We start from the raw sequence: 56,090 nt of genomic DNA, 5'->3' as shown, positions 1-56,090 counted from the left end.
CGTGCTGCGCGCCATGCTCTTCTACATCGATGAGTTCCCCGAGCGCCTGCACCACCCCAAAGAGTCGGACCTGCTGTTTCCGCGTGTGGTGCGTCTGGCACCACAAACCATGGAAGCCGTCACCCAACTGGAAAAAGACCACGCCCACAGCGAAGCCGCCGTGCGCGAACTGCAGCACCTGCTGCTGGCCTGGGAACTGTTGGGGGAAAGCCGCCACGCCGCATTTGACACCGCGGTGCGCCGCTACGTGGTGGCCTACCTGGCCCACATGAAGCTGGAAGAAACCGCCATCCTGCCCGTGGCCCAAGCCGTGCTCAGCGAGGCCGACTGGGCCGAGCTCGACGCCGCCTTCGCCAACAACTGCGACCCGCTCACCGGCCAACACCCGCGCGCCCCGGCTTTCGACCGCCTGTTCACCCGCATCGTGATGCGGGCACCCGCGCCGATTGGCGTGGGCGAGGGCTGAGCCCCGGCTCAACGCGCCAGCGCCCTCAGGGACTGTAGTGCCCCTGACGCAATGGCCCCGGATGTGACAAAGCGTGGAACTTTCCAGTTCCTGGGTATTCCGACACCGGCAGTCTGACTTCCCCGCAAGGGGGCGAGTCGCTCATTTGTCAGGACTCCACCATGCAATACCCCAACTCGCCATCCCGCCGTTCCTTGCTGGCCCACGGTGCAAGCATCCTGGCCATCACAGGCGCACCCGCCTGGTCCAGCCCCGCACTGGCGCAAACGGCCCTGCGGCCCACGCCCAGCCAGACCGAGGGGCCTTACTACCCCATCGCCCTGCCCAGCGACAACGACTTTGATCTGCTGCGCAACGGCAGCGCGGTCTACAAAAAAGGGCAGGTCGCCTGGGTAGAGGGGGTGGTGACGGATACGAAGGGTATGCCGGTGTCTGGTGCGGTGGTTGAAATCTGGCAGTGTGACCACGAGGGCAACTACCACCACCCCCGTGACGGTGGCAAAGCCGACCCCAACTTTCAGGGCTTCGGCAAGGTGGCGGTTGGCAAAGACGGCCGCTATCGCTTTCGCACCATGAAGCCTGCGCCCTACACCGGGCGCACGCCCCACATCCATGTCAAAGTCAGGCTCGACCGCAAGGAACTGCTGACAACGCAACTCTATGTGGCAGGTGATCCGGGCAACGACCGCGACGCCCTGTGGCGTGGCCTCGACGCGCAGGAGCGGGCCGTCCTGACCCGTGCATTTACCCCCTCCGCCAACGGTATGCGCGCCGAATTTCCCATCGTGGTGCAGGCCTAGCTAGCAGGCTCTGCGTGAGCCTCAACGCGCCAGCTTGAGCGCCAGCACCTGCTGGGCCACACAGCGCCCCTGTACCTTGCCACCTTCAATGCCACTGCGAAAGTGGATGCCCGCATACATGCGGGAGATGGCCGCTTCATCTGCCGCCACCTTGAAGCTGGCAAAGGTGCGCGGACCCCAGCCACGGTCGTTGTGGGTGTTGTCGGTAAAGGGTTTGTTGGCGCCAAACACCTGCTCCAGCACCCCGGCGGCCGCACTGGACTGCACCGAGTGGCCCGAGGGGTATTCCGGGAATGGCGGTGTGTGCATCAGCGTGGGCACCCAGTTGCTGTCGATGACCAGCTGCACATAGGTGACCGGGCGCAACAGGTTCACCGTGTACTTGGTTTTCCAGCCCGCAATAAAGGCGTCGGCCATGGCCATGTTCAGGCGCACCATGGTTTGGGCGGCCTGGGCCAGGTCGGCTTTTTGCAGCTTAAGCAGGTCGTTGGCAATAAACACCCAGTGGCCCGCGGGTGTGGGGGTCTTGAGTGGGTCATCCGCCCAGTACAGCGATACCTGGCGCTGCTCTTGGGTGGCCTTGTTGCTCACCTGGTAGACCTCGTTGGCTTCTTTGTAGAAGGCCGAGCCGGGGCTCTCCGAATACGGGGGCGGCAAGGGTGCGGCGCAAGCGCTGCTGGTCTTGAGCACAAAGGGGCGCACCTCGCCCCAGCGCGGCAACAGCGCCGGTGCAAACGCAGGCGGCGTGGCCACCCACTGGCCTTCACCGCTGGGCGGCACGTAGTTTTGCTGGCTGCGGCGCAGTGGGCCCCAGGCCTCATGGCCACCGTCGGTGCGGGCCCAGGTCATAAGGGCCATGGCCATGAGCTTGCCAAAGGTTTCCGAGCGGTTGGTGATCTCGGGCGTCACGGTGTTGGGGTCAAAGTCCTGGCTGTACTTGAGCGGCAGGCTGCGCTCCAGCAGGTCGATGCGGGCCTTGTTCTCGGCACTGGCGGTGGGGAACATCATGCGTGTCATGGTGGCCATGGAGGCATTGGCCACCGTGGGCCAGTGCAGCACTTCGTCGGGCTGGGCCCAGGGCAAGGACTGCAACTCGTTGAGCTGGCCCGCCAGGCTTTGGTGCTGCGGCATGCCGGGCACCACCGACTCATACAGCGTGAGCCCCAGGTACGCAAACGCACGCGAGGCCACCGGTGGGCTGAAGCCCGGCGTCTGCTGCGTGAGCAACAAGGCCAGGCTGAACCATTCGTTGGCCACACCGGCGCTGAAGGCGCTGGCCGGGCGGGCGGCAGGCGCCGCTGGTTGGGCCGCTGCGGGCGCGCTAGTCCAGGCGCAGGCTGCGGCCAGGCACAGAGAAAACAATCGGAATTTCATGGGGCTTTCCAGTTCACAAGGCCTTGGGGGCTGAGGGTGTAGAAGGCGTCCGCCTTGGCGGACATCCAGTCGCTCCAGCAGCCGTGCGGCCACTGCACCCGTATCTGCGCAGTGCTGGCTGCACCCAACCCAAAATGCATCCAGCCCAGGTGGCCGCTGGCGTGGCCACCGCCCACGGTGAGCTCCTGGCGGATGACGGGGGCCGCATCCCCCTCGCCCAGCCTCACCTCCACCCAGGCACCCACCGCGTCGCGATTACCAACCGCTTGCTGCAGGCGCAGCTGCAGCCAGTGGCCGGCAGGCGCCGCCGTGGTCTGTCGCCACAGCTGGGCCTTGTCCCAGCGGTTCACCACCAGTACATCCAGCAAACCGTCGCCATTCAAATCCACCACCAAACCGCCGCGCCCGCGCTTGAAGCTGGCCAGCCCGGCCTGGCTGCCCGCTTCCACAAAGTTGCCGTCCGCCTTTTGTAGCAACAGGTTGTTGGGGTCCAGGGTCGCAAAGTCAGGCATGGTGGACACATTGCCCTTGACCACAAATAGGTCGGCCAGACCGTCGTTATTCATGTCGGCAAACTGGGCGTGCCAGGCGGTGCTGGGGTGCACATCGCCGCCTACATAGGGCCGGTGGGCTGTGACACCGCGTTTGAAGGCGATATCGGTGAAGCGCGGCTGGGCGGCACCCGCCTCCAGCGTCTGCAGCTTGTTGTCAGACATGCTGGTCAAAAACACCTCGGGGTAACCATCGCCATTGAGGTCATGGCTGGCAATGCCCATGCCCCAGATCTGCAGCGGCTTCCAGCCCTGGGCCGCGGTGTACAGCGCAGGCGGCGCACCGGCAGGCAGTTGCCACAGCTGTTCTTCACCGCCCTTGTAGTACTCGCGGTCATTGCTCACCCGCAGCGCGGCCGTGCCCGAGCGGTTCCAGTCTGAAAACAACATGGACAAGGCGCAGTGGCCCGGCGCCAGCGGCGTGGCCGCTTGGTAGCCGCCGCCCTCCTTGGGGCGCAGCAGCAAGCCCGGCGTGCAGCTGCCCCAGGGAAACTCGGGCTTGCTGCGGTCGGTGTAGGTGCCAATGGCCAGCGTAGGCCAGGTTTGGCCTTTCTCCCAGGTGGCCGCAAAGGCGGTGTGCCAGCCATTGCCGGTGCGAATCGTCCATGCCTCGTTGGCCTTCTCAAACTTGCACTGGCCCGCACCTTTGAACACCTGCACCTCGCCCACACGCAGTACCACCAGGTCGGTCTGGCCGTCCCCGTCGATGTCCAGCGGGTAAGCACCCACAGCATTGGTCAGCTCCAGGCCCGAGCGCTCTTCTTGCAGCTTCAAGGCGGCGCCACGCGTACTGCGGTTGCGGTAGAACTTGGCTTTGTTCACCCCCGCGGTCACGTACACCTCGGGCAGGCCGTCGGCATCGCAATCGAAGGTGGCCACGCCGCCGCCCACCATGTATTCGCCCTCGCCTTCAAAGCGGCTTTGCAGGCCGGCCACGTCAGTTTCTTCGGCAAAACGGGGCGTGGCAGGGGCCGGTGCGTCGGCCGCCCAAGCCCATGGGGCCAGGCACAGCCCCACCATGGCACCGCGCAGCGCGGGCCGGGAAATCCAATCCAGAGGGTGCACGTGGCAATCCTTTGTGAAAAATGAAAGAACCCGGCGATCTTATTAAGTTCGATGATTAAACTATGTCGGGTTTATCCCTATTCGCGCCGAGATCGAAGTCCCGAACAATTAGTTTGTCGTCCTTACTAAATGCACCGTGTTGCATTTACGGCAGCACGATGGCTCTGAAGAGTCCTTCCAAAACCATAGGCCTGACACAGGCCAAATCACCGGAGACATTGATGAAACTGAAGACAACACTGACCGCCCTGGCCCTGAGCCTGGCTGCCGCTGGCGCGTTTGCCCAAGTCGTGGGCGTGAGCTGGTCCAACTTCCAGGAAGAACGCTGGAAGACCGACGAAGCCGCCATCAAGGCCCAACTGGCCAAAGACGGTGCCAGCTACATCAGCGCCGACGCTGGTGGCTCCCCCGAGAAACAACTGGCCGACATCGACAGCCTGATCTCCAAGGGCGCCAAGGCCCTGATCATTCTGGCCATGGACAAGGACGCCATCCTGCCCGCCGTGAACAAGGCCAACCAGCAAAAGATCCCCGTGGTCGCCTATGACCGCCTGATCGAAGCTCCCGGCGTGTTCTACATCACCTTCGACAACGTCGAAGTGGGCCGCATGCAGGCCCGCGCCATTCTGGAAGCCAAGCCCAAGGGCAACTACGTGATGATCAAGGGCTCGCCTACCGACCCCAATGCCAACTTCCTGCGCGGTGGCCAGCAAGAAATCATTGATGCTGCTGTGAAAAAGGGCGACATCAAGATCGTGGGCGAGGAATACACCGACGGCTGGAAGCCCGAAGTCGCCCAGAAGAACATGGAACAAATCATCACCAAGACCGGCGGCAAGATTGACGCCGTGGTGGCCTCCAACGACGGTACCGCCGGTGGTGTGGTCGCTGCGTTGACTGCCAAGGGCATCAAGGGCATCCCCGTGTCCGGCCAGGACGGTGACCACGCTGCGCTGAACCGCGTGGCGCTGGGCAGCCAGACCGTGTCGGTGTGGAAAGACGCCCGCGACCTGGGCCGTGACGCCGCCGCTGCTGCCGTGGTGCTGGCCAAGGGCCAAAAAGTGGCCGCTGCCCAGACCTGGAGTGGTGGTGAAAAGAAAGTGGCCCTGCAAGCCCAGTTTCTCAAGCCCGTGCCCGTGACCGCTGCCAACCTGGACCTCGTGGTCAAGGCTGGCTGGATCAAGAAGGCCGACCTGTGCAAGGGCGTAGACGCCGCCAAAGGCCCAGCCGCTTGCAAGTAAACCGCGTTTCTCTCTGAGTTAGTTGAAGCCCTCCAACCGCGGGCTGGCATCAGCCCGCGGTTTTTTTATGTCTTGCGGAGAACGCATGTGAATCCCGTTTTGAATTCCCTGAAGCAGGCCGCCATCGACTGGCGCCTGGTGATGATGGGCGCGGTGCTGGCAGCCATTGCCATCGTGTTCAACATCCTGTCCGGCGGGCTGTTTTTGTCCCCCGAGAATTTGTACAACATTGCCCAGCAAACGGCCGTGGTGGGCGTGGTCGCCACCGTGGTGGTGCTGGTCATCGTGGCGCGCCATATCGACCTGTCCGTGGGCTCGGTCATGGGCTTTGTGGGCGTGCTGATTGCCACCCTGATGTACACCGCTGGCTGGCACTGGGTCGAGGCCTCGCTGGCCGGCCTGGCCGTGGCCATTGCCGTGTCGCTGTACCAGGGCGCGCTGACCGCCATGCTGGGTGTGCCCTCCTTCGTCGTGACCCTGGGTGGCCTGATGTCTTTCCGCGGTGCTGCCTTTTTGGTGGCCGACGGCAAGACCCAACCCGTCAACGACCAGTTCTTCCAGCGCTTGGGCGGTGGTTTTGACGGTGCCATTGGCGTCACCGCCAGCTGGGTGCTGGCCGGTTTGATTGTGCTGGCCCTGGTGGCCCAGATGTGGGCCAAGCGCCGCGCCAAGGCCTCGTATGACGTGCCCAACAACCCGCTGTGGCTGGACGCCGCCATCGTGCTGGTGCCGGTGGCCATCGTGCTGGCCTTTGTCACCGCTATGAACAACTACCAGATCATGAACAAGGACGCCCCCCAGGGCATCCCGATTCCGGTGCTGATCTGGGCCGCCGTGGCGCTGGTGCTGTCCTTCATCGTGCACCGCACCCGTTTTGGCCGTTATGTGTTTGCCATGGGCGGCAACCCCGAGGCGGCCGCGCTGGTGGGTATTCCGGTGCGCAAGGTCACGCTCATGCTGTTTGCGCTGATGGGTGTGCTCATCACCATCGCCGCCATGGTGTCCATTGCCCGCCTGAACGCAGGCACCAATTCGCTGGGTAGCAGCATGGAGCTGTATGTGATTGCCGCCGCCGTGATTGGTGGCACCGCGCTGGCCGGTGGCAGCGGTTCGATTCTGGGGTCGGTGCTGGGCGCACTGATCATGCAAAGCATTGACAGTGGCATGCTGCTGCTGGACGTGTCGATTGGAGTGCGCTACGTGATCATCGGCCAGGTGCTGATTGCTGCGGTGGTGTTTGATGTGGTTTACCGCCGTGTGACAGGAGACACCGTATGAGCGCAGGCAATACAAAGCAGGCGCTGGTGGAGATGCGCAACATCGGCAAGTCCTTTGGCGGTGTGCACGCGGTGGACGATGTGAGCCTCACGCTCTACCCCGGTGAAGTGGTGGCCTTGCTGGGCCACAACGGCGCGGGTAAGTCCACACTCATGAAAATGCTGGCCGGAGCCTACCCCATCGACAGCGGTGAAGTGCTGATCAACGGCGAAAAAGCCCATATCCGCACCCCCGTGGATGCGCAGCGCTGTGGCATCGAATCCATCTACCAAACGCTGGCCCTGGCCGACAACCTGGACGCGGTGGCCAACCTGTTTTTGGGCCGCGAACTGCTGACCCGCTGGAATACGCTGGACGACCACCGCATGGATGCGGACGCACGCAAGGTCTTCCACCGCCTGAACAAGAACTTCAAGAACGTGCGCACCCCGGTACGCCGCCTCTCAGGCGGGCAGCGCCAAGTGGTGGCGATTTCGCGGGCGATTTACTTCAACGCCAAGATCCTCATCATGGACGAGCCTACGGCCGCCCTGGGCCCCGAGGAAACCGCGATGGTGGGCAATCTGGTCAAGCAACTCAAGGCCGAAGGCGTGGGCATTTTCCTCATCACGCACGACATGCCCGACGTGTTTGGCCTCAGCGACCGGCTGGCGGTGATGAAAAACGGCAAATTGGTGGGCAGTTACCGCACCGGAGACGTCACCGAGGACGAAGTTCTTGGCATGATCATCGCAGGCAAACAACCTGAAGGAAAACCGCAAACCCACAGCCTGTGAGTGCGGCCCCTCCCACCCATGAAAACGACCGGCGACCAACAATTAGTCAAACGCATCAACCGCAGCGTGCTGCTGCGGCTGCTGCGCAGCCAAAGCGGGCTGTCCCGCGCCCAACTGGCCCAGGAGAGTGGACTGACCAAGTCCACCGTGAGCCTGCTGGTGCGCGAGCTGATTGACGAAGGTTGGCTCACCGAGACCGATGTGACCGCAGCCCAGGGCCTGGGCCGCCCCTCCACCCCGCTGCAGATCGACAGCCGCAGCCGCGGCATGATCGGTGTGGAAGTGGCGGTGGAAGCGCTGCGTGTGGTGGGCGTGTCACTCACCGGCCAAGTGTTGTGCGCGCTGGAGGAGCCCCTGATGGGCACCCAGCCTGACGAGGTGTGCCGCCAGACGGCCCGCTTGGTGGCACGCACCCATGCGCAGCTGGTGCAGCGCAGTGTGCAGCTGGCGGGCGTAGGCGTGGGCCTGCCCGGTGCGTTTGACGAAGCTACCGGCATGCTGCGTTTTGCGCCTAACCTGGGCTGGCGCAATGTGGACTTTGTGCCCCTGATTACCCACGCACTGGCCCAAGCCGGCGTGCCCCCAGTGGCCGTGCATGTGCAGAACGAAGCCGACACCGCTGCCCTGAGCGAATACGAATTTTCCGAGGGCGATGCCAAAGACTCGCTGATTTTTGTGACCTGCGGCGCCGGTGTGGGCGCGGGCATTGTGCTCAACGACCGCCTGTTTACCGGCATGCAGGGCATGGCCGGTGAAATTGGCCACAGCATTTTGCAGATCGACGGGCCGCTGTGCTCGTGCGGCCGCAAGGGCTGTGCCGAAACCTTTTTTGGCGCCCGCACCCTGGCCAAGCTGCCCGACCCCGCCCAAGGCGGCCACTACTTGGGTGTGGTGCTGCAAAACCTGTGGACCACCTTCAACCCCAGCATGCTGGTGGTGGGTGGCCCATCCTGCGACCGCTACCCGGCCATCGTGCAGGTGGCGCAAACCACCTTGCAAGGCTACGCCGCCAGCGCCGGCATGGCCGCCCCCACGGTGCGCGCCGCGCGCTATGGGCTGCTGGCGTCGGCCGTGGGTGCCGCCGCCCTGGTGCTGCACCACGACCTGCGTCCCATGCATGCCAAAACCCCTGTTGCTGCGAGCCGCCCTACGGATGCCGCAGAGATTTCTTCCTCCTCAACCCTCACCGCATAACCCGCATGTTTATTGGCATTGACATTGGCACCTCCGAAGTGAAGGTGCTGCTCCTGGCCCCCGACCACCGCGTGCTCGGCTCGGCCGGCACCGCACTCACCGTGCAGCGCCCGCACCCGGGCCACAGCGAACAGAACCCGCACGACTGGTGGGCTGCCACGCAGTCGGCCCTGGCGCAGCTGCGCGCCGCCCACCCGCAAGAATTTGCCGCGGTGCAGGCCATTGGCCTGTCGGGCCAGATGCATGGCGCCGTGCTGCTGGACGCACAGGACCAGGTGCTGCGCCCCGCCATTCTGTGGAACGACACCCGCTGCGCCGCCGAATGCACCGAGATGATGGCCGAGCTGCCCACGCTGACCGCACTGGCCGGCACGCTGGCCATGCCCGGCTTTACCGCGCCCAAGCTGCGCTGGGTGGCCAAACACGAGCCCGCCATCTTTGCGCAAGTGGCCAAGGTGCTGCTGCCCAAAGACTATGTGCGCCTGAAGCTGACCGGCGAGTACGTGAGCGACATGTCGGACGCCAGCGGCACGCTGTGGCTGGACGTACAAAAGCGCGCCTGGTCGGACGCCCTGCTGGCGCTGACCGGCCTGACGCAGGCGCACATGCCGCGCCTGGTGGAAGGCAGCGCGCCAGGCGGCTACCTGAAGGCCGATGTGGCCCAGGCCTTGGGCCTGCCCAAGAACATCGTGGTGGCCGGTGGCGCCGGTGACAACGCGGCCAGCGCCGTGGGCATGGGCGCGGTGGACGCGGGCCAGGGCTTCTTGTCGCTGGGTACCAGTGGCGTGCTGTTTGTCGTCACGCCCAGCTACCAACCCAATGCGGCCAGCGCCACCCACGCGTTTTGCCACGCCGTGCCCGGCCGCTGGCACCAGATGAGCGTGATGCTATCGGCCGCCAGCAGCTTGCAATGGGTGACCGACCTGCTGGGCGCGCCCAACGCTGGCGTGGTGGCGGGCAAGGCAGCAGACCTGTCGCTGGCCGACCGCGCCACCTCCCCCCTGTTCCTGCCCTACCTGGGCGGTGAACGCACCCCACACAACGACGCGAATGTGCGCGGCAGCTTTCACCAACTGAGCTTTGACACAGACGCCGCCCGCCTGGGCTACGCGGTGATTGAAGGCGTGACCTTTGGCCTGAAGGATGGCCTGGCCGCGCTGAACGCCGCTGGCAGCCGCGTGACCCGCCTCTCCCTGGTGGGCGGTGGTGCACGCAGTGCCTTCTGGGCGCAGCAACTGGCCAGCGCGCTGGATGCCGAGGTAGTAACCCATGGCAGCTCTGCCGTGGGTGGCGCCCTGGGTGCCGCGCGCCTGGGCTGGCTGGCCACCGGCGCAGCGCAAAGCAACGTGTGCCTGAGCCCCGAGGTGGAAGCCAGCTACCGCCCCGATGCCGCCGAACAAGACCTGCTGGCCGCGCGTTACGCGCAGTTCCGCAGCCTGTACCGCCCCACCTGAAATACGCACGCCCTTCGGGGCGTTCAACCGATTATTTAATTCGACCACACAACTAAACAACCCAAGGAAGCACCATGAGCAACTACTTTTCCACTGTCTCCCCCATCGCCTACGAAGGCCCAACTTCTGACAACCCGCTGTCCTTCAAGTGGTACGACAAAGACCGCATCGTGCTGGGCAAGCGCATGGAAGAGCAGCTGCGCTTTGCCGTGTGTTACTGGCATAGCTTCTGCTGGAACGGCCTGGACCCGTTTGGTGGCGACACCTTCCAGCGCCCCTGGCAACACATGGCCGATCCCATGGCCGCAGCCAAGGCCAAAGCCGATGTGGCGTTTGAATTCTTTAGCAAGCTGGGCGCGCCCTACTACTGCTTCCACGACCGCGACGTAGCCCCCGAAGGCGCCACCCCACGTGAAAGCGTGAACAACCTGCGCGCCATGGTGGATGTGCTGGGCGAGAAGCAACAGGCCACCGGCATGAAGCTGCTGTGGGGCACGGCCAACCTGTTCAGCCACCGCCGCTTCATGTCGGGCGCGGCCACCAACCCCAACCCCGAAATCTTTGCACTGGGCGCGCTGCAGGTGAAAGAAGCCATGGACGCCACGCTGAAGCTGGGCGGCGCTAACTACGTGCTGTGGGGCGGCCGCGAAGGCTACGAGACCCTGCTGAACACCCGCATCGGCCACGAGCTGGACCAGATGGGCCGCTTCCTGAACATGGTGGTGGAGTACAAGCACAAGATCGGTTTCAAGGGCACCATCCTGCTGGAACCCAAGCCCCGCGAACCCTCCAAACACCAGTACGACTTTGACAGCGCCACGGTCTACGGCTTCCTGTGCCGCTACGGCTTGGAGAAGGAAATCAAGGTCAACATCGAAGCCAACCACGCCACCCTGGCCGGCCACAGCTTCGAGCATGAAATCGCCACCGCGGTGGACCTGGGCATCTTCGGCTCCATCGACATGAACCGCGGCGACATGCAGTGCGCGTGGGACACCGACCAGTTCCCCAACAGCATCCCCGAGACCGCGCTGGCCATGTACACCATCATGCAAGGCGGCGGCTTCGTCAACGGCGGCGTGAACTTTGACGCCAAGGTGCGCCGCCAGTCCATCGACCCCGAAGACATGTTCCACGGCCACATCGGCGGCATGGACGTGACCGCCCGCGCGCTGCTGATTGCAGAGAAGATGATCACCGACGGCAAACTGGCCAAGCTGGTGGAAGACCGCTACGCGGGCTGGAAAGCACCATTGGGCCAAAACATGCTGAACGGCAAGATGAGCCTGGAGGCCGTGGCCGCCCACGTGGTGGACCGCAACACCGACACGATGCCCGTGTCGGGTCGGCAGGAGCATCTGGAGAACCTGCTGAACAGCTATATCTGAGTCGATTCGCTAGGCAGCTGAAATACAAAGGCCCCGCAGGTGATTGCCTGCGGGGCCTTTTTGCTTTAAGCGCATGACGAGCCAGTGGTTCGATGATGCTTTGGGCCAACAACAGATAACCACTGCCCCCTCTTGGCTGAATGCGGAAGTTCACCAAGGGCTGCTTTGCGGCAGTTCAGTGCTAGGCTATTGTGTCGTGTGTTAAAGCGTAGCAACACCAGCCGGCCGGCGGGAGACGCAAGCACAAAGGGAGAAGGAATGGCGACGGTAATCGAACACGCATGGGAAAGCCTGTCGAACACGCTGCGGCTGTATGTCGAGGCGCACATGGACTTCGCTGCGCTCTACGAAGTTGACCGCCCAGACGCGGTCACACGGCAGGACCGCACGCTCGAAGGCAAGTTGGAGAAGTTCCACTCGTTGTATGACGTCACTAAGGACCTTCCCGGCTTTGACTACTTCAAGCACGCTGACACGTCGATGCTCATCGTGCTGCGCAACGCTATCCATCATCGCGACCACCCACTATTCGTTGGCTGGGAAGCCTTCGTTCTCGCTCACGAAGTGACTAAAAAGCTGCCATCAAACAAGTACTTGTTCGCAAGCCTCACGCCCGAGGCTGAGCGCATCGTGCTGCGTTACTACCTCCCACTCGAGGACTTCAGGCAGCGACTTCCCCATGCCAAGTTGAAGCCTGCGGATAGGACCGCGATCAGCGCGCTATGGGAGCAAGAACTGCGCTTTGCGGACATCAGCAAGGTGGGCGAACGGGAGGGGTTTGACGTCCAGAGCGTGTACGTGGACGTGATGCCGATGTTCATTTCAGCGATGCACCGCGTGCGTGGCTGGTTGTCCACCACAGACTTTGCTCCGGCCGGCAGCGACGGCGAGACTTATTACAGGGCGTTCAGTGACGCAGCGCCGACTCAACAACTCGGATTTAGGGCGTTGGTCACACCAAGTAACCGAAAGGGATAAGCGTGTTCGAATTATTCAAGAAGAAAGAAGCGCCGCGGCCAGCACAGACTTCAGCAAATGAAAACATCATGGACAAAACGGCTGCACTTCTAAATCTACAGCTAATGTTGTGCCGATCGCAGGACGGATACCTGACTGGGCTCGACAGCAAGTTCGTACGTGGCTACCTTGTCGGCTACTTTGATTGCTCACTGCAAAAGCTTGGCCATCCGGTCCAGGGCGACGAAGAATTTGCGATGCTGCTGCTCCGTGGCCACGCCCAGCTGCTGGGCAACGACGTGGGCGACACCCAGCGCTACACATTCGGCTCGCTACGACTGCAAGATGACCCCGACTTCGCTCGCGGGCAGGCCGAAGGTGGGAATGACTGCAATGACGTATTAACCGGCAGACGCGATAGAGCGCTCACGTTGATGCGCTACTTCATGGAGGGCTGACGCTTCATCGCGGACGACCAGGGCGCAGTTCCGCTTTCTATGTGGCAGCTTTCTGCCTCCGAGTTCAGCGCTGGGAGAGACCCGTCACGATGCGACAGCAGGCATTGGCCGCCGAGGCACGAACGACAGCAACGGGTCGAGTCTGTGTGAAAGCTCATCGCGGTTGACCCAGTCCGAAAGTCGACCGCTCAGATGGGCCTAGGTTGCGTTTTGTTGAGTGTGCCAAGGGGTCAAGGACCCCTGAAAACATGACTCAACGGAGTTTTCACACAGCCTCGGTCGTTTGCGATCAGTGGGTTGCAAGCAACACGCCATTTATGCATCAAATGTGCCTCCAGCACCCATGGAATATGCGCAAGCAGCTATCTTTTCAATAGCAAAATTACCATCACCCCAGCCACCACCGCAGTAAACCCCATCAGCGCGGCACTAGTCGTCGCCGTCATGGCGCCCCCCGCCACCACCGGCCCCACCACCGCGCTCAGTGAATAGGCGATGGACAGCGAACTCACGTTCCAGGCCATGTCGGGCGTGGGGGTTTTGGTGGCGGCGATGAGCGCCAGCGTGAGGAAGGCGGTGATCAGACCGCCCAGCACAAACATGGTGGCGTAGGCCACGGGCACGCCGGGCAACAGGGCCAGCAAGGCGGCGGCCAGCACCGTGCCCGCCGCAGCCAGGGCGCCGGCCGCGCGCATACCCCAGTGATCAGCCATCCAGCCCACGGGGTACTGCAAGAGCAGGCCGCCCAGGCCAAAGCTGGTCAGCAGGTGGGCGATGTTTTGCGCATCAAAACCGCGGTCGCCCGCGAAGACGGCGAACAGGCCGACCACGGCGGATTCGAGCATGCCGCCGCACAGGGCAATCAGCAGCCCCTGGCGGAAGATGCGATGCGGCCATGCTGCAGTACCCGACTGGCGCCAGCCGCCGGACGCCAGAGAAGCGTGCTCCTGCGGTGGCCTGCGGGCAAACGCCAGGGGCAGCAAGGCGGACAAGGTGAAGCCTATGCCCACCCACAGAATGGTGTGGCCCTGCACACCCACCAGCGCGGCAATGGCCGGGGCCACCACAGGGGCGGCGGCAATCAGCGTTTCATGAAAACCCACCAGGCGCCCACGCGCGTGGGCGGGGGCGATGCGGTACAGCCAGGGCTCCAGCCCCACCCAGCGCAGGCCCATGCCCAGGCCGGCCAACAAGCCACACAACAGATAGAGAGGCCAGGCCACATAGGCGATGCCCAGCAGCGCCACCACGGAACAGGCCAAGCCAGCCACCACCACGCGGCGCGCGCCCCAGCGGTGGCACAGCCACGGCGCCAGCGCCAACCCGGGCATTTGCCCCAGCCAGAGCGACGCGGCAAAAAAACCCAGCTGTGCCGCGCTCAGCCCCTGCAGCGCCAGCCACACCGGCACCATGACATAAACGATGCCGAACTGCCCGATTTGGGACAGGGTGGAGACGGCATTGAGCGCGGTGATGGTGCGCCAGTCGTAGGCGTGGTTGGGTGGGGTGGAGCTGGACATGGGACAAAACAGGAATCGGGGGTGGGAGTCTATCCGGCCGCCCAACCCGCACCTGGCCTCCAATTTTTCGATCACAAACATGCCATGAATTCGCAATTTATGGAGCATTTACGTGTTTGTGATCACAAATTGAAGGCCGCGCACTAGAATTTGGCCATCTCCACCACCGGCCCTCCCCATGTCCACCCCCAGCGCCATCGAAGCTTTTTTGACCCAGCACCGCATCCACGAGGTGGAGTGTGTGATCCCCGACATGACCGGCATTGCGCGCGGCAAGATCCTGCCGCGCGACCTGTTTTTGGCGGCGGGGGAAATGCGCATTCCCAAAAGTGTGTTGCTCAACACGGTGAACGGGCAGCAGCCGGACAACGGCCCGTTTGTGGGCGACACTGACCCGGACATGGTGTGCATCCCCGATGTGAGCACCGCGCGTGTGGTGCCCTGGGCGGCGGAGCCGGTGGCGGTGGTGATCCACGACTGCCAGGAGTGGGACGGCAGCCCGGTGCAGATTTCGCCGCGCGGCGTGTTGCGTCGGGTGCTCAAGCTGTATGAAGAACGCGGCTGGACGCCGGTAGTGGCGCCCGAGATGGAGTTCTACCTGGTGGCCCGCCAGCAAAACCCGCACGAGCCCCTACAGCCGCCGCTAGGCCGCACCGGCAAGCCCGAGGCGGGGCGGCAGAGTTATTCGATTGACGCGGTCAACGACTTTGACCCGTTTTTTATGGAGCTGTCCAGCTTTTGTCAGCAGCACCAGCTAGGGGTAGAGACACTGATCCACGAGGCCGGCCCCGGCCAGATGGAGATCAACTTCAGCCACGGCAATGCGCTGGACCTGGCGGATCGCGTGTTCCTCTTCAAACGCACGGTGCGCGAGACGGCGCTGCGCCACGGCATTTTTGCCACCTTCATGGCCAAACCCATGGAGCAGGAGCCGGGCAGCGCCATGCACATCCACCAGAGCATTCTGGATGCCGACGGCAACAACATTTTCAGCCTGCCCGATGGCTCGGCCAGCCCGCTGTTCGGCCAATGCATTGCGGGGCTGCAGGCCTACATTCCGCAGCTGATGCCCATGTTTGCGCCCTATGTGAACTCGTACCGGCGCTTGTCGCCGTTTATGTCGGCGCCCATCAATGTGCGCTGGGGGCATGACAACCGCACCTGCGGCATTCGCATCCCCCAGTCCAGCCCCGCCAACCGCCGGGTGGAAAACCGGGTGCCCGGTGTGGACGTGAACCCCTACCTGGCCATGGCCGCCACGCTGGCCTGTTGTTATCTGGGCATGACCCAGGGCCTGACGCCCAGCGCCCCCACCACCGACAGCGCCTGGAACGTGAGCCACGAACTGCCCCGCCACCTGGAAGACGCGATTGCCTCCATGCGCAGCTGCGCGCCCATGCGCGAGGTGCTGGGCTCGGGGTTTGTGGACGCCTTCTGCGCCGTGAAGGAACTGGAATACGCCACTTACAACCGCGTGATCAGCTCCTGGGAGCGCGAGCATTTGTTGCTGCTGGTGTAAGCGGGGGCCGTGCCATGACCCAGACTTTTCGCCACCTAAACCCCCAACGCCTGGCCGCCGCACGCGAACGCGAACGTGCCACGTATGCCGCTGCCAACCCCACGTCCCACGCCCTGTCTGCGCGGGCTGCCAAACACCTAATGTTTGGGGTGCCGCTGCACTGGATGAGTGACTGGTCCACTCCCTTCCCGTTGCACATCGCCCACGCGCAAGGGGCGCAGCTGACGGACGCCGACGGCCACCGTTATGTGGACTTTTGCCTGGGCGACACCGGCGCCATGTTCGGCCACAGCCCGCCCGCAGTGGCGCGCGCCATTGCGGCGCAGGCGGCACAAGGCATTACCACCATGCTGCCCGGTGAAGACGGCGTGTGGGTGGCGGAGGAGCTGGCGCACCGCTTTGGCCTGCCGGTGTGGCAGTTTGCGTTGTCAGCGTCTGACGCGAACCGTTTTGCCATCCGCTGGGCGCGCGCGCTCACCCAGCGCACGCAGGTGCTGATTTTTAATGGCTGTTACCACGGCACAGTGGACGATGTGTTTGTGGACCTGGTGGATGGCCAGCCGCGCACGCGCGACAGCCTGCTGGGCCAGGTGGTGGACATCACCCGTACCACGCGCAGTGTGGAGTTCAACGACCTGGCCGCGCTGGAGGCCGCGCTGGCCGACGGCCAGGTGGCTTGCCTGCTGGCCGAGCCGGCCATGACCAATATCGGCATGGTGCTGCCCGAGCCCGGCTTCTGGGAGGCGGCGCAAGCCCTGTGCCGCCGCTACGGCACCCTGCTGCTGATGGACGAGACGCACACCATCAGCACCGGGCCCGGCGGCTACACCCGCGCCCATGGCCTGCAGCCGGACCTGCTGGTGCTGGGCAAGCCGGTGGCCGGTGGTGTGCCCTGTGCGGTGTACGGCTTTAGCGCAGAGGCCGCAGCCCGAGCCGAAGCGGCCAAACGCAACGCCCCGCCGGGCCACAGCGGCATAGGCACCACACTCACCGCCAACCTGCTGACCATGGCCGCCATGCGCGCCAACCTGGCCGAGGTGATGACGGAGGCCGCCTACGCCCACATGTTCACGCTGGCTACACGCTTGGCCGACGGCCTGCGCGCCATGATTGCGCGCCACGGCCTGGGCTGGTGTGTGACACAAATCGGCGCGCGCACCGAGTTCCAGTTCACGCCAACGCCGCCGCGCAATGGCAGCGAGGCCGACGCCATCCTCAACCCCGCGCTGGAGCAGAACATCCACCTCTACCTGCTGAACCGGGGCCTGGTGATCACGCCGTTTCACAACATGATGCTGGTGTGCCCCGACACCACGGCCGACGATGTGGACCGCCTGGTGGCGACCATGGACGCGTTTGTGGTGGACACTCTGGCCCCATGAGCGAAGCCCCCACCAGCACCGACCAGGACCGCGTGTACACCACGCTGCGGCAGTGGATCACCGTGGGGCGTTTTCTGCCCGGCGAGCGGCTCAAGATCCGCAATGTGGCGGCTGACATGGGCGTGGGCCAGATGCCGGTGCGCGCCGCCTTGCAGCGCCTCGCGGCCGAAGGCGCGCTCATCAACGTGCCCAATGCCGGGGTGACGGTGCCCCGCCTCTCGCTGCCCGAGTTTGATGACTTGTTGCAGATGCGCATGATGCTGGAGGGCGAGGCGGCGGAGCGTGGCAGCCTGCGGCTGGACGCGGTGCAGATCACCACGCTGCAGGGCTGGAGCGCGGACATGGCCGCCGCACTGGGCGTGGGCGATGCCAAGCGCTACCTGGACATCAACGAAGACTTCCATGTGCTGCTCTACAAGGCCGCGGGCTCACCCCTACTCTTTCAGCTGATCGACACCCTGTGGCTGCGCGCGGGCCCCATCTCCAACCGCCTGTTCGACACACCCGCCGCCAGCGCGGTGCTGAACGACGCGCATGACGACCTGGTGCAAGCCTTGGTGCAACGCGACAGCGCGGCTGCGCGCCGTGCCGTGGAGCGCGACATTTTTGTGGCGGGTCAATTCCTGCGGGCGGCGTGTGGGGGCAAGAAACAGAAGTAAAAAAGGCGACCCCACTGGAGTCGCCTTTTAAAACGCTATAAAAATAGTAGCTGCTTGCGCAATATCCATGAGCGCCAGAGCACTATTTGATGCCCAACTTACTTCGCCGTCGGCATCACAAACTCGGCGCCCTTGCCAATGCTCTCGGGCCAGCGCTGCATGATGGACTTTTGCTTGGTGTAGAAACGCACGCCCTCTTCGCCGTAGGCGTGCATGTCGCCAAACAGGCTCTTCTTCCAGCCGCCAAAACCATGCCAAGCCATGGGCACGGGGATGGGCACGTTGATGCCCACCATGCCCACCTGCACCCGGCGGCTGAACTCGCGCGCCACGTTGCCGTCGCGGGTGAAGCAGGCCACGCCATTGCCGAACTCGTGGTCGTTGATGAGCTGCAGCGCTTCGGCAAAGCCGGGCACGCGCACGCAGGCTAACACCGGGCCAAAGATCTCTTCCTTGTAGATGCGCATCTCGGGGGTCACGTGGTCGAACAGCGTGCCGCCCAGCCAGAAGCCGTTGTCGCAGCCTTCACCAGCCTTGCTCCCGTCAAAGCCGCGGCCATCAGCCAGCAGCTTGGCGCCCTCTTGCACGCCCAAATCGATGTAGCCGCTGATGCGGGCATGCGCGGCCTGGGTGACGATGGGGCCCATTTCGGCGGCCAGGTTGGTGCCGTTAAGCACCTTCAGCGTTTTGGTGCGCTCCAGCAGCTTGGGGATGACCTTGTCCGCCACATCGCCCACCAGCACCGCTACGCTGATGGCCATGCAGCGCTCGCCGGCCGAGCCGTAGCCCGCGCCGATGAGCGCGTCCACCACCTGGTCCACATCCGCATCGGGCATGACCACCATGTGGTTCTTGGCGCCACCCAGGGCCTGCACGCGCTTGCCATGGTGGGCGCCGGTCTCGTAGATGTAGTTGGCAATGGGGGTGGAGCCGACAAAGCTCACGGCCTTCACATCGGGGTGCACCAGCAGCGCGTCCACGGCTTCCTTGTCGCCCTGCACGACGTTGAACACGCCATCGGGCAGGCCGGCTTGCTTGAGCAGATCGGCCATGAACAGGCTGGCGCTGGGGTCGATCGGGCTGGGCTTGAGCACAAAGGTGTTGCCCGCCGCAATGGCGACCGGAAACATCCACATGGGCACCATGACCGGGAAGTTGAACGGCGTGATGCCGGCCACCACACCCAGCGGCTGGCGCAGTGTCCAGTTGTCGATACCGGTGCTCACCTGGTCGGTGAAGTCGCCCTTGAGCAGTTGCGGAATGCCGCAGGCGAACTCGACGATGTCGATGCCGCGAGACACCTCGCCCTGCGCGTCGGTGAATACCTTGCCGTGCTCGGCGGTGATGAGGTGGGCCAGTGCGTCCTTGTGCAGGTTTAGCAGTTCCAGGAACTTGAACAGCACGCGCGCACGGCGAATGGGCGGCGTGTCCGACCACTTGGGGAAAGCCGCTTGGGCGGAGGCCACGGCGGCGTCGACTTCGGCCCCATTGGCCAGGGCCACCGAGCCGGTGACTTTGCCGGTGGCGGGGTTGAAGACGTCTTGGGCGCGGCCGCTGGTGCCGGGGGTGACATTGCCGTGGATGTAATGGGCGATGGAAGTAACTTGGGACATGCAGTGTGTTTCTAAAAAAGTTCAGGTGCCAGCCGCAGGGGCCAGCATCCATTCGTGGGCCGGGTCGTTCTTGAAGACCCAGAAGCGGTTGGGGCCCGCCATGACGTTGAGGTAATACGAGTCGTAGCCGTGGGGCGCCACCACCGGGTGGTAGCCCTTGGGCACCATCACCACGTCGTGGTTCTCTACGGCGCAGGCTTCGTCGATGCTGCGGTCGTCGGTATAGACGCGTTGAAAGGCAAAGCCCTGCGGTGGGTTCAGGCGGTGGTAGTAGGTTTCTTCCAGCAGGGTCTCGACGGGCGGCTGCTCCACATCGTGCTTGTGGGGCGGGTAGCTGCTGCTGTGGCTGGCGGGTGTGCGCACTTCCACCACCAGCAAATGGGCAGCGGTAGGGTCGTCGTGCGGCAGGATGTCGCACACGTAGCGCGTGTTGGTGCCCTTGCCGCGCACGCTGCGGCGCATGCTGGCCGGGTCGATCACGCGCACCGCGCGCTCTTGCGCGTCGGTAGGCGCGCTGCACAGGCCGACTTCAGCGTCGCGCACCGCGCGCAGCGTCACCGTCTTGCCAGCGGGCACGTACACAGCAGCGGGCGACTTCTCGTCAAACACGCTGTCGCGCGTGCCAAGGTTGGCATGCGTAGTGCCATCCACCGTCACGTCCACAGAGCCTGTGAGCACAACCACGCACAGCTCGCGCGCGCCGGTAGCGACTGTTTCTGTCGCACCGGCCTCCAGACGCAAGGCGCGAAAGCCCACATGCGTCCAGCCAGCGCGCTCGGGGGTGACGTTGACAATCTCACGGCCCGTGGGGGCGGCTTTGGCGAGTAAGGGGCTGACCATGGCGGTGTCCTTTGCAAATCAGGCCAGGCTTTTGACCAGGCCATTCAGGGTCTCGAACCCCTTCTTGGCGTACTGGTAGCTGGGGGCCACGGCGGGGTCCTGTTCGGCCTCGACCACCAGCCAGCCTTCGTAGCCCGCATCGCGCAGCACGCCGAGGGCAGCGGCGTAGTCGATGCTGCCGTCACCCGGCACGGTGAAGGTGCCATTGAGCACACCGCTCAAAAAGCTCCAACCATCGTTGCGCGCTTGGGCAATCACTGGGGTTCGCACGTCTTTGCAGTGCACGTGCACCACGCGCTTGACGTGCTTTTTGAGCAGGGCCACCGGGTCGGTCGCGCCACCAAAGTAGGCGTGGCCTGTGTCGTACAGCAGGAAGACCTTGGCGGGGTCGGTGAGCGTCATCAGCTTGTCGATATCGGCCGGAGACTCCACATAGGCGCCCATGTGGTGGTGGTAAGCCAGCTTGATGCCGTAGGTCGTGAGCAGGTGCTCGCCAAATGCATTGAGGCGCTCGGCATAGGCCAGCCACTGCGCGTCAGAAGCGAACTTGGGGCGCTTGCTGACGGGAGTGTCGATCTGGCCCTGCACGGTGCCAGCGCATTCGCCGTAGACCACCACGTTCACGCCGTTGTACTGCAGCTTGCTCATGTGGGCTTTGCAGCGCTCGATCTCTGCAGCCACGGCCCGCTCGCTGGTCTGGCCGGGCTCCAACTCGGCCAGAAAGCCGGAGTACCAACCGGACACGCAAGCCAGGCCGTATTCATCCAGCTTGGCCTTGAGGGCGGGGCCATCTTTAGGAAATTTGTTGCCCAGCTCAAAACCGACATAGCCGATTTCCTTGCCTTCGCGCAATGCGGTTTCCAGCGGCGTTTCACCGCCCAAAGAGGGCATGTCGTCGTTGAACCAAGAAATGGGGTTGATGCCAATGCGGACATTCCAGGTCATATCAATGCTTCTTTCAAATCTAAAAATCAAACACGTTGTTCTTGCTTGCCCGCCACATAGCGGGCATGGGCGTCCAGCACTTCGCTGCGTGCGGACACTTCGGGTATGGCAACTTCCCACCAGCAGCCGCCCTCGGTGGTGCGGGTGTGGGTGGTGTCAATCACCAGCACCTGGCTGCGCTTGGCAGCCCGGGCTTGCACCATGGCGGCTTTGAGTTCAGCCACGTTGGCCACATGCACGGCGTCGGCGCCCATGCTGCGGGCGTGCATGGCGAAGTCGATGCTGCTGGCCTCGCCGCCTTCGGGCACGCAATCGTCCAGCAGGTTGTTGAAGGCGGGGCTGCCCGACGCGGTTTGCAGGCGCTGGATGCAGCCGTAACCGCGGTTATCCAACACCACCACAATGATCTTCTTGCCCAGCATGACCGAAGTGGCCAGTTCGGAGTTCATCATCATGTAAGAGCCATCGCCCACCATCACGATGACTTCTTGTTCAGGCCGGGCCATCTTCACACCCAATCCACCGGCAATCTCGTAGCCCATGCAGGAGTAGCCGTATTCCATGTGGTAGTTGCCGGGCCGGCTGGCGCGCCAGAGCTTGTGCAGCTCGGCCGGCAAGGTGCCTGCGGCGCAAATGGCCACATCGTGCACAGCGCTGTCGCCACCCGCATCGTTGAGCGAGTCGCGCACGGCGCCAATCACTTCGGCATCGTAGGGCAGCACACCGGCTTGCGGTGCGGCGGTGGTCAGCTCGGTCACGCGGGCATTCCACTGCGCGGCTTGCTGCTTGGCGCGCGTGGTCCAGGCGGGGTCAGCCTTCCAGTCGCCCAGCGCGCTGCCCAGGGCTTGCAGGCCCACCAGCGCATCGGCCACCAGGGCGGTGCCGCGCCACTTGCTGGCGTCAAAGCTCTGCACGTTCAGGCTCAGCAGCTTGGCATTGGCAAACAGGGCGTGTGAGCCGGTGGTGAAGTCTTGCAGGCGGGTGCCCACTGCGAACACCACATCGGCCTCGCGCGCCAGCACGTTGGCATTGGGTGCGCCGTCCACGCCAATGGCGCCCAGGTTCAGCGGGTGGTCCCAGGCCAAGCTGCTCTTGCCACCGTGCGACTCCACCACGGGCACGCCATGCGCCTCGGCAAACGCACGCAGGGCTTCACCGGCATGGCTGTAAAGCACACCGCCGCCGGCCACGATCAGGGGCTGCTTGGCGGTTTTCAGCAGGGCCACGGCCTGCTGCAACTCACGCGCATCGGGCGGGGGGCGGCGGAACTGGATCAGCGCGGGGTGCAGAAAATCCTCGGGGCAATCAAACGCATGCGTCTGGACGTCCTGCGGCAAGGCCAGGCACACGGGGCCACAGTTGGCGGGGTCCGTCATGATCTGGATGGCACGCGGCAAGGCGGTCAAGATCTGCTCGGGCCGGGTGATGCGGTCAAAGAAACGCGTGACGGGGCGGAAGCAATCGTTGGCGCTCAGGTCGCCCTGCTGAAAGCTCTCCACCTGCTGCAGCACCGGGTCCGGCGCGCGCGAGGCAAAGGTGTCACCGGGCAGCAACAGCACAGGCAGGCGGTTCACATGGGCCACCGCAGCTGCGGTGACCAGGTTGGTGGCGCCGGGGCCAATGCTGGTGCTGACCGCCATGATGCGCTGGCGCAAGTGCGCCTTGCTGTAGGCAATGGCCGCATGCGCCATGCCCTGCTCGTTATGCGCACGGTAGGTGGGCAGGGCCTGGCGCTCGGCCCACAGAGCCTCGCCAAAACCGGCCACATTGCCGTGGCCGAAGATGGTGAACACCCCGCCGCAATAGGGCTGGATGCTGCCGTCAAACATTTCCACGCGCAAAGCAGCCAGGTGTTTCACCAGCGCCTGCGACAGCGTGAGTCGTTGGGTTGTTGTCATGGTCAGGGTTGTACCGAAAATTTAAGCCACTGCGCGCACCAGGGTGCGGCGGTTGCGCCAGGCGTCGACCAGAATGGTGAAGTTGCGCGCCACCTCGCCCACAAAGGCCTGGTCATCCATGTCGCCAGCCAGCCAGCGCAGCGAGGCATCGGCCCACAGGCTGCGCCCCACCATAAAACCTTTGACAACCGGGTTGGTGGCATCGCGGAAGCTGTCCACCAGATGGGCGATGGGCTGATTCAGGCCCAAGATGACGGCACCACGGCAATACGGGTCGCGCTCGGCCAGCATGGCCTCTAGGGCAGCCCATCCCTTGGGTTGCATGGGGGCCAGCTTCCACCACTCGGGCTTCACACCCAGGTTGTAAAAGCGCGTCACAGCGCGCAGCACGGCCTGGTCTTCGGATCCGGTCACGGTCAGGGCTTTGGGCAGAATGATTTCGAGCAGCAGTTCGTTGCCACTGGCGCGGGTGGCCTCCCACAGCTCCAGCACTTTTTGCTCCTGCTCCAGGCGCAGGGTGTAGTGGTCATCCGGGTGGTAGTGCACCAAGCACTTCACCACCTGCTCGGTGGGCCAGTGCGTCAGCGCACTGCCTACAGAGCGCGTGCCATCAAAGCGCAGTGGGCGCGAGCCTGGCAGCTCCACCGGGCGGCCGACCCACCAGCCGCGGCCGGTGGCACTGGCCAAGGCATCGGCACCGTAGCTGCCGCCGTCCACCAGCACGCCGGTGCCGCCCTGCAACTGCGAGCGCTCTTCTACTTGCGCAGCGGCTTGCACCAGCAATTTTTTGAGCGCCGGAATGCGCGACTCGGGCGCGCCCGCTTCCACACACAGGTCGTAGAACTGGCTGCGGTGGTCAAACGCCATCACACACAGCTCGCTCCACACAGGGCGGGCGGCACTCACGCGGTGCAAGTGGGCCAGTTGCGCGTCTGCGTCCACCTTGGGGTTGCGGCTGCCACCAAACCAATGGGCCAGCTCGGCCGGCGTGGGCATGGCGTCGGAACAGGCGTGGCGCGACACCACGATGGCGCCACAGGCATTGGCCGTTTGCGTGGCTTGCGCCCAGTCCTTGCCTTGCAGCAGGCTGGCCATCAGGCCCGATAAAAATGCATCGCCCGCGCCCAGCACGTTCAGCACCTCTACGCGTTCGCCCTGGAAGGTGGGGGCGTCGTCAATGGCGGCGGGAATCGCGCCTTCGATCACCGAGCAACCTGCCGCACCGCGCTTGACCACCAGCACCGCATGGCTCAGCGCGCGCACGGCGCGCAAGCTGGCCATCAGGTCATTGGGTACCCCACCGGCAATAAAGAACTCTTCTTCGGTGCCCACCAGCAGGTCAAACTGCGGCAGCATCTCTTGCAGCTGCTGCGTCACGGCCGCATCGGGCACATAGCGGTTCTCGCCCGCGCCGCGGCTGGTCAGGCCCCATAGCACCGGGCGGTAATCAATGTCGAGCACGCGCACCACGCCGTGCTTGCGGGCAAATTCCAGCGCGCGGGAGGACGCAGCGCGGGTGCCCGGTGTGGAGAGATGGGTGCCGGTGATGGCCAGTGCACGGCAGCGGGCGATAAAGGCCTCGTTGATCAGCGCGGCGTCGATGGCCATGTCGGCACAGTTTTCGCGCACAAACAGCAGCGGAAAAGTGTCGCGGTCCTTGATGCCCAGCAGCACCAGGGCCGTAAGGCGCTGGGGGTCCACCTGCACCTGGCTGGTGTCGCAGCCATTGGCCTGCAGGGTCTGGGTCAGAAAACGCCCCATCTGCTCGTTGCCCACCCGCGAGACCATGGCGCTGCGCAAGCCCAACCGGGCCACACCAAAGGCCAGGTTGGCAGAGCTACCGCCCAGGTACATGGCCATGCTGCGAGCGTTTTCCAGCGCACTGCCAAACTGCTCCGCATACAGATCGACCGCGAGGCGGCCCAGGCAGGCTAGGTCGATGTCCCGCCCTTGTGGAAATTTCAAGTGTGTCATGGTGTCTTTAAATCGTTACGCCTTCAAGGTCGGCCATGAGTTTCTGCATTTCCTCGCCACCTGCCATCATGTCCAGCACTTCGTCTTTGCTCACATCTTTTTTCAGGTAGGTGCCCAATGACTTGCCACGGTTCAACAGCGTGAAGCTGTCAGCAATCGGGTAGGCATGGTTCACGTTGTGGGTGATGAAGATGACGGAGATGCCGCGGGCCCGCGCCGTGGCAATGAGCTTGAGCACGTTCGCCGACTGCTTGACACCCAGGGCCGCGGTGGGCTCGTCCAAAATCAGTACCTTGGCACCAAAGTGGATGGCACGCGCAATGGCCAGGCACTGCTTCTCGCCGCCCGACATGGTGCCTACCATCTGGTTGGCGTCGCGAATGCGGATGCCCATGTCGCGTAACTTGTCGCCCGCCGTTTGGGCGGCCAGGGCGTGGTCCATGACCGGAATGAAACCAAACAGTTGTTTGATGGGTTCGCGCCCCATGAAGAAGTTGCGTGCCACGCTCATCAGGGGCACCAGCGCCAGGTCCTGGTAGACGGTGCCGATGCCAACATCCAGCGCCTCACGCGGCGAGGCAAAACGCACCGGCTTGCCTTCCAGGAGGTATTCACCCTTGTCGGGCGCATGCACACCGGCCAGGGTTTTGATCAGGGTGGACTTGCCAGCGCCGTTGTCGCCCAGCAGGCAGTGCACCTCACCACGGCGCAGGCGCAGTGTCACGCCGCCCAGGGCAATCACGGAGCCGAAAAATTTGCTGATGTCTTCGAGCTGAAGGATGTAGTCGCTCATGGTCTGTCTCTTGGGGTTTAACGACGGCCTGCTGCGAAGCGGGAACGGATGTAGTTGTTGAACAGCACGGCAATCAGCAGCATGAGGCCGAGGAAGACGCGGTACCAGTTGTTGTCGATGCTGGTGTAGCCAATACCGATTTGCACCATGCCGAAGATCAGCGCGCCAAACGCCGCACCAATCACCGAGCCATAGCCGCCTGTCAGCAGACAGCCACCAATCACCGCAGCAATGATGGCTTCGAACTCTTTTTGCAGCCCACGGTCTGCCGCGGCAGAACCGGCGTCTGCCACTTGCAGCACGGCAAATACGGTGGAGCACACCGCCATGAAGATGAACAGGCTGATCTTGACCCGGGCCACCGGAATGCCCACATTCTTGGCGGCATTGGCATCACCACCGACCGCCTGGATCCAGTTGCCCATGCGGGTGCGGGCCAGCACAAAGGCGCCTGCTGCCGTGAGTGCCAGCCACCAGACCACGGCCTTGGGGATACCGGTGGCCAGTGCGGTGCCGTCGTCGCGGGCCGCAATCACGCCCATGCGGGCCAGGCTGTCAAACACACCGGTCAGGGTGTAGCCGGTGAACAGAAAGGAGATGACGGGGTCCTGCGCAAACATGTCTCGCAGCACCAGATCACCGTTGCCACTCAAGATGGTCTTGCCGGTGAAGATGACGGACACAGCGAGTGACAGGCCACGCAGGATGAAGAAGAAGGCCAGCGTGACGATGAACGAGGGCAAGCCGGTGCGCACCACCAGCCAGCCGTTGAGCCAGCCCAGGGCCATGGCCACCACAAACGCAAAAATCACGGACAACCAGATGGGCCAGCCCCAGTACAGCGCGGGAATGGCCAGCAGCATGCCGGCAAAGCCGATCATGGAGCCCACTGACAGGTCGAACTCACCGGCAATCATGAGCAGTGCCGCGCCCACGGCCAGCACGCCCAGGTAGGCGGCCACTGTGCTCCAGTTGATGATGCCTTCGGGGTTGAACATGCCGGAGCCGCTGGCACTGAACGCGAACATGGCAAAGACCAGCAAGGTGCCGGCCAGCGCGCCAAATTCAGGGCGCGCCATGAGTTTGCGCAACAGGCTGACCTCACGAACCCGGTCGTCGACGGGGGCTTTGGAGGCAAGGGTGGGGGCGATGGGGGTCATAAGAATCACACTGGAATACAGAGAAAAACAAAACTGCTGGCAGCGGACAAGGAGCACACGCTCCCTGCCTGCTGCGCTTGCAAGCGATTAGCGGTACTGGCCTGCGTACTTCTCCACCTTGCCAATGTTGTCCTTGGTCACAAAGCCAGGGCCCGAACCAATGTGGCGAGGACCGTAAGCCGGTGCCAGACCGTATTCGGTGAAGCGTGCCGTCGTCTTGGCGTTGCCCTTCACGGCGGCAGACACGGCTGCCAGGTCGGTGCTCTTCATGGACTTCATGCTGGCCAACACGGCGACCGGGATGTAGCCCTGCAAGTACGGTTGCTGGTCAATACCGAACTTGATGGAACCGTCCTTGATGCCCTTGGAGATTTCGTCGGACAGGTCAAAGGTGGCCATCCACATCTTGCCCTTGGTACCGGCTTTTTCCAGCGCCTTGAGCGTGGGGTGTGCCGAGGTGGGGCCCAGGGTCAATACGGCGCCGGTGCTGGGGTTCTGGCGCAGGTAGGCCGACACTTTGGCTTCGATGCCGGTGGGGTCATCACCCGAGTCGATGGTGCTCTTCTTGAAGTCAGCGCCAATGGCTTCGGCAAAACCGCGGCAACGTTCAAACGATGCGGGGTTGGTGGCGTAGTGGTTCACGCACAGGAAAGACTTCACACCGTCTGCTTTGGCGCGCATGCCGGCGCCCTTGCCAGCCTCAAACTCAGGCTGGCCCACATGCATCACGGCGCCAAGCTTTTCGCTCTGCTCGATGGTGCCGGAGTTGATGGTGATGACGGGAATCTTCTTGTCGGTCAGCTTTTTGATGGCGCTTTGCAGCACGTTGTAGTCGGCAATCGTCACCACCACACCGTCATAACCCTGCGCTGCGGCTTGTTCAATCAGGCGGGCCATGTCGGCCAGGTCGCCGTTGGCCGGGTTGCGGTAGTCCACCTGCACGCCATAGTCTTCACCGGCGTGTTTGACGGAGTTCTTGATGGTGTTCCACCACGAATCGGAGTCGGGTGCGTGGCTGATCAGTGCGATCTTGGACTGCGCAGCGGCCATGCCGCTGACGGCCAGCAGTGCGCTCAACAGCACGGTTTTTGCAAATGTCTTGCGGGACAACTTCAGGTTCTTCATACGGTCTCCAATTTTTTAATGTCACTCGAGGAAGGTGAAAACTTCACTGCAAAGCAGCGGACGCAGGGCTTGCCAGCATCTGCGAAGAAGTTTATCTATTTCAACTCAAAATAGAAATATATTTCTAATAGGTGAAAACCCTAGAACAAATTTTCGTTCTATAACGCACCTCTGACAGATAATTTGTTCTAGAAACTACCCATACGGCATGAGCACACCTCCCCCACCCCACGCCCCCGAGAGCGAAGAAGCCCTGATCGCCGCCATGGCCCGCGAGTACCCCGGCCTGAGCCGGCAACTCAAGCAAATTGGCACCTATGTGGAGCAACACCGCGGGCAGTTGGGCATCCAGTCCATCCAGCAGGTGGCAGAACTCTGCGAGGTGCAGCCCTCCGCCGTGGTGCGCTTTGCCAAGCATTTCGGCTTCAGCGGCTTCACCGAAATGCAGAAGCTGTTTCGCGACGGTCTGGCCAAGCAGATTTCCCCCAGCCGGGACTACCAGTCGCGCATCCGCGGGGCCATCGAGTCTGGCGCCAAGGACCTGACCAGCGCCGACATCGTGCACGCCGTCATTGGTGGTGGCATCGCCGGCATGGAAGAGCTGCAGCGCAGCCTGCAGGAGCCCGCGTTTGAAGCGGCGGTGGACTTGCTGTTCCGCGCCGACACGGTGTGGCTGATGGCGTCGCGCCGCTCGTTTGCCATTTCCACCTACCTAACCTATGCGCTGCAGCACACCGAAAAGCGCGTGCAGCAGATCACCGCCATGGGCAATATGCAGGACGGCCAGCTGCGCGGCCTGCGCCCCGGCGATGTGATGGTGGCGATTTCCTTCGCACCCTATGCGCCAGAGACTGAAAACATCGTGTCTGAAGCGCATGCACGTGGTGCGCGCGTCATCTGCATCACCGACAGCAGCCTGAGCCCCATGGCACGTTATGCCCACACCTCGATTCTGGTGAACGAAACCAGCGTCTTCGGCTTTCGCGCACTGACCAACACCATGGCGGTGGTGCAAAGCCTGTTCATGGCCCTGGCCTACCGGCTGGAGCTGCAGTACCAACCCACCCGCCCCCGCCAGTCCTGAGACTGCGCACAACTCTCTTTCCCTTCTTACCCCTGAACTGAAGTCACCATGAAAAAAGTAGCCCTCTTTGGTGCTGGCCGCATTGGCCGCATCCACGCCGCCAACCTCGCCGCCATGCCCGGCATTGAACTCACCGCCGTGAGCGACCCCATGGCCGCCAACGCCGCCGCCCTGGCACAAGAGCACGGCGCCCGTGTCGACAGCGTGGAGGCCATCTTTGCCGACACGTCCATTGACGCGGTGGTGATCGGCAGCCCCACCACCACCCACAGCGACCTGATCACGCGTGCGGCCCAGGCCGGTAAACACATCTTTTGCGAGAAACCTGTGGACCTGTCCGCAGAACGCGCCAAGGCCTGTGCCGCTGTGGTGGCTCAGGCCGGTGTGGCCTGCATGATCGGCTTTCAGCGCCGCTTCGACCCCACCTTCAATGAGGCCAAAACGCGCCTGGACCGCGGCGACATCGGCAACCCCGAGATGCTGGTCATCACCAGCCGCGACCCCGGTGCGCCACCCGTGGAATACATCCAGCAGTCCGGCGGCATCTTCCGCGACATGCTGATCCACGACTTTGATGTGTTCCGCTGGATTCTGTGTGGCGACGGCGACAAGGCTGCGTGGCTCAGCGCCACCGGCTCCTGCCTGACCGACCCCGCCATCGGCAAGGCCGGCGACTTTGACTGCACCGCCGTCACCATCAAAACCGTGAAGGGCCGCCTGTGCCAGATCAACACCACACGCCGCGCCGCCTACGGCTACGACCAGCGCTTTGAAGTGATCGGCTCCACCGGCATGCTGCAGTGTGGCAACCACCGCCCCAGCGAAGTGACCCAGGCCACGGCCCAAGGCACATCGCAAGACAACCCCGAAGCCTTCTTTCTACAGCGCTATGCCGCCGCCTACCGCCTCGAGATTGAGCACTTCTTCACGCAACTGCAAAACGGCGGCAGCTTCCGCACCACGGTGCAAGACGGCGTGGACGCCCAGATCCTGGCCGATGCCGCCGCCCAAAGCGCGGCCAGCAACCAGATCATCACGTTCTGAGGCGCAGCATGACTTCCTCTTTGCGAATCGGCATCGTCGGTCTGGGCCGCCTGGGCCAGCGCCACGCGCAAGCCCTGGCCTTCAGCACCCGCAACTGCACCCTCACCGCCGCCTGCAGCCCGGTCGAATCCGAGCGTGTCTATGCCACGGAGCAGCTCGGTATCACGCAGGTGTACAGCCGCTATGAAGACCTGCTGGCCGACCCCAACATCGATGCGGTAGTGCTGGTCACCCCCACCTCTCTGCATGCCGACCAGACCATTGCGGCGCTGCAGGCGGGCAAGCATGTATTCGTGGAAAAGCCCCTGGCGCTGAATGTGCCCGATTGCGAACGCGTGTTGGCAGAAGCGGCCAAGCACCCCGCGCTAGTGGCCATGGTGGGCTTTGTGCGCCGCTTTGACCCCAGCTACCGTGCGGCCCAGGCCAGCATTGAAGCGGGCGAGATCGGCCGCCCTTTCATCGTGCGCTCGCAAACCTGCGACCAGAACGACCCCGACGGTTTCTTTGTGCGCTTTGCCCCCACCTCGGGCGGCATCTTCATGGACTGCAGCGTGCACGACATCGACCTGGCACGCTGGATGCTCGGCCGCCCCAAGGCCACGCGCGCCTACGCCACCGGCACCATTGCCCTGCACCCCGGCCTGGCCGAGTTTGGTGATGTGGACAACGGCCTGGCCATCGTGGACTTTGAGGGCGGCGCCAAGGCGGTCTTCTACGCCTCCCGCACCATGGCCCATGGCCACGAGACCCACACCGAAATCATTGGCACCGCCGGCAAGCTGCTGGTGGGTGAGCACGCCGCCCGCGACCGCGTGGTGAAGAGCGATGCCCACGGCGTGCGCCATGCGGTGCTCAAGGACTTCTACGAGCGTTTTGAGGCAGCTTTTGCCGCCGAGATGGCCGAGTTTGTGGCAGCTTGCCGCGGCGAGCGCGCGCTCACGCTCACGCTGTCCGACGCACTGGAAGCCACGCGCATTGGGTTGGCGGTGACCGAATCACTCAAGACCGGCCTGCCTGTCGCTATTACGCAGGGCTGAGCCAACCCCTGGGCATCTCCCCTGCGTGCAGGGGGTTTTGGGCACCCACCATTTGGTGCGCGCAGCTACGGACGCTAGCATGGGGGCCACCATTTTTTGGGGGAACTCCCATGCGTCTGCCTTGCTACGGTCTGCACAGCCTGCTGCTAGCGGCAGCCACGGCCCTGCCTTGGCAAGTGGCAGCTGAAACGCGGGACTCCAGCTGGGGCCTGTACGTAGGCAAATACCACGATGCAGAGCCTGCCGGCGCCATCGCAGGCACGGCCAACTACACGGAGCACTACATGCTGGCCCTCACGGGCAGCACCACACTGTGGAAATCGAAAGACTGGCCAATTGCGCTGGAACTGGACGGAATGATTGGCCAACAGTGGGGCAAGGCCAGCCTGACCGAAGTGGCGGTGGCCCCCACCATCCGCTGGAGCGGCTTTCCGTGGCGCGATGTGCTGCGCACCGACTTGCGGCTGGCACCGCTGGGCATCTCGTACACCAGCGAGGTGGGGCCCATGGAGCGCGGCGCCAATGGGCAAGGCACGCGCACACTGAACTTCCTCTTCGTTGAAGCTGCCTTCTCCCGGCCGCAAACACCGGATACCGAGTTTTTTGTCCGCCTGCACCACCGCTGCGCGATTTACGACCTGCTCAACAGCAATGGTGCCAATGGCGAGGATTTTCTCAGTGTCGGCCTGCGCTTCAAGTTCTAGCGCGCGAACAAAACGTCAATGGAAGTCCCGGCTGGTGGTGGCCAGGTCACCCAGCAGGTGGGTGAGGTCCACCACCCGCTTGGCCACCACGTGGCGCACCTGGCCGCCGCTTTCGTCGTCGCGCTGCCACACGCCATACACCGCCATCAGCCGCGCGCGGTAGACCACGTCACGAAACTGCTCACGCACGCTTTTCCACACAATCACGTTGACGCTGCCGGTCTCGTCCTCCAGCGTCACAAAAATCACGCCCTTGGCGGTCTGCGGCCGCTGGCGTGCGGTGACGATGCCGCAGGCGCGTACCAGTCGGCCGCTGGGGTAGTCGCGCATTTGCGCAGCTGTCAGCAGCTTCTGTTTTGATAGCGGCTCGCGCAATAGCAGCAAGGGGTGGGAGCGTAAAGTGAGCCCAACTGCAGCGTAGTCAAAGGTCACCTCTTCGCCCTCACCCGCCGCAGGCAGCGCCAAATCGTCTTCGTTTATCGGCACGCCCTGCAGCAGCGCGGGTGCGGGCAGCAGGGCCGACGCGTCCCACACCTGCTGGCGGCGGTGGCCGCTGAGCGACTGCAGCGCATCGGCACTGGCCAGGGCCTTGAGGTCGCCCGCGTCGAGCTGGCAGCGCAGGGCCAGGTCTTGGGTGCTGGTGAACGGGGAATGCTGGCGCTGTTCGGTAATGCGCTTCGCCACCGGTTTCGTCAACCCGCTGACCAAACGCAGGCCAAGGCGAACGTCATGCCCCTCCAGCGTACAGTCCCAATCGCTCTGCAGCACATCCACCGCGCGCACAGTCACCCCGTGGCGCTGCGCATCCTGCACCAGCTGCGCCGGTCCGTAAAAACCCAGCGGCTGGCTGTTGAGCAACGCCGCCAGAAAACACGCCGGTTCGTGCCACTTGAGGTAACTGCTGATATAGACCAGCAGCGCAAAGCTGGCCGCGTGGCTCTCGGGGAAACCGTATTCGCCAAAACCCTCCATTTGTTTGAAGATGGCCTCGGCAAAGTCCAGCGGGTAGCCGCGCTCCACCATGCCGCCCACCAGTCGGTCGTGGTACTGGCTCACATTGCCGTGGCGCTTCCACGCGGCCATGGAACGGCGCAGGCCATCGGCCTCACCGGGCGTGAAGCCGGCCGCCAGCACGGCAATCTGCATCACCTGTTCCTGAAAAATCGGCACACCGTGCGTGCGCTCCAGCGCTTTTTGCAAGGCGGGGTAAGGCGACTTGGCGCCCTCCGGGTCTTTGCGCGCCTTCAGGTACGGATGCACCATGCCGCCCTGAATCGGCCCCGGCCGCACGATGGCCACCTCCACCACCAGGTCGTAATAACAGCGGGGCCGCAGGCGCGGCAGCATGCTCATCTGCGCACGGCTCTCGATCTGGAACACGCCCACCGTGTCGGCCGCACAAATCATGTCGTAAGTGGCTTCGTCGCCACGCGGAATGTCCTGCATGCGCAGCGGTTCTGCCAAGCCGCGCCGCTGCGTCACCATCTCCAGGCAGCGGCGGATGGCGCTGAGCATGCCCAGGGCCAACACGTCCACCTTCATCAGGCCGACGGCCTGCAAATCGTCCTTGTCCCACTGGATGATGGAGCGCTCCTTCATGGCGGCGTTCTCCACCGGCACCAGGCGGGTGAGCGGGCCCTGCGTCAGCACAAAACCGCCCACATGCTGGCTCAGGTGGCGCGGAAAGCCCTGCAGCGTGGTGCTCAGCTCCAGCCAGAGTTGCAGGCGGCGCGAGAGATGAGGTGCAAGACCACCTTGCCCCCCGGGAGTCTGGGCGGCAGGGCGTTCAGCGTAGGTAAAGGAGGAGCCCGCACCGCGGGCGGGGGACACGGAGCTGGGCGCTCTGCCGCCCAGGCTCCCGGCGCCCGCCACACCTGCGCCAGCAGCTACTTTTTCCATAGCAAACTGCAGTCGCTCTGCCAGCACCTCCCGGCCGTACATGCCGGGGTGCTCCTTGGCCATGGCGGTGATCAGGTCCTCAGGAATCTCCAACGCATGGCCCACATCGCGCAGCGCGCTGCGCGGGCGGTAGCTGATGACGGTGGCCGCAATGGCGGCACGCTCGCGGCCGTATTTGGCGTAGATGTACTGGATCACCTCCTCACGGCGCTGGTGCTCAAAGTCCACGTCGATGTCGGGCGGTTCGTTGCGTTCGCGGCTGATGAAGCGTTCGAACAGCAGCGAACTTTCATGCGGGTTGGCCTCGGTGATGTGCAGGCAGTAACACACCACCGAGTTGGCAGCCGAGCCGCGCCCCTGGCACAGGATGTGTTCTCGCCGCGCAAACTTCACGATGTCGTGCACCGTGAGGAAATACATCTCGAAGCGCAGTTCCTCGATCAGCGCCAGCTCGTGCTCCACCCGCGGGCGGATGTCCTCGGGCATGCCCGCCGGGTAACGCTCACGTGCGCCCTCCTCCACGTAATGGCGCAGGGTCTGCGCCGCCGTCTGGCCCGGCAGCACGGCCTCCAGCGGGTAGTGGTAATGCAATTCATCCAGACTGAAGGTGCAGCGCTGCGCCACGGTCAGCGTGTTCGCCAACCAGTCAGGCGGGAACAACGCCGCCAACCGCACACGCGAACGCAGGTGCCCCTCCGCATTGGCCTGCAGTGCAAAGCCGCAAGCCGACACCGGCTGGCCCAGGCGCACGGCGGTCAACACATCGTGCAGCGGCTTGCGCGAGCGCACATGCATGCACACCTGGCCCGTGGCCAGCACCGGCAGGCCGCTCAATGCCGAGAGCTGCTGCACCCGCACACGCTGCAGCGCATCCCCCGCCACCAGCCCCACACTGGCCGCCAGCCAACAATTTGAACCAAATATGCCTCTAGCCCTTATGGATATTGCGCAAGCAGCTTCTGTATTGATAGCAGATGGAAAGGCCAGCAGCACCTCGCAGTCCGCCAGCAGCGCCCAGGGCGACTCGGACCAGGTGGTGCGGTACTGCCCCTTGATGGCGGCCATGCGGGCCAGGGTGATGAATTCACACAGGTTGCCCCAGCCCGCCAACGTGTGCGGCAGTGCCACCAGCGTGAAGTGCCCGCCACAGGGCAGCGCCACGGCAAACTCGGCGCCTGGCAGCAGCTGCAGGCCCAGGCGCTTGGCCTCCACGTGCGCACGCACCACACCGGCCACCGAACATTCGTCGGTGATGGCCAACGCGCGGTAGCCCAGCGCGTGGGCGCGCTGCACCAATTCTTCGGGCTGCGAGGCACCGCGCTGGAAACTGAAGGACGAGAGGCTGTACAGTTCTGCGTAGTCTGGAAGCATATTGGCGTGCCCCAGTGCATCAGGGAATGGAATTATGACCAATAACTGTATTTATATACAGGTAATATCTGTAAAGACATTAACATTCCCTTACACTTCGACCATGCAACTGTCTTCGCTGCCTGCCATCCCCATCACTGCCGCATTGCGTGCGGACATTGAGTCTCTGCTCGACTCGCAAGAATCGCTGTCCGAGTTCGTGTTGACCTCCGTGCTGGAAAGCCTGGAGCGCCGCCGCCACATGGCCGCCATGCGTGCCGAAGCAGCCAGCCAGCAGCAAGAGGCCCACACCGGCCCGCTGCGCGTGCTGGTGGTGGACGATGACGATTTCAGCCACACCGTGCTGCGCGAAATGCTGCTGAGCCTGGGCGTGGCCGAGGTGCACACGGCACGCGACGGTAGCAGCGGCGCCGAGGTGCTGGCCCAGATGCCGGCCCCGCCCGACTTTTTGATTTGCGACATGGTCATGCCACACACCGATGGCATCGACTTTTTGGGCCACTTGGCCAAGGCGCAGTACCGCGGCGGGGTGATTTTGCTCAGCGGCGGCGACAGCCTGATGCTGTCGATTGCCGCCGAAGTGGCCGTGTCCGACGGTCTGCGCGTGCTGGGCTCGTTTGCCAAACCGCTGCAGCGCGGCGACCTGGCCGACGTGATGGGCCTGGAGCACTAGGCTCCGGCTCCCCGCCATCACCGTGACTCAGTTTGCGGGGGATGGAAAAAACGGCTCCCCCTGCACGCTGGACAGCGGCAGCACCTTGCTCCCCAGTGGCACCAAAACCGGCGTGCGCTCGCGCGGGGCCTCGTCATCGTCAGGACCCGCTACCGGCCGGCCCTTGCCGGGTACCAGCACCGGGGCCACGCAGGCCGCACGGATCTCGGCCACTTGCTCCGGCTTTAAAACATCCCGCTTGCCAAAAGGCTGGCCATCCACCTGCAGGCGCTCTCCGTTGAGCAACGCCACCAGGTTCAGCGGGGGCCGGGCCTGCTGGGTGTCAAAACCCAGGCGCACCGTGCCGCCCCGCAGCGCGGCAGGCAGCTGGTACTGGGTCACCCGCAGCTGCTGCGGCTGGCCGCGGGCGTCCATCTCCACCTGGCCGATATAAAAGTAGCGGGCCGTGGCAACGGGCATGGCAGGCAGTGGGTAGCTCTCGGCCCAGCTGTGCCGGTCGTTGCCAAACAGGGGGCGCAGGCTGCTGGGCCAGGCAGCAGTGGCCGAGGTGGCAAACACCGGGGCCAGGGCCTCGCTCAAGGTGTAGCCATGGAAGTCAAATACCAAGTCGCTGCCCGGCCCCGCCTTGGCAAAGGCCGGAAACAGCGTCTGCGCCTTGCGCACCTCTTGCAGGCGCACACCGGCGTCTTTGCCGGGCAGGGCCTTCCAGTGGCCAGCCACCAGCATGTCCAGTGACCCGCCCATGAAGCGGAAGCAAAAGGTGTTGTCGTCCAGCAGCATGATCTGGCTCACCGTGTCCACAGAGCCGCTGGTGTAGCCGCCCGGGTAAGGGCGCTCTTCAGGCGTCAACGCGCCTGCGCTGCCGTGTAGCGCAGCCAGCAAGGCCAGGGCCCAGGTGTGGCGGGGTGGTGTCATCGTGTTCTCCCTTTAATTAGCCGGCCACTATAGGGCACGGCATGGGGCACGGCACCGCACTGTCGCGCGGGTTACGCCAAACGCGCCAGCGCCAGCCACGGCCTCCTAAGATGGCTTTTTGCACGGCTTTTGCTGAGGGGATTCCATGGACTTGCGTTTTGACAACAAAGTGGTGCTGGTCACCGGCGGTGGCGGTGGCATTGGGCGGGCCAGTGCGCTGGCCTTTGCCCGTGCGGGCGCCAAAGTGGCGGTAACGGACCGCGATGTGCCGGCCGGCGAAGAGACCGCCGCCCAGGTGCGTGCGCTGGGTGCCGAGGCGCTGTTTGTGGCCGCCGACGTGGTGCAGGCTGCGCAGGTGCAGGCCATGGTGGTGCACGTCGTGGCGCACTTTGGCCGACTGGACTGCGCCTTCAACAACGCCGGCATCGAGGAAGAACACATGCGCCTGGCCGACTGCGAAGAGGCCACGTTTGACCGCATCCTGGGTGTCAACGTCAAAGGCGTGTGGCTGTGCATGAAGTACCAGATCCAGCAGATGCTGGCCCAGGGTGGCGGCAGCATTGTCAACACCGCCTCGGTGGCGGGCCTCATTGGCGCGCCCAAGATGTCGGCCTATAGCGCCAGCAAACACGCGGTCATCGGCCTCACCAAATCAGCGGCGGTGGAGTACGGCCGCAAGGGCATCCGTGTCAACGCGGTGTGCCCCGGCGTGATCCGCACCCAGATGTTTGACCGCGCCGTGGCCGCTGATCCCAAGGTGGGGCCGGCAGTGGCCAGTGCGCACCCGATTGGCCGCATTGGCGAGGCCGACGAGGTGGCCGCCGCTGTGTTGTGGCTTAGTTCGGACGCGGCCAGCTTTGTGACCGGCCTGGCCCATACGGTGGACGGCGGGATGACCTCGGTCTGATCTGCCAGAGGTGCTTTACGCCCCGCCCGATGGGCGACTTTGGCGGCGCAACCACGCCACGATGGCCGGGCCGTACATGATCATGGCCAGTGCGCCGCCAATCAACGGCAGCGCCAGGAACACCCAGCCGGTGAGCACTTCCTTGCCAATCAGCACGCCCACCACTAGCGCCACGGCGGGGTTCACAAACGAGTAACTGCCGGCCACGGCGGCCGTGGTGTTTTGCAGCAGCCACAGGTAGGCGTTGAGTGCAATCAGCGTGCCAAACACCAGCAGGTACCACCAGGCCAGCCAGGCTTCATGCGTCACGTTGCTCAAGGCGTTCTGTGGCTCGATCAAGGACGCAGCCACCACCCCCATCAGCCCACCGGCCAGCCACTCGGTGGCCGACGCCATGGCCGGGCCCGGCAGGTCCAGCTTGCGGGACGCATACGAGCCCACGCTCCAGCACAGCGGGGCACCAAAGGCGGCCAGCGCGCCCAGCCAACTGGCCGAAAAGTCGCCTTCCATGGCCAGCAGCAGGGCACCGCCCACCCCCAGCACCAAGCCAATCCAGCTCGTCATGGGTACACGCTCGCCGCCCAGGCGCGTCCACAGCGCCAGCCACATGGGCATGGTGGTCACCACGGTAGCCATCAAGCCGGAACCAATGCCGTGCTGCTGGGCAAACGCCACCAGGTTCATGGCGCCAAATACCATCAACCCGCCCACCACAGCCGCGTTGCGCCACTGGCGCCAGCTCGGCAGCTTCTCGCCGCGCCACAGCGCCCAGGCCAGCATGATCACGCCGGCCAGCGTGAAACGTGTGGCGTTCATCCACAGCGGGGGGAAGCTTTGCACCGCAATGCCAATGGCAAAGTAGGTGGTGCCCCAGACGATGTAGACCAACCACAGCGCCACCATGAGACGCCAAAAAGGAGACAAACGCCAGCCGTGCTGAATATTGAGTGCCGAAATCATGAATAGTCCGTAAAATTTACGGCAACAAGCGCCGATAGGCGTGATATTACTAAAAAATACGCCCAATGCAAGTAATTATTCAGACAGATGTCATCGACGCCAAAATTCTTACGGCTTTGGGGGAAGACGGCCGACGTTCTTACGCCGAGGTCGGGGCCGAGGTGGGCCTGTCCACCGCCGCCGTGCATGAGCGCGTGAAGAAGATGCTGGAGCGCGGTGTGATCCGCCGCTTCTCCATCAGCGTAGACCCGCTCACGGTGGGGCTGAACTTCACAGCCTTTGTGGCCATCCGCAATGACGGTGGCACACACTGCCGCGACATTGCGGCGCGCTTGCGTGAGGTGAGTGCGGTGCAAGAGCTGCACAGCGTGGCCGGCGAGTACGATTTGCTGGCCAAGGTGCGCACAGCGCACGCACGCGACCTGGAAGCGGTGCTGCTGCAGATCAAGGCGATTCCCGGTGTGGCGCGCACCACCAGCACCGTGGTGCTGAACACCGAGTTTGAAGACCAGCCGCTGCGCTTGGGCGAAGCCTAAACCGCCACCCTCACACCAGCCATTGCTGCATATCCACCGTGGTGCGTTGGCCCACGGCGCTGGCGTGCTTGGCCAGCCACTGCTGACCGCGGTGCAGGCCCTGGTCGTGCAGCAGGTTCAAAAAGCGCGCATGCGCCAGCATCTTGGTCTCGCTGCGCTGCAGGCTCTCCAGGTTGCTGGAGTCAATCATGTGAAAGCGCACGCTGTGCAGGCGCTGCTCCAGCGGGCCCTGGTGCTGGGTGACGTGGGCCGCGTCCTGCACGCGGGCAAACATCTGCATCTCGCGCATGAAGTGGGCCTTAAAGCCCAGCTCCTCCATACGCGCCTCAATCTCATCCATGGTGTGCGGCGTGCCTTCGTGCTTGAGCGGCGCCAACAGCACCAGCAGCACATCGCCCGCTGCGCAGTCGTAAAACAGCGGGAACACGGCGGGATTGGCCGCAAAACCACCGTCCCAATACGGTTCACCCTCAATCTCTACCGTGTGGTGAATCTTGGGCAGGCAGGCCGAGGCCAGCAGCATGTCCAGCGTCAGCTCGTGCTCGCGGAACAGGCGCAGCTTGCCGGTGTTGACCTGGGTGGCGCCGACAAACAGCTTGAATGGACTCTCGGCGCGCAGGCGTTCAAAGTCGATCTGGCGTTTGAGCAGGCTGCGCAGAGGGTTGATGGCCAGCGGGTTCAGCTCGGTGGGAGAAAAGAAGCCAGCCCATTGCGCCAGCATCTTGGTGGCAGGCGAGAGGCTGATCGCATCGCCCCCGCCGGTGGTCAGCATGCCCCAGGGCAGCTGCTGGCTCACCTCGGTCCAGAACTGGGCCAGCGCTTCGCGTGCGCCTTCGCGCCCACCCGTCATCCAGCCCTGCGCCATCACCACCGCATTCATGGCGCCGGCGCTGCTGCCGCTGATGCCCTCGATGTGCATGCGCGGGTCTTGCAACAGCGCGTCCAGCACGCCCCAGGTAAAGGCGCCATGCGCACCGCCGCCCTGCAGGGCCAGGTTGATCCGGGCGGGAGCCGGGGTGCCCAGCCGCGTGCGCCACAGACGCTTGAACAGGCGGCTGCCAGCAGACGGCAAAAGGCGCCGGGCGGAGGTGGGAAGGTCGATCACAGGAAGTCCTTTCGTTGCACACGAGGACATGCAGCTGCGGACCAGTATAGGGTTTTCCCTTAATTCCCCCACCCCAGGGGGCAAAGGCTAGACCGTGCCGCTCTGGCGCGTCTGGCGGAACTTCTGCTCCAGCTCGTGGCGCAGTTGTTTGCGCATTTGCGCGGCCTCAAAGCGGCGCACCTCGTCGGGTGTCTCGGGCTGCAGGGGTGGTACGGGCGCGGCCTTGCCGGCATCGTCCACCGCCACCATGGTGAAGAAGCAGCTGTTCACATGGCGCACTTCCTGGGAGCGGATGTTTTCGGCAATCACTTTGATTCCCACCTCCATAGACGACTTGCCGGTGTAGTTGACGCTGGCCAGAAAGGTGACCAGCTCACCCACATGGATGGCCTGCAGAAACAGCACCCGGTCCACACTGAGCGTGACCACGTAGCGCGAGGCGTAGCGGCTGGCGCAGGCGTAGGCCACCTGGTCCAGCAGTTTCAAAATAGCGCCGCCGTGCACATTGCCAGAGAAGTTGGCCATGTCAGGCGACATGAGCACGGTCATGCTGAGTTGGTGGGTGGGGAGGTTCATGGCCCCGAGTGTAAAAGAGCGGCCCCGCCGGGCTATATTGCGGCCCATGCACGCCCCCTTGTTTGACGCCAGTGTTCCCGTGTTCCGCCGCTACCTGTTGCAGCTGCACGCGCTGCTGGTGCGGGCCGCACAGCACGACCGGCCCACGCCCCCCCTGCTGCAGGCGCGGCTGGCGCCCGACATGCTGCCGCTCGCCGTGCAGGTAGAGGTGGCGGTGAACTTTGTGTTTCGCGCCTGCGCGCCGCTGGCGGGCCAGGCGCTGCCGCCCTTTGGTGAGCCCCGCCAAAATTTCGCCGCGTTGCAGGCGCGCGTGGCCGAGGGCCTGGCCTTTCTTGACACACTGGCTCCAGCTGACTTTGCCGATGCCGCGCAGCGCCAGATCAGCGACCCGGCGGGCGAGACCACAGTCACACTCGATGGCAGCACGTTTTTGCAGCAGTACGCACTGCCCAACTTCTTCTTTCACACCAGCATGGTCTACGCCATCCTGCGCCAACAGGGCCTGCCCTTGAGCAAGGGCGACTTTGATGGCTGGCATGTCTACACCGCTGGGCAGGCTCGCTGATGCACCGCCCACATTTGCCCTACCGCAGCCTCCTTGCCTTGGCCGCTGCAATGGTCTGCAGTGCCTCTGCCTGGGCCCAAGACGCCACCGAGGCGCCTTCGCCTGATGCACTTTGGGTCAATGTGGGGGCATTGACCTACCACTCCAACCAGAGCAAGGGCTACAACGAGAACAACTATGGCCTGGGCGTGGAGTACCAGTTTCGCCCCGACACCTCGGTCATGGTGGGCAGCTTCTACAACAGCGTGCGCCGTGACACCCACTACGCCGCCGTGAACTGGCAACCCATCGCCCTGAACGACTGGAAGCTGGGCTTGGCCGTGGGGGTGATGAATGGCTACCCAGCCATGAAGAATGGCGACTATTTTGTTGCCGCCTTGCCCATGGTCAGCTACGAAGGCCAACGTTTTGGCATCAACCTCAGCCTCATCCCCAGCGTGGCCAAGATCGACGGTGCGCTGGTGGTGCAAGTGAAGTTTCGCCTGTTCTAAGCCCTCTTACGCATACAGCCCGTGCAGGTACCAGGGTGCGTCTTGCGCGCAGGGCACTCCATCTGCTGTCAGTCGCTCGCGGTACACCCACACCAGCCCCGCCTGCGGGCTGCGGGCGATGAAGTAATCGCGCAGCACCGGCGTGCCGTCCAGCCAGCCCGCCTCCAGCCGCTGCGGCCCCACCAGCAGGGCCAGCGGCCCCTGGTACTGGGGGCAGTGGTCGCGCACCGGCAGACGCTGCGGGCTGGGCAAGAGCCAGGTAGGCCAGACACTGGCCTGGGGGTGCAATTCATAGTCTTTTAGGCCTCTAGCCCTTATAGATATTGCGCAAGCAGCTCCTGATTTCATAGCATTTTGTGCTGGCGTATCGGCCTGCCACGGCGCCCAACGCTGCATCTGCTCGGGCCGGTGGTCGGCCAGCGGGGTGGTGCATTGCACCTGCGCAGCGCCCAGGCGTGCGGCCAGGCGCTCCAGCGTCTGGTGCAGGCTGTCACCCTTGCGCACCTCGTCGGGCAGCAGGCTGTGGCTCTCGCCGGCCAGCGGCTGGGTCTGCAGGCTGCGCAGGCGCAAGTACAGCACGGGCGCGGGCAAGGTCACGCGCGCCAGCTGCTCGCCCAAGATGCGCTGCAGGTGCGCCATGTCTTGCGTGGCCTGGGCGGTGCGCAGCACCAGCCGGCCCTGCTGGCCGCCGGTGTGGTGGGCGTCCACATGGCGGGTGTTGGCGCGGCGCGCGTCCAGGTCCCACAGCAGCTCCAGTGCCAGCACGCCGCACTGGCGCGCGCGCAGCCACACCAGCAGCTGTGCCAGCAGGCGGCGCGCGCCAAACAGCAGGGCCGGGGCCGACTCCACACTGGCCGCCAGCTCCAGCGGCGCGTCAAACACCTCGGGCAGCGTGAGCCAGGGGTAGACCTCGGGGCGCTGACCATAGGCCTGGTCCAACGCATCCACCAGCCCCGCACCAAAACGCCGCACCAGCCCGCCACGCGGCAGCGCATGCAGCTGGCCCCAGCTGCGCACGCCCAGGCGCGCCAGCGTGGGCAGGTGCGGCCGGGCGACGGCCAGCACGTGCACCGACAGCGCCTCGGGTGCCACATCGCGGCCACCCCACAGCCGCCCCAACGCTATCAAAGACGTAGCGCCTTGCGCAGTCTCCATGGGCGCTAGAGGCTTTTTTGGTTCAAAAATCTGCTGCAACAAGGCGCTGCGCCCGCCAAACAGGCGCTCGCTGGCCGAGATCTCCAACACCAGCGTGTCCTCCACGCGCGCCACCAGCGGCGTGAAACGCAGCGCCCACCAGGCCAGCGCGGTGTGCACATCGGCCAGGGTGGGCTCGGACGGGGCGGCGGCATCAGGCGTGGGCCGCAGTGCGATCCAGTGCATGGGCACCCTCCGCCGCCAACAGCACGGCCAGGCGGGCCGCGCGCGCCTGCAGCTGCAGCGGCTGGGCCAGCGGCGGGCCACGGCGCTTGACGATCTGCACCGCCAGCGCGTCCAGCCCCGGGCTCTGCACCGGCGGCTGGGGCTGCAGCACCAGCCGCAGGGCCGCGGGCGAGGCGTCGGCCTGCAGTGCGGCCGGGCGCATCACAAACAGCAGCTTGTGGTGTTCGGCCGCGGCCATCTGCAGGCGGCGCAGCTGGTCGCTGCGCGCCTGCGGCAGCCAGGCCAGCACGGCGTCCACCTCGGCACAGCGCAGCAGTTGTTCGGTGGCCCAGAGTCGGCCGTCCTGCGCCGCGCCCGTCGCCCCTGTGGCTCCGAGCGCCCCGACGGCCAGCAAGCGGTTGGCGCGCAAGCCCAGCGCCGCCAGGGCTGGCGCAAACGGCAAGTAGGGCGCGCCCACCAACACCACCGGCCCCTGGCCACAGCGTGCCAGCACCGGCAGCAGCAGCCGCCATTCGCTGTGCACGCCAGCGGGCTGCAGCAGCTCCACCAGCGCCCCCACGGGCCAGCCGCCGCCGGGCAACTGCGCGTCCAGCAGCGCATCGCCCGTAGGCTGCACCGCCTGCGGGCTGCCAGCCAGCGCGTGCGCGTGCCAGACATCTGCGTGGATGTCCTGCGGGTCCGGCGAACTAGTGGTAATGCGCGCAAGGCTAGTCATGGCAAGGGGTTTGGCTTATAACTGTATTTATAAACAGTATATGGAAAACGCCCCTGCTATCAAAATCAAGAACAGACTTGCAAGCCGCTGCGGGGGCTGCCGCGGGCCGGGCTTTTGGGGGCTTTGCTAGAGTGGCCCGCATGACCACCCTGCCCGCTTTCTGCACCCCCGTCCCGCTGGACAAAGCCTACCGCCTGCTCAACCACGGCCCCACCGTGCTGGTGTCATCCGCCCACGCGGGCCAGCACAACGTCATGGCTGCGGCCTGGTCCATGCCGCTGGACTTCAGCCCGCCCAAGGTGACGGTGGTGATCGACAAGGCCACGCGCACCCGCGCGCTGGTGGAAGGCAGTGGCTGGTTTGCCCTCAACGTACCGGCGCGCGGGCTAGCCCAAGCCACGCTGGGGGTGGGCAGCGACAGTGCGGCCGATACACCCGACAAGCTGCAACGCCACGGCATCCAGACCTTTGCCGTGGAAGGCAGCGAACTACCGCTGGTGCAAGGTTGCGTGGGCTGGCTGCTGTGCAAGCTGGTGCCCGAACCGCACAACCAGCAAACCTACGACCTGTTCATCGGCGAAGTGACCCAAGCCTGGGCCGACAACCGCGTGTTCGTCAACGGGCATTGGGAGTTTGACAAGGCGCCCGATGAGCTGCGCACCTTGCACTATGTGGCGGGCGGGCAGTTTTTTGTGGTTGGGGAGGGGGTGAAGGTGGGGGAGTGAAATGAAAAAAGGAACCAAGATACCTTTCCATCACACTAGGCTAAAAATTCCCATTATTCGAAATAAGCTTTGTTCTTTCAACCGTTCTAGGACACACAAATGCCACTCACTCTATTTGGATTCCAAGATCGACCACACGAGTTTGCTGTTACGAAAATAGGCGCCCCCATACAGGACTGCGCATTTGTATTGGACTTCAGTCGCCGCATAGAGAGGATTCGCTTTCTTGGAGTTACAAACCGATGGCTGGGAGTAACGACGGGTTTACTTGTCCCTGTAGTGCATCGAAAAGAGTCCAAAGGAGGGTTCTTGATCAGTGTTCATCGTGGGCAACCATACTTTTCGGATATTCCAAAACTTTGGCGCGAACACTACGGCTCCGCACGGGAAATCGCGCCAGAACTAGTCGATGGGCTAACAATCCTTACTGACTTCGGCAGGCACTTCCCCGAAGACTGCTAAGGACGATACATCTACGAAGGCGTGGGCGACCCCTCACATTCCAAGCCATCGACTATCGATCATTACAACGTTTATATCCAGCACGAGCCGAATTGAAATCTAACCTACGCAGGCTCCTCACGGCCTCCGGTAACTCACCTGCTGCTTCGCCCAGTAAGTCGACTTGAGGTTATCCAGCCGCACCGTCCCGCCCGTAGAGGGCGCGTGCACAAATCGCCCCTCCCCCACATAAATGCCGGCATGCGTAGCGCGGCCGTTCTGCGCGAAGACGACCAGATCACCTGTGCGCAGACCTGGCGCTGGAATGTTGGTACCCCAATCAATCAACCCTGCGGTGGAACGCGGTGCCACAACACCCGCGCGCTGTTTGTAGACATAACCAATGAGGCCGCTGCAATCGAACCCACTGGCCGGGGTGTTGCCGCCATAGCGGTAGGGTGTGCCCACCAGGCCGATGGCCATGACAGTGACGTCGTTGGCTTGTTCCAGCGTCAGGCGGCCAGCGGGTTGGGGCGCGGCCACCGGCGGTGCTGATGCTTGCGGCACCGAGGAGCACCCCGCCAGCACCACGAGCACGCCGGCCATGAGCATCGCACCCATATGCGCAAACCAGCGACTTGCGCTTCGCACCGCTGCGCTTCTCACAATCCGTCCACCTTCTGCCCAATCTCTGGCCAGCGTTTGCGGATAAACATCCAGGCCACCAGCCCCAAGCACATCATCAGCACCGATGACGTGGCCAGCGCCACGGTGGAGTGCATGACCAGGGGCGAGATGACACCGGCCACCAGGCCGTTGGCGGTAGACCCCACAAACATCTGCAGGCTGGAGGCCATGCCGCGGCGGTCGGGGTGCAGGTCCAGCACCAAGAGGGTGACCACCGGCACCATCATGGCCCAGCCAAAGGCGAATATGGCGATGGGGAACAGGGCCCAGCTCACGTGCGCCTTGAAGACCAGATTGGCGGCCAGGTTGAGCAAACCGATGATGAGCATGATGAGGAAGCCATTGCGGATCTGCCGTTTGGGGCTGACCTTGCCGGCCACACGGCCGCTGACAAAGGCGCCGCCCATGATGCCGCTGATGGTGAGCACAAAGAACCAGAAGAACTGCTGGGGCTGCAGGCCCAGGTGGTCCCCCAAAAACACGGGGGCGCTCAGCACATACAAAAACATGCCGTTGAACGGAATGCCGCTGGCCAGCGCCAGCAGCACAAAACGCGGGTCGGAGCCGAGCTGCCAGTAACCGGCCATGAGGTTTTTGGCATGGAAGTGCTGGCGGTCGGCAGGGCGCAGCGTCTCGGGCAGCAAGAAGTAGTTGGCCACCCACAGCGCCACGCCCACTGCGGTCAGAAACCAAAAGATGCCGTGCCAGCTGGCGTGCACCAGCAGCCAGCCGCCCACCATGGGCGCAATGGCCGGTGCCACCCCAAAAAAGATGGTGACCTGGCTCATGACCTTTTGCGCCTGCGAGGGCGGATACACATCACGAATGACGGCGCGCGACACCACAATGCCCGCGCCTGTGGACAGGCCCTGCATGGCGCGAAAAAAGATAAGTTGCCCAATGCTCTGCGCCAGCGCGCAGCCGATGGACGCGATGGTGAACGCAGCCAGCCCCCACAGCACCACCGGGCGGCGGCCAAAGCTGTCAGAAAAAGCCCCGTGGAACAGCGCCATAAAAGCAAACCCAAACAGGTAGGCGGACAGCGTTTGTTGCATCTGCACCGGCGTGGCGCCCAGCGACTGGGCGATGCCCGAGAACGCGGGGATGTAGGTGTCGATGGAAAACGGACCCAACATGCCCAACAGGGCCAGCAGGATGGAGAACGCCCATTGCGGGGCGCGCCAGAGTTTGAGGGCGTCGGGGTTCATGGCGAGGGGAAAGTGGGCTGTGCAGCGGGCTATTGAAACACGGCCAGCGCGGGCATGTGTTTATCCAGATCAAGCCAGCGCCAGGCACGCGGGTTTGCAGGTTATGCTTTATTTGCCCATCAAACTAAAGGATGTGTGTGAAGTCGCTGATTGCTTTCGTGTTTGGATTGCTTGTGTGGCCTGGTGCAGGGGCTGCTGACATTGCCGTGTTCAGCGGCGATGGTTCGCCGCCCAAAATGTACGTGCAAGAAGGTAAAAACCGCGGCATTCTGGTCGACATCCTGCAATACGCAGACCAACAGCTACACGACGACAGCCTGCGTCTGGCGCTCTACCCCTGGGCCCGCGCGTACCTGCAGGCCTCGTCGGGAGACGGCGGCATTGTCGGTTTGTCATGGACACAGCGCAGGGACGATTTGTTCGATTACTCGGAGCCGCTGTTTTTTGACGAGGTGGTCGTGGTGGTGCGCAAGGGGAGCGAGTTTCCGTTCAGGACGCTGAGTGATCTGCGTGGCAAGCGTGTGGGCATTGTGCGGGGTGCCAGTTATGGCGAGGCTTTTGAGAAAGCCCGCGATGCGGGCGTGTTTGTGGTGGATGGCGACAACGGGGCCAGCAACCGGCTGCACAAGCTCGTGGCGGGGCGCATTGACTGCGCACTTTTTAATGTGGGCAAGGCGGGTTTTGAAGAAACCTTGCGCATCCACAAGGAGTTTTTGCCCTTCAAAAACTCTCTGGTGGTGCTGCCCGTCCCACTGCGCAGCGACCCGAACTTTCTGGCGTTTCCAAAAAGCATGCACATGCGGCCTTGGTTGACCGAGTTCAACCAGGTCATCAAACGCGGCTACACGCGCGGCGATATTCCCAAAATCATTGCACAGAACCTCGGCTCCTAGCCTGCACCGGCTTGCCCGCAGCTCAGGCACGCACATGCCCCGAAAAGGCGGCATACTGCGCAGAGCTTTCGCATTGCGTTGGAGTGCATGAGAAGGAGATGGCCTTGAAAAAAATCCTTGGTGTTCTGCTGGGGCTGTTGCTGGCAAGTGCGGCCTGGGGCATGGAACTCACCATCTTCGGCGGTGACAGCTCTCCCCCCAAGATGTACCTGCAAGACGGCAAAAACCGCGGCATCCTGATCGACATCCTTCAGTACGCGGACCAAGAGTTGCGCGAAGACGAACTGCGCATTGAGCTCTACCCCTGGGCCCGCGCCTACCGTTATGCAAGCAGCGGTGTGGGCGGAGTTGTGGGCCTGTCATGGACACAGGAGCGTTCTGCCCTGTTTGATTACTCAGACCCGGTGTACGTGGACGACGTGGTGATTGTGGTGCGCAAGGACAAACAGTTCAGCTTCAAGGAGCTGGCCGACCTGCAAGGCAAACGCGTAGGCCTGGGGCGCGGTGGCAGCTACGGCGAGGCGTTTGAAAAAGCCCGCGAGGCGGGCCTGTTTGTGGTGGATGGCGACGGTGGCGCCGCCGACCGCATCAACAAACTGGTGCTGGGTCGCCTGGACTGCGCGCTGTTCAACGCGGGCAAAGCCGGGTTTGAAGAGCTGCTGCGCAGCAACAAGGCCCTGGAAGGGCTGCGCGACATGCTGGTGGTACTGCCCGTGCCGCTGCGCAGCGACCCGAACTTTCTGGCGTTTCCCAAGAGCATGCAGATGAAGCCCTGGCTGGCCACGTTCAACCAGATCATCAAACGCGGCTACACACGCGGCGACATTCCCAAAATCATTGCGCAGAACCTCGGCTCCTAGCCGATGCCGGGCCGCTGCAGCGCTGCCACACGCGCCTGAAATCGCGCGCCGAGGCAAACCCACAAGCCTGCGCCAGCCGCTCCTGCGACAGCGTGGGGTTGTGCGTCAGCATCTCCTGCGCCCGCGCGATGCGCAGCTGCTGCTGGTAGGCCACCACGCTGATGCCGGTGTGCTGCGCAAACAGGCGGCTCAGGTGGCGCGGGCTCACACAGGCCACCTCCGCCAGCTCTTCCAGCGTCCAGCCACGTTCGGGCTCGCGGGCCACGGCGTCTTGCGCGCGGTGCACTGCAGGGTGCATGTGGTTGCGGTGCGCCAGCCAGGGCGACATTTGTGGGTCGTGCGCGCCGCGGCGCTGGTACATCACCAACCGGCGCGCCACACGGGCCGCCAGCTCGGGGCCTGCGGCCTGCTCCACGATATACAGCGCCAGATCAATACCGGTGGTGATACCGGCGCTGGTGAGCACCCGGCCGTCGTCCACAAAGATGCGGTCGGTCACCACCTGGGCGGTGGGGGCGCAGGCCTGCAGGTCGGTTATGAGGGTGTGGTGGGTGGTGCAGTGCCGCCCATCCAGACAACCGGCCTGCGCCAGCAGCAGCGCGCCCGAGCAGATGCTGGCCAGCCGTGTATCGGCCTGCGGAGCGGTCTTGAGCCACTGCACCACGGTGCGGGCGGCATCGGTGGCGTAGTCCACCACCTCGTTGCTGTTGCCCACCACCAGCACCAAGCTGCGCGGTGGCAGTTGTGCAGGCAAGGGCTCCAGGCCCGACAGACTGGTGCTGAGCGAGGTAGTAATGTGCGCCTGCGGCCCGCAGGTGTGCAGCGCAATGCGCGCGCCCATGTCTCGCGCCATACGCAGCGCCTCGGCCGGGCCGGCGTAGTCCAGCATCAGCACATTCGGCGTGAGCACCAGGTAGATGGAAAGTGTCAGGTCTTCCATGCCATTACATTGAAGTGATTGCTTTCAAGCGTGCAAACAGCGGTGCGCCAAACACATTCACCAGCAACCCCGCCATGAGCAAGGCGCCGCCCGCAAAGTGAATCGGGCGCAGCGCCTCACCAAACACCAGCCAGCCTGTGCTCAGGCCCACGATGGGGACCAGCAGCGTGAACGGTGCTACGCGGTTGGTCGGGTAACGCGACATCAGGTGGGTCCACAAGCCGTAACCCAGGAGCGTGGCGGCCCAGGCCAGGTAAGCGATGGCGCCCAAGGCGGCCAGGTCGATGTGCTGCAGGGCCAGCACCATGGCGTCAGGCCCTTCCAGCCAAAACGAGAGCCCTAAAAACGGCAACGGTGGCACCAGGCTGGCCCAGACCACAAAGGCCAGTTGGTTCATGGGGCCGTAGCGGCCTACCGCGCGGGTAACGATGTTGCCGCAGGCCCACATGACCGCCGCCGCGATGGTGAGCAAAAAGCCCAACAGCGGCATGGACACACCATTCGCAGCACCGCTAGCGCTGCCAATCAACACCAGCCCCACGGCCGCCAGCAACAGGCCCGCCATTTGGTTAGCCTGCCAGCGCTCCTTGAGCCACCAGGCCGCCAGCAGCAGCGTAAAGAACGACTGCGACTGCAGCACCAACGAGGCCAGCCCGGAAGGCATGCCCACGTGGATGGCGCTGAACAAAAACGCAAACTGCCCCACCGAAATGGTGAGGCCGTAGGCCAGGTACAGGCGCAGCGGCACCTTGGGCGGCTTGAGAAACAGCAGCGCAGGGAATGCCGCCAACATGAAACGCAGCGCCCCCAGCAGCAGCGGCGGTATGCCCACCACGCCCACCTTAATGACCGCAAAGTTGACGCCCCAGACCAGAATGACCAGCAGGGCCAGCCCCAGGTCTTTGGGCCGCATGGGCAGGCCGGCGCTCATGTGGTGGCCGGTGCAGGCTGCGGTGGCGTCACACACCCCTGGGGTTTGAAGATGCGCTCGGTCGATGGCGGGTTGTTGAGCAGCTTGCCTGCCGGGCGCACGGGGCGGCGCACCAGCTCACCGCCGCAGTTGGGGCAGTTGCCTTGCAGGTGCGTATCGGCGCAATCCGCACAAAACGTACATTCAAACGAACAGATGCGGGCATTGGGGGCCGCAGGCGGCAGATCCACATTGCAGCATTCACAGTTGGGGCGCAGTTGCAGCATGGGGCTCTCCTTCAGGCGGCCAAACCGGCCAGGCAGGTATCTACATCGACGATGCGCGCAAAACGGTCCGCCAACACCAGCTCGGTGCGCGTGGTGATTTCTTCGGCGCTAAAGGTGCGGCCGCTGCCGGCGTGTGTCATGGGGAAGGTGAGTGTGGCCTCGGACACAAAGTCCACGTCGTAGCCCAGGTCCGCACCCACGCGGGCCGTGGTCTCGCAGCACTGCTCGGTGCGGATGCCGCTGATGATCAGTTTGGTCACGCCCTGGCGACGCAGCCACAGGTCCAGCCCGGTGTCGGTAAAGGCGTTGTGCGTGTGTTTGTCAAAACGCACCGCCGGGTCATCGGGCAACCAAGCCAAGGGTTTGACGAAGCCAGACTCTGGCAAGAAAGGCCCTGCACGACCTACGTGGTAGATGTGCACCACCGGCACATCGGCGGCGCGGGCACCAGCGTCCAGCTTCAACAAAGCTTTTTGGAAGGGGGCTTGGATGCCCTGCGACCAGAACGGCATCTGGGCGAAGGACTCCTGCACGTCAATGACGATAAGGGCGGCTTTGGGAGAAGGGGTGTGGGACATGGTTAGGTCGGTGGGGTTGACGATGACCTCATGCTAACGGAGCCCTCCAGGCAACGAAAGCACTGGCGCGGACCACAAGAGGACAAAAAATGCCAAGTTTTCGCATGCAAATGATTAGGGTAAATACTGTAAAACCGCGTTTTTGCAGGGAAATAGTCGCCCAAAGCTCTCTACTGCCGCCAAATCACCAGACAATGCCGCAAGTATTTTAAAAACAGGAGACAAATCCATGGCCCAAGCCAAACTCATCCTCGACTACGTTTACGACCATGAGGCCACGCTGGCCGACCAGGTCTACCTGACCCAACCCGTGGGGGGCGGCCAGGTCAAAGACTACACCTGGCGCCAGGTGATGGACGAGTCGCGCCGCATGGCCACGCACCTGAAGGCGCAGAACCTGGCGCCCGGCGCACGTATTGCCATCCTGTCCAAAAACTGCGCCCACTTCATCATGGCGGAACTGGCCATTTGGCTAGCCGGCGGCACCACGGTGGCCATCTTCCCCACCGAGACGGCCGACACCGTGCGCTACGTGCTGGAGCACAGCGAGGCCAGCCTGCTGTTTGTGGGCAAACTCGACACCTTTGACCAGCAGCTGCCCGGCATCCCGGACACGCTGCCCCGCATCGCCTTCCCCCTGGCACCCAAGAACAGCTACGAGAGCTGGGACGCCGTGGTCGCCCGCACCCAGCCCCTGCAAGGCAAAGTGGCACGCGCAGCGACCGACATTGGCATCCTGATGTACACCTCGGGCTCCACCGGCCAGCCCAAGGGTGTGATGCACAGCTTTGAGCGCATCACCGCGGCGGCCGAAGGCATCAACCGCGACACCAAGTCGCGCATTGGCGCAGATGTGAAAAACCGCATGCTTTCTTACCTGCCCTTGGCACACGTGTTTGAGCGTGCCTGGGTGGAAAGCGCATCGCTGGTCGATGGCAATACCCATTTGTTCTTCGCCGAGTCGCTGGAGACTTTTGTACAAGACCTGAACCGCGCCAAGCCCGTGACCTTTATCTCGGTGCCGCGGCTCTGGCTCAAGTTCCAGCAAGGCGTGTTTGCCAAAATGCCGCCCAAAAAGCTGGACCGCCTGCTCAGCATTCCCATCCTGGGCAAGATCGTCGGGCGCAAGGTGCTCAAGGGCCTGGGCCTGGACCACGCGTTGCTGGCGGGTAGCGGCTCTGCGCCCATTCCGGCTGAGCTGATTGCCTGGTACCGCCGCCTGGGGCTCAACCTCATTGAAGGCTACGCCATGACGGAGGACTTTGCCTACTCGCACAACTCCACCGACAAGGTGAACGCCCCCGGTTGTGTGGGCGTGCCGCTCAAGGGCGTGGAAGTGCGGCTGAGCGAGGACGGCGAGGTGTTGATCAAGTCGCCCGGCCAGTTTGTGGGTTACTACAAACGCCCCGACCTGGACGCTGAAGTCTTCACCGAAGACGGCTTCTTCCGCACCGGTGACAAGGGCGAACGCCGCGCCGACGGCCTGCTGCGCCTGACCGGCCGTGTGAAAGAGCTGTTCAAGACCTCCAAGGGCAAGTACGTGGCACCTGCGCCGATTGAAAACCGCATCAACGCCTGCCCGCTGATCGAGCTGAGCATGGTGTCGGGCGTGGGCCAGCCCTCGGCCTACGCCATGGTGGTGCTGGCCGAAACCGTGCGCCCCACGGTCAAGGACCCCGCCGTCAAAGCGCAGATCACCGCCGACCTGACCCAACTGCTCAAGGACGTGAACGCCGAACTGCCGGACTACGAAAGGTTGCAGATGCTGGTGATCGCCCCCGAACCTTGGTCGATCGAGAACGGCTTCCTGACCCCCACCATGAAAATCCGCCGGAACCGTATCGAAGCGGCCGTGGAAACCCAGCTGGGCAACTGGTACGCCGGCAAAGGCACGGTGCAGTGGGCCTGAGCGCCACCCACCTGCTTTTGGAGGGACAAGGGGCTTCGGCCCCTTTTTTGTGCCCAAAAATCAAGGACACGCGGCTTTACACAACTTCATCCGATTCCTATTGGGGTCATTGAACTTCCTTTTAGCACTCAACTCCTACGAGTGCTAATATGAAGTTTGAACACAAGGAGGTTCTGCATGTCCACACTGCTCGCTATGCCCCAAACTGCCCTGGCCCCGGCCAATCCGTGGTCGCTGGTGCCGCCGCTGGGGAACCTGGATGCCTATATTTCTGCCGCCAACCGCCTGCCCATGCTCACGCTGGAAGAAGAGCAGGAGTTTGCCCGCAAGTTCAAGAATGACAATGACCTTGAAGCTGCCGGTAAGTTAGTGCTCTCTCACTTGCGCTTGGTGGTGTCGGTGTCGCGCCAGTACCTGGGTTATGGCCTGCCCCACGGCGACCTGATCCAGGAGGGCAATGTGGGCCTGATGAAGGCCGTCAAGCGCTTCGACCCCGAACAGGGCGTGCGCCTGGTGAGCTACGCGCTGCACTGGATCAAGGCCGAAATCCACGAATACATCCTGAAGAACTGGCGCATGGTCAAGGTGGCCACCACCAAGGCCCAGCGCAAGCTGTTCTTCAACCTGCGCTCCATGAAGCAGCGTTTTAAAGGGGAAGATGCAGCTGCCGACCTGGACACCCACCGCGAGACACTGAACCCCGCACAGGTGGACGCGATGGCACGCGAGCTCAATGTAAAGCCCGAAGACGTGCTGGAGATGGAAACCCGTCTGTCCGGTGGCGATGTGCTGCTGGACCCCAGCCCCTCCGACGATGGTGAAGACGCGTTTGGCCCCATCGCCTACCTGACCGACACCAACCACGAGCCCGTGGCCATGATTGAGGCGCGCCAGCGCGATGTGCTGGCCACCGACGGCATTGCCACCGCACTGGCCAGTCTGGACGACCGCAGCCGCCGCATCGTGGAAGAACGCTGGCTCAAGGTGAACGACGACAGCTCGGGCGGCATGACGCTGCACGACCTGGCAGCCGAATATGGCGTGAGCGCCGAGCGCATCCGCCAGATCGAGGTGGCGGCCATGAAGAAGATGAAGACTGCCCTGGCCGCCTACGCCTGAGGCTACGTGCTTTTGGCGCAGCCCTGTGCTACGATATTTTCATGGCAACCCCACTGCACCAAGCGCTAGAAAATCTCAGCATTGCGGACAAGCGCGAGCTGGGTGAAGCCCTGATTGACAGTGCAGAGAGTGAGGCGTCTGCGCCTCTTATCACCGATGCTCAGCGAGCAGAACTTCGCGCGCGCTTGGCGCATCACCGGGCCAATCCTGATGAACCGGGCGTCACTTTGACTCAACTCAAAGCAAAGCTGACGTCAGCTACCCACTAGGCAGGCTCCAGGCCTGTTGCGCATGGCATTTTTGGTTGTATTCAAGCCGCTGGCGCAAGCGGAAATCTCCGAAGCCTTCCAGTGGTATGCGCAGCCTCACATCAAGATGGAAGAAGCGTTTCTGACCGAACTGGAGCACACCAGTGGCTTCGTTGGCAGCAATCCTTATCTGTATGTCAAGGCAGAAGGCGATATGCGGTGCGCACACTTGAATCGCTTCCCGTATTCCCTTTTTTATGTGGTGGACGGAGACACGGTCAACGTGTTGTCGTGTTTCCATCAATACCGCGACCCCAAATCCCGCACCGACCTACTGGGGTGAAATCTGCCGGACTACTCCCCCTTGTCCTCAAACTCTGCACTCTTAAATCGCAGAACCTTGCAGTTTTCCCTCACTGCTCGCTGCAAGCCATCATCAAAGCCCGTTGCTACCTCGGCTTGAATCTCAATGGACACTTTGACTTTCGCGTGCGGATAACGCGAAGTGAACTGCAGCACCACCTCATCCACCACATCCGCAAACTGCTTCTTGGCCTGGATGGGATCAAGTTCAATGCTTCCGTAAAAATGGTTCTTGGCAGAAGGCGCTGCTGAGGTCGAGCCTGGATTGACTCCACTGGGCCGCGATTCTTCAGCGCGTGGTGGGACTATCGTGCCTGCTGGGGTGTAACCGATGGCACCTGTTGCGGATGCCGCTTGCGCAGCTTCTTCTGCATCATTTTGTGCCTTAGCCCATATGGAGGCTGCGTGAGGCGCTATCAATAAAAGAGCATTGTCCAAAATCGGTGTGGTGCGCGTGCCGAAGCTGAACCCCACGTACCGTGTACCTTCCGCTTCCTGCTCCTTACCTTGCGCAAAACCAAAGAAGTCCT

Annotated in this window: 54 protein-coding genes (2 of these 54 running past the window's edge); 29 read left to right on the top strand and 25 right to left on the bottom strand. The window is 63.6% G+C overall.

The window, feature by feature from the left end; genetic code table 11:
- Positions 1-466: the 3' portion of a hemerythrin domain-containing protein gene (locus tag AC097A_RS14795; RefSeq protein WP_479621436.1), read on the top strand. The gene continues 119 nt to the left of window position 1, outside the view; the window shows 466 of its 585 coding nt (coding positions 120-585); the start codon falls outside the window, past its left edge; it ends in the stop codon at positions 464-466.
- A 161-nt stretch (positions 467-627) separates the two neighbouring features.
- The gene (locus AC097A_RS14790) at positions 628-1,266 is read left to right on the top strand and encodes a dioxygenase family protein (protein WP_479621435.1); all 639 of its coding nucleotides are present in this window, start codon (positions 628-630) and stop codon (positions 1,264-1,266) included.
- Positions 1,267-1,287: 21 nt separating this feature from the next.
- On the opposite strand, the gene AC097A_RS14785 is transcribed toward AC097A_RS14790, so the two are convergent.
- Positions 1,288-2,640 carry a vanadium-dependent haloperoxidase gene (locus AC097A_RS14785; RefSeq protein ID WP_479621434.1) on the bottom strand — a complete coding sequence of 451 codons (1,353 nt, stop codon included), beginning with the start codon at positions 2,638-2,640 and terminating at the stop codon, positions 1,288-1,290.
- Complete coding sequence (locus tag AC097A_RS14780) at positions 2,637-4,256, bottom strand: CRTAC1 family protein (RefSeq protein ID WP_479621433.1); 1,620 nt, start codon at positions 4,254-4,256, stop codon at positions 2,637-2,639. Before AC097A_RS14780 ends, AC097A_RS14785 begins: the two co-directional genes overlap by 4 nt.
- Before the next feature lie 221 nt (positions 4,257-4,477).
- Between AC097A_RS14780 and xylF the strand changes: the two genes are divergently transcribed.
- The 8 genes from xylF (at position 4,478) to AC097A_RS14740 (ending at position 13,002) form a co-directional block, all read left to right on the top strand.
- Positions 4,478-5,497 (top strand): D-xylose ABC transporter substrate-binding protein, encoded by a 1,020-nt coding sequence (gene xylF / locus AC097A_RS14775; protein WP_479621432.1) that lies wholly within the window; start codon positions 4,478-4,480, stop codon positions 5,495-5,497.
- Between the two features lie 141 nt (positions 5,498-5,638).
- Positions 5,639-6,775 carry a sugar ABC transporter permease gene (locus AC097A_RS14770; RefSeq protein WP_105262286.1) on the top strand — a complete coding sequence of 379 codons (1,137 nt, stop codon included), beginning with the start codon at positions 5,639-5,641 and terminating at the stop codon, positions 6,773-6,775.
- Entirely contained in the window at positions 6,772-7,551 is a 780-nt protein-coding gene (locus AC097A_RS14765; protein ID WP_479621431.1) for an ATP-binding cassette domain-containing protein, read from the top strand. The genes AC097A_RS14770 and AC097A_RS14765 overlap by 4 nt, the downstream gene beginning before the upstream one ends.
- Positions 7,552-7,569: 18 nt before the next feature.
- A complete protein-coding gene (locus tag AC097A_RS14760) occupies positions 7,570-8,745 on the top strand; it encodes an ROK family transcriptional regulator (RefSeq protein WP_479621430.1) in 1,176 nt (391 codons plus the stop codon).
- A gap of 5 nt (positions 8,746-8,750) precedes the next feature.
- Positions 8,751-10,199, top strand: a complete 1,449-nt coding sequence (gene xylB, locus AC097A_RS14755; protein ID WP_479621429.1) for a xylulokinase — start codon at positions 8,751-8,753, stop codon at positions 10,197-10,199.
- Positions 10,200-10,273: 74 nt separating this feature from the next.
- Positions 10,274-11,587: a xylose isomerase gene (gene xylA / locus AC097A_RS14750; protein WP_479621428.1), complete on the top strand. Its 1,314-nt coding sequence runs from the start codon at positions 10,274-10,276 to the stop codon at positions 11,585-11,587.
- Between the two features lie 258 nt (positions 11,588-11,845).
- On the top strand, positions 11,846-12,565 hold the full coding sequence (locus tag AC097A_RS14745; RefSeq protein WP_479621427.1) for a hypothetical protein: 720 nt from the start codon (positions 11,846-11,848) through the stop codon (positions 12,563-12,565).
- 2 nt (positions 12,566-12,567) lie between these two features.
- Positions 12,568-13,002: a hypothetical protein gene (locus AC097A_RS14740; RefSeq protein ID WP_479621426.1), complete on the top strand. Its 435-nt coding sequence runs from the start codon at positions 12,568-12,570 to the stop codon at positions 13,000-13,002.
- Between the two features lie 362 nt (positions 13,003-13,364).
- Here the strand turns inward: AC097A_RS14740 and AC097A_RS14735 are convergent, their stop codons facing one another.
- Complete coding sequence (locus AC097A_RS14735) at positions 13,365-14,522, bottom strand: MFS transporter (protein WP_479621425.1); 1,158 nt, start codon at positions 14,520-14,522, stop codon at positions 13,365-13,367.
- Between the two features lie 178 nt (positions 14,523-14,700).
- Between AC097A_RS14735 and AC097A_RS14730 the strand changes: the two genes are divergently transcribed.
- Genes AC097A_RS14730 through AC097A_RS14720 form a run of 3 tightly spaced genes read left to right on the top strand, consistent with a single transcriptional unit; the run spans position 14,701 to position 18,082 of the window.
- Positions 14,701-16,041 (top strand): glutamine synthetase family protein, encoded by a 1,341-nt coding sequence (locus AC097A_RS14730; protein WP_479621424.1) that lies wholly within the window; start codon positions 14,701-14,703, stop codon positions 16,039-16,041.
- A 14-nt stretch (positions 16,042-16,055) separates the two neighbouring features.
- Positions 16,056-17,423 carry an aspartate aminotransferase family protein gene (locus tag AC097A_RS14725; protein ID WP_479621423.1) on the top strand — a complete coding sequence of 456 codons (1,368 nt, stop codon included), beginning with the start codon at positions 16,056-16,058 and terminating at the stop codon, positions 17,421-17,423.
- A complete protein-coding gene (locus AC097A_RS14720; protein ID WP_479621422.1) occupies positions 17,420-18,082 on the top strand; it encodes a GntR family transcriptional regulator in 663 nt (220 codons plus the stop codon). The genes AC097A_RS14725 and AC097A_RS14720 overlap by 4 nt, the downstream gene beginning before the upstream one ends.
- Before the next feature lie 98 nt (positions 18,083-18,180).
- Here the strand turns inward: AC097A_RS14720 and AC097A_RS14715 are convergent, their stop codons facing one another.
- The 8 genes from AC097A_RS14715 to AC097A_RS14680 all read right to left on the bottom strand — a co-directional run bounded on the left by AC097A_RS14715 (position 18,181) and on the right by AC097A_RS14680 (position 28,430).
- The gene (locus tag AC097A_RS14715; RefSeq protein ID WP_479621421.1) at positions 18,181-19,695 is read right to left on the bottom strand and encodes a CoA-acylating methylmalonate-semialdehyde dehydrogenase; all 1,515 of its coding nucleotides are present in this window, start codon (positions 19,693-19,695) and stop codon (positions 18,181-18,183) included.
- Positions 19,696-19,716: 21 nt separating this feature from the next.
- Positions 19,717-20,535, bottom strand: a complete 819-nt coding sequence (gene iolB / locus AC097A_RS14710; RefSeq protein ID WP_479621420.1) for a 5-deoxy-glucuronate isomerase — start codon at positions 20,533-20,535, stop codon at positions 19,717-19,719.
- An 18-nt stretch (positions 20,536-20,553) separates the two neighbouring features.
- Positions 20,554-21,480: a myo-inosose-2 dehydratase gene (gene iolE, locus AC097A_RS14705; RefSeq protein ID WP_479621419.1), complete on the bottom strand. Its 927-nt coding sequence runs from the start codon at positions 21,478-21,480 to the stop codon at positions 20,554-20,556.
- A 26-nt stretch (positions 21,481-21,506) separates the two neighbouring features.
- A complete protein-coding gene (gene iolD / locus AC097A_RS14700) occupies positions 21,507-23,378 on the bottom strand; it encodes a 3D-(3,5/4)-trihydroxycyclohexane-1,2-dione acylhydrolase (decyclizing) (RefSeq protein WP_479621418.1) in 1,872 nt (623 codons plus the stop codon).
- Positions 23,379-23,399: 21 nt separating this feature from the next.
- The gene (locus tag AC097A_RS14695) at positions 23,400-25,352 is read right to left on the bottom strand and encodes a bifunctional 5-dehydro-2-deoxygluconokinase/5-dehydro-2-deoxyphosphogluconate aldolase (RefSeq protein WP_479621417.1); all 1,953 of its coding nucleotides are present in this window, start codon (positions 25,350-25,352) and stop codon (positions 23,400-23,402) included.
- 7 nt (positions 25,353-25,359) lie between these two features.
- Positions 25,360-26,145, bottom strand: coding sequence for an ATP-binding cassette domain-containing protein (locus tag AC097A_RS14690; RefSeq protein ID WP_479621416.1), 786 nt, complete (start codon positions 26,143-26,145; stop codon positions 25,360-25,362).
- Between the two features lie 17 nt (positions 26,146-26,162).
- Positions 26,163-27,305, bottom strand: a complete 1,143-nt coding sequence (locus tag AC097A_RS14685; protein WP_479621415.1) for an ABC transporter permease — start codon at positions 27,303-27,305, stop codon at positions 26,163-26,165.
- Positions 27,306-27,392: 87 nt separating this feature from the next.
- Entirely contained in the window at positions 27,393-28,430 is a 1,038-nt protein-coding gene (locus AC097A_RS14680) for a sugar ABC transporter substrate-binding protein (RefSeq protein ID WP_479621414.1), read from the bottom strand.
- Positions 28,431-28,638: 208 nt separating this feature from the next.
- Between AC097A_RS14680 and AC097A_RS14675 the strand changes: the two genes are divergently transcribed.
- The 4 genes from AC097A_RS14675 (at position 28,639) to AC097A_RS14660 (ending at position 32,299) form a co-directional block, all read left to right on the top strand.
- On the top strand, positions 28,639-29,514 hold the full coding sequence (locus tag AC097A_RS14675; protein WP_479621413.1) for a MurR/RpiR family transcriptional regulator: 876 nt from the start codon (positions 28,639-28,641) through the stop codon (positions 29,512-29,514).
- A 48-nt stretch (positions 29,515-29,562) separates the two neighbouring features.
- A complete protein-coding gene (gene iolG, locus AC097A_RS14670) occupies positions 29,563-30,558 on the top strand; it encodes an inositol 2-dehydrogenase (RefSeq protein ID WP_479621412.1) in 996 nt (331 codons plus the stop codon).
- Between the two features lie 8 nt (positions 30,559-30,566).
- Complete coding sequence (locus AC097A_RS14665; protein ID WP_479621411.1) at positions 30,567-31,595, top strand: Gfo/Idh/MocA family oxidoreductase; 1,029 nt, start codon at positions 30,567-30,569, stop codon at positions 31,593-31,595.
- A gap of 110 nt (positions 31,596-31,705) precedes the next feature.
- Positions 31,706-32,299, top strand: coding sequence for a hypothetical protein (locus tag AC097A_RS14660; protein WP_315494877.1), 594 nt, complete (start codon positions 31,706-31,708; stop codon positions 32,297-32,299).
- A gap of 15 nt (positions 32,300-32,314) precedes the next feature.
- On the opposite strand, the gene AC097A_RS14655 is transcribed toward AC097A_RS14660, so the two are convergent.
- The gene (locus AC097A_RS14655; protein WP_479621410.1) at positions 32,315-35,569 is read right to left on the bottom strand and encodes an error-prone DNA polymerase; all 3,255 of its coding nucleotides are present in this window, start codon (positions 35,567-35,569) and stop codon (positions 32,315-32,317) included.
- A gap of 103 nt (positions 35,570-35,672) precedes the next feature.
- Here AC097A_RS14655 and AC097A_RS14650 point away from each other — a divergent pair, with 103 nt between their 5' ends.
- Entirely contained in the window at positions 35,673-36,242 is a 570-nt protein-coding gene (locus AC097A_RS14650) for a response regulator (protein WP_161499949.1), read from the top strand.
- Between the two features lie 27 nt (positions 36,243-36,269).
- On the opposite strand, the gene AC097A_RS14645 is transcribed toward AC097A_RS14650, so the two are convergent.
- Entirely contained in the window at positions 36,270-37,157 is an 888-nt protein-coding gene (locus tag AC097A_RS14645) for a hypothetical protein (RefSeq protein WP_479621409.1), read from the bottom strand.
- A gap of 145 nt (positions 37,158-37,302) precedes the next feature.
- On the opposite strand from AC097A_RS14645, the gene AC097A_RS14640 reads away from it, so the two are divergent.
- Positions 37,303-38,064 carry an SDR family oxidoreductase gene (locus AC097A_RS14640; protein ID WP_479621408.1) on the top strand — a complete coding sequence of 254 codons (762 nt, stop codon included), beginning with the start codon at positions 37,303-37,305 and terminating at the stop codon, positions 38,062-38,064.
- A 15-nt stretch (positions 38,065-38,079) separates the two neighbouring features.
- Here the strand turns inward: AC097A_RS14640 and AC097A_RS14635 are convergent, their stop codons facing one another.
- Positions 38,080-39,024: an EamA family transporter gene (locus AC097A_RS14635; protein WP_479621407.1), complete on the bottom strand. Its 945-nt coding sequence runs from the start codon at positions 39,022-39,024 to the stop codon at positions 38,080-38,082.
- A gap of 65 nt (positions 39,025-39,089) precedes the next feature.
- On the opposite strand from AC097A_RS14635, the gene AC097A_RS14630 reads away from it, so the two are divergent.
- Positions 39,090-39,560, top strand: a complete 471-nt coding sequence (locus AC097A_RS14630) for an Lrp/AsnC family transcriptional regulator (protein ID WP_479621406.1) — start codon at positions 39,090-39,092, stop codon at positions 39,558-39,560.
- Between the two features lie 10 nt (positions 39,561-39,570).
- On the opposite strand, the gene AC097A_RS14625 is transcribed toward AC097A_RS14630, so the two are convergent.
- On the bottom strand, positions 39,571-40,665 hold the full coding sequence (locus tag AC097A_RS14625) for a patatin-like phospholipase family protein (RefSeq protein ID WP_479621405.1): 1,095 nt from the start codon (positions 40,663-40,665) through the stop codon (positions 39,571-39,573).
- An 87-nt stretch (positions 40,666-40,752) separates the two neighbouring features.
- Positions 40,753-41,241, bottom strand: coding sequence for an acyl-CoA thioesterase (locus AC097A_RS14620; RefSeq protein ID WP_105262197.1), 489 nt, complete (start codon positions 41,239-41,241; stop codon positions 40,753-40,755).
- A gap of 46 nt (positions 41,242-41,287) precedes the next feature.
- Between AC097A_RS14620 and AC097A_RS14615 the strand changes: the two genes are divergently transcribed.
- Entirely contained in the window at positions 41,288-41,806 is a 519-nt protein-coding gene (locus AC097A_RS14615; RefSeq protein WP_479621404.1) for a DUF1993 domain-containing protein, read from the top strand.
- Positions 41,806-42,297 carry a hypothetical protein gene (locus tag AC097A_RS14610; protein WP_315494885.1) on the top strand — a complete coding sequence of 164 codons (492 nt, stop codon included), beginning with the start codon at positions 41,806-41,808 and terminating at the stop codon, positions 42,295-42,297. Before AC097A_RS14615 ends, AC097A_RS14610 begins: the two co-directional genes overlap by 1 nt.
- A gap of 6 nt (positions 42,298-42,303) precedes the next feature.
- Here AC097A_RS14610 and AC097A_RS14605 read toward each other — a convergent pair whose 3' ends face one another.
- Together AC097A_RS14605 and imuA are read right to left on the bottom strand one after the other, a co-directional pair.
- Complete coding sequence (locus AC097A_RS14605; protein WP_479621403.1) at positions 42,304-43,677, bottom strand: Y-family DNA polymerase; 1,374 nt, start codon at positions 43,675-43,677, stop codon at positions 42,304-42,306.
- Positions 43,646-44,392, bottom strand: a complete 747-nt coding sequence (imuA, locus tag AC097A_RS14600) for a translesion DNA synthesis-associated protein ImuA (protein ID WP_479621402.1) — start codon at positions 44,390-44,392, stop codon at positions 43,646-43,648. Before imuA ends, AC097A_RS14605 begins: the two co-directional genes overlap by 32 nt.
- Before the next feature lie 140 nt (positions 44,393-44,532).
- On the opposite strand from imuA, the gene AC097A_RS14595 reads away from it, so the two are divergent.
- Positions 44,533-45,117 carry a flavin reductase family protein gene (locus AC097A_RS14595; RefSeq protein WP_479621401.1) on the top strand — a complete coding sequence of 195 codons (585 nt, stop codon included), beginning with the start codon at positions 44,533-44,535 and terminating at the stop codon, positions 45,115-45,117.
- Positions 45,118-45,696: 579 nt separating this feature from the next.
- Here AC097A_RS14595 and AC097A_RS14590 read toward each other — a convergent pair.
- Both AC097A_RS14590 and AC097A_RS14585 read right to left on the bottom strand, forming a co-directional pair.
- On the bottom strand, positions 45,697-46,179 hold the full coding sequence (locus AC097A_RS14590) for a C40 family peptidase (RefSeq protein ID WP_479621400.1): 483 nt from the start codon (positions 46,177-46,179) through the stop codon (positions 45,697-45,699).
- Between the two features lie 41 nt (positions 46,180-46,220).
- Positions 46,221-47,453, bottom strand: a complete 1,233-nt coding sequence (locus AC097A_RS14585; RefSeq protein ID WP_479621399.1) for a multidrug effflux MFS transporter — start codon at positions 47,451-47,453, stop codon at positions 46,221-46,223.
- 158 nt (positions 47,454-47,611) lie between these two features.
- Between AC097A_RS14585 and AC097A_RS14580 the strand changes: the two genes are divergently transcribed.
- Together AC097A_RS14580 and AC097A_RS14575 are read left to right on the top strand one after the other, a co-directional pair.
- Positions 47,612-48,346: a substrate-binding periplasmic protein gene (locus AC097A_RS14580; RefSeq protein ID WP_161499947.1), complete on the top strand. Its 735-nt coding sequence runs from the start codon at positions 47,612-47,614 to the stop codon at positions 48,344-48,346.
- Between the two features lie 104 nt (positions 48,347-48,450).
- The gene (locus AC097A_RS14575; protein ID WP_315479511.1) at positions 48,451-49,206 is read left to right on the top strand and encodes a transporter substrate-binding domain-containing protein; all 756 of its coding nucleotides are present in this window, start codon (positions 48,451-48,453) and stop codon (positions 49,204-49,206) included.
- On the opposite strand, the gene AC097A_RS14570 is transcribed toward AC097A_RS14575, so the two are convergent.
- From AC097A_RS14570 to AC097A_RS14555, 4 genes are read right to left on the bottom strand one after another with little or no spacing between them, the layout of a single operon-like run.
- The gene (locus AC097A_RS14570) at positions 49,181-50,146 is read right to left on the bottom strand and encodes a GlxA family transcriptional regulator (RefSeq protein ID WP_479621398.1); all 966 of its coding nucleotides are present in this window, start codon (positions 50,144-50,146) and stop codon (positions 49,181-49,183) included. The genes AC097A_RS14575 and AC097A_RS14570 overlap by 26 nt on opposite strands.
- 4 nt (positions 50,147-50,150) lie before the next feature.
- Positions 50,151-51,059 carry an EamA family transporter gene (locus AC097A_RS14565; protein ID WP_479621601.1) on the bottom strand — a complete coding sequence of 303 codons (909 nt, stop codon included), beginning with the start codon at positions 51,057-51,059 and terminating at the stop codon, positions 50,151-50,153.
- Positions 51,060-51,073: 14 nt separating this feature from the next.
- Positions 51,074-51,343: a DUF1272 domain-containing protein gene (locus tag AC097A_RS14560; protein WP_479621397.1), complete on the bottom strand. Its 270-nt coding sequence runs from the start codon at positions 51,341-51,343 to the stop codon at positions 51,074-51,076.
- Positions 51,344-51,354: 11 nt separating this feature from the next.
- A complete protein-coding gene (locus tag AC097A_RS14555) occupies positions 51,355-51,921 on the bottom strand; it encodes an isochorismatase family protein (protein ID WP_479621396.1) in 567 nt (188 codons plus the stop codon).
- Between the two features lie 229 nt (positions 51,922-52,150).
- Here AC097A_RS14555 and AC097A_RS14550 point away from each other — a divergent pair, with 229 nt between their 5' ends.
- The 4 genes from AC097A_RS14550 (at position 52,151) to AC097A_RS14535 (ending at position 55,540) form a co-directional block, all read left to right on the top strand.
- The gene (locus AC097A_RS14550; protein WP_479621395.1) at positions 52,151-53,830 is read left to right on the top strand and encodes an AMP-binding protein; all 1,680 of its coding nucleotides are present in this window, start codon (positions 52,151-52,153) and stop codon (positions 53,828-53,830) included.
- A 177-nt stretch (positions 53,831-54,007) separates the two neighbouring features.
- Entirely contained in the window at positions 54,008-54,949 is a 942-nt protein-coding gene (gene rpoH / locus AC097A_RS14545) for an RNA polymerase sigma factor RpoH (protein ID WP_315494895.1), read from the top strand.
- A 41-nt stretch (positions 54,950-54,990) separates the two neighbouring features.
- Complete coding sequence (locus AC097A_RS14540) at positions 54,991-55,218, top strand: addiction module protein (protein WP_479621394.1); 228 nt, start codon at positions 54,991-54,993, stop codon at positions 55,216-55,218.
- Between the two features lie 22 nt (positions 55,219-55,240).
- Complete coding sequence (locus tag AC097A_RS14535; RefSeq protein ID WP_479621393.1) at positions 55,241-55,540, top strand: type II toxin-antitoxin system RelE/ParE family toxin; 300 nt, start codon at positions 55,241-55,243, stop codon at positions 55,538-55,540.
- Positions 55,541-55,551: 11 nt separating this feature from the next.
- Here AC097A_RS14535 and AC097A_RS14530 read toward each other — a convergent pair whose 3' ends face one another.
- Positions 55,552-56,090, bottom strand: the end of a protein-coding gene (locus tag AC097A_RS14530) for an ATP-binding protein (protein ID WP_479621392.1). It continues 2,341 nt past the right edge of the window; only the last 539 of its 2,880 coding nucleotides appear in the window; its start codon lies off the right edge, out of view; the stop codon is at positions 55,552-55,554.

The sequence above is a fragment of the Rhodoferax sp. XS2R6 genome, from assembly GCF_056521365.1.
The sequence above is the reverse complement of the archived record's forward strand: the minus strand, read 5'-3'. Positions and strand labels throughout refer to the sequence as shown.

Excerpts from the sequence above, each read along its gene's own strand:
- AC097A_RS14790 (WP_479621435.1), top strand. The coding sequence starts at position 628 with ATGCAATACCCCAACTCGCCATCCCGCCGTTCCTTGCTGGCCCACGGT.
- AC097A_RS14785 (WP_479621434.1), bottom strand. The coding sequence starts at position 2,640 with ATGAAATTCCGATTGTTTTCTCTGTGCCTGGCCGCAGCCTGCGCCTGG.
- xylF (WP_479621432.1), top strand. The coding sequence starts at position 4,478 with ATGAAACTGAAGACAACACTGACCGCCCTGGCCCTGAGCCTGGCTGCC.
- AC097A_RS14770 (WP_105262286.1), top strand. The coding sequence starts at position 5,639 with ATGATGGGCGCGGTGCTGGCAGCCATTGCCATCGTGTTCAACATCCTG.
- AC097A_RS14765 (WP_479621431.1), top strand. The coding sequence starts at position 6,772 with ATGAGCGCAGGCAATACAAAGCAGGCGCTGGTGGAGATGCGCAACATC.
- AC097A_RS14760 (WP_479621430.1), top strand. The coding sequence starts at position 7,570 with ATGAAAACGACCGGCGACCAACAATTAGTCAAACGCATCAACCGCAGC.
- xylB (WP_479621429.1), top strand. The coding sequence starts at position 8,751 with ATGTTTATTGGCATTGACATTGGCACCTCCGAAGTGAAGGTGCTGCTC.
- xylA (WP_479621428.1), top strand. The coding sequence starts at position 10,274 with ATGAGCAACTACTTTTCCACTGTCTCCCCCATCGCCTACGAAGGCCCA.
- AC097A_RS14745 (WP_479621427.1), top strand. The coding sequence starts at position 11,846 with ATGGCGACGGTAATCGAACACGCATGGGAAAGCCTGTCGAACACGCTG.
- AC097A_RS14735 (WP_479621425.1), bottom strand. The coding sequence starts at position 14,522 with ATGTCCAGCTCCACCCCACCCAACCACGCCTACGACTGGCGCACCATC.
- AC097A_RS14730 (WP_479621424.1), top strand. The coding sequence starts at position 14,701 with ATGTCCACCCCCAGCGCCATCGAAGCTTTTTTGACCCAGCACCGCATC.
- AC097A_RS14725 (WP_479621423.1), top strand. The coding sequence starts at position 16,056 with ATGACCCAGACTTTTCGCCACCTAAACCCCCAACGCCTGGCCGCCGCA.
- AC097A_RS14720 (WP_479621422.1), top strand. The coding sequence starts at position 17,420 with ATGAGCGAAGCCCCCACCAGCACCGACCAGGACCGCGTGTACACCACG.
- AC097A_RS14715 (WP_479621421.1), bottom strand. The coding sequence starts at position 19,695 with ATGTCCCAAGTTACTTCCATCGCCCATTACATCCACGGCAATGTCACC.
- iolB (WP_479621420.1), bottom strand. The coding sequence starts at position 20,535 with ATGGTCAGCCCCTTACTCGCCAAAGCCGCCCCCACGGGCCGTGAGATT.
- iolE (WP_479621419.1), bottom strand. The coding sequence starts at position 21,480 with ATGACCTGGAATGTCCGCATTGGCATCAACCCCATTTCTTGGTTCAAC.
- iolD (WP_479621418.1), bottom strand. The coding sequence starts at position 23,378 with ATGACAACAACCCAACGACTCACGCTGTCGCAGGCGCTGGTGAAACAC.
- AC097A_RS14695 (WP_479621417.1), bottom strand. The coding sequence starts at position 25,352 with ATGACACACTTGAAATTTCCACAAGGGCGGGACATCGACCTAGCCTGC.
- AC097A_RS14690 (WP_479621416.1), bottom strand. The coding sequence starts at position 26,145 with ATGAGCGACTACATCCTTCAGCTCGAAGACATCAGCAAATTTTTCGGC.
- AC097A_RS14685 (WP_479621415.1), bottom strand. The coding sequence starts at position 27,305 with ATGACCCCCATCGCCCCCACCCTTGCCTCCAAAGCCCCCGTCGACGAC.
- AC097A_RS14680 (WP_479621414.1), bottom strand. The coding sequence starts at position 28,430 with ATGAAGAACCTGAAGTTGTCCCGCAAGACATTTGCAAAAACCGTGCTG.
- AC097A_RS14675 (WP_479621413.1), top strand. The coding sequence starts at position 28,639 with ATGAGCACACCTCCCCCACCCCACGCCCCCGAGAGCGAAGAAGCCCTG.
- iolG (WP_479621412.1), top strand. The coding sequence starts at position 29,563 with ATGAAAAAAGTAGCCCTCTTTGGTGCTGGCCGCATTGGCCGCATCCAC.
- AC097A_RS14665 (WP_479621411.1), top strand. The coding sequence starts at position 30,567 with ATGACTTCCTCTTTGCGAATCGGCATCGTCGGTCTGGGCCGCCTGGGC.
- AC097A_RS14660 (WP_315494877.1), top strand. The coding sequence starts at position 31,706 with ATGCGTCTGCCTTGCTACGGTCTGCACAGCCTGCTGCTAGCGGCAGCC.
- AC097A_RS14655 (WP_479621410.1), bottom strand. The coding sequence starts at position 35,569 with ATGCTTCCAGACTACGCAGAACTGTACAGCCTCTCGTCCTTCAGTTTC.
- AC097A_RS14650 (WP_161499949.1), top strand. The coding sequence starts at position 35,673 with ATGCAACTGTCTTCGCTGCCTGCCATCCCCATCACTGCCGCATTGCGT.
- AC097A_RS14645 (WP_479621409.1), bottom strand. The coding sequence starts at position 37,157 with ATGACACCACCCCGCCACACCTGGGCCCTGGCCTTGCTGGCTGCGCTA.
- AC097A_RS14640 (WP_479621408.1), top strand. The coding sequence starts at position 37,303 with ATGGACTTGCGTTTTGACAACAAAGTGGTGCTGGTCACCGGCGGTGGC.
- AC097A_RS14635 (WP_479621407.1), bottom strand. The coding sequence starts at position 39,024 with ATGATTTCGGCACTCAATATTCAGCACGGCTGGCGTTTGTCTCCTTTT.
- AC097A_RS14630 (WP_479621406.1), top strand. The coding sequence starts at position 39,090 with ATGCAAGTAATTATTCAGACAGATGTCATCGACGCCAAAATTCTTACG.
- AC097A_RS14620 (WP_105262197.1), bottom strand. The coding sequence starts at position 41,241 with ATGAACCTCCCCACCCACCAACTCAGCATGACCGTGCTCATGTCGCCT.
- AC097A_RS14615 (WP_479621404.1), top strand. The coding sequence starts at position 41,288 with ATGCACGCCCCCTTGTTTGACGCCAGTGTTCCCGTGTTCCGCCGCTAC.
- AC097A_RS14610 (WP_315494885.1), top strand. The coding sequence starts at position 41,806 with ATGCACCGCCCACATTTGCCCTACCGCAGCCTCCTTGCCTTGGCCGCT.
- AC097A_RS14605 (WP_479621403.1), bottom strand. The coding sequence starts at position 43,677 with ATGCACTGGATCGCACTGCGGCCCACGCCTGATGCCGCCGCCCCGTCC.
- imuA (WP_479621402.1), bottom strand. The coding sequence starts at position 44,392 with ATGACTAGCCTTGCGCGCATTACCACTAGTTCGCCGGACCCGCAGGAC.
- AC097A_RS14595 (WP_479621401.1), top strand. The coding sequence starts at position 44,533 with ATGACCACCCTGCCCGCTTTCTGCACCCCCGTCCCGCTGGACAAAGCC.
- AC097A_RS14590 (WP_479621400.1), bottom strand. The coding sequence starts at position 46,179 with ATGGGTGCGATGCTCATGGCCGGCGTGCTCGTGGTGCTGGCGGGGTGC.
- AC097A_RS14585 (WP_479621399.1), bottom strand. The coding sequence starts at position 47,453 with ATGAACCCCGACGCCCTCAAACTCTGGCGCGCCCCGCAATGGGCGTTC.
- AC097A_RS14570 (WP_479621398.1), bottom strand. The coding sequence starts at position 50,146 with ATGGAAGACCTGACACTTTCCATCTACCTGGTGCTCACGCCGAATGTG.
- AC097A_RS14565 (WP_479621601.1), bottom strand. The coding sequence starts at position 51,059 with ATGCGGCCCAAAGACCTGGGGCTGGCCCTGCTGGTCATTCTGGTCTGG.
- AC097A_RS14560 (WP_479621397.1), bottom strand. The coding sequence starts at position 51,343 with ATGCTGCAACTGCGCCCCAACTGTGAATGCTGCAATGTGGATCTGCCG.
- AC097A_RS14555 (WP_479621396.1), bottom strand. The coding sequence starts at position 51,921 with ATGTCCCACACCCCTTCTCCCAAAGCCGCCCTTATCGTCATTGACGTG.
- AC097A_RS14550 (WP_479621395.1), top strand. The coding sequence starts at position 52,151 with ATGGCCCAAGCCAAACTCATCCTCGACTACGTTTACGACCATGAGGCC.
- rpoH (WP_315494895.1), top strand. The coding sequence starts at position 54,008 with ATGTCCACACTGCTCGCTATGCCCCAAACTGCCCTGGCCCCGGCCAAT.
- AC097A_RS14540 (WP_479621394.1), top strand. The coding sequence starts at position 54,991 with ATGGCAACCCCACTGCACCAAGCGCTAGAAAATCTCAGCATTGCGGAC.
- AC097A_RS14535 (WP_479621393.1), top strand. The coding sequence starts at position 55,241 with ATGGCATTTTTGGTTGTATTCAAGCCGCTGGCGCAAGCGGAAATCTCC.